General features: G+C 58.9%; 57 protein-coding genes, 1 tRNA gene and 2 pseudogenes (1 of these 60 only partly in view). 41 read left to right on the top strand and 19 right to left on the bottom strand.

The annotated features are described in order from the left end of the window. The 10 genes from istA (U1708_RS17945) to U1708_RS17900 all read left to right on the top strand — a co-directional run. Nucleotides 1-99, top strand: the final stretch of a protein-coding gene (istA, locus tag U1708_RS17945) for an IS21 family transposase (protein WP_132884630.1). It extends 1,389 nt beyond the left edge of the window; the window shows 99 of its 1,488 coding nt (coding positions 1,390-1,488); its start codon lies off the left edge, out of view; its stop codon occupies nt 97-99. Between the two features lie 14 nt (nt 100-113). Continuing rightward, the gene (istB, locus tag U1708_RS17940; protein WP_443030080.1) at nt 114-947 is read left to right on the top strand and encodes an IS21-like element helper ATPase IstB; all 834 of its coding nucleotides are present in this window, start codon (nt 114-116) and stop codon (nt 945-947) included. Nucleotides 948-2,339: 1,392 nt separating this feature from the next. Further along, on the top strand, nt 2,340-2,699 hold the full coding sequence (locus tag U1708_RS17935; RefSeq protein ID WP_332747438.1) for a hypothetical protein: 360 nt from the start codon (nt 2,340-2,342) through the stop codon (nt 2,697-2,699). Between the two features lie 8 nt (nt 2,700-2,707). Then, nucleotides 2,708-3,019 carry a hypothetical protein gene (locus U1708_RS17930; protein WP_332747437.1) on the top strand — a complete coding sequence of 104 codons (312 nt, stop codon included), beginning with the start codon at nt 2,708-2,710 and terminating at the stop codon, nt 3,017-3,019. Nucleotides 3,020-3,445: 426 nt separating this feature from the next. After that, complete coding sequence (locus U1708_RS17925; RefSeq protein WP_332747435.1) at nt 3,446-4,357, top strand: replication initiator protein A; 912 nt, start codon at nt 3,446-3,448, stop codon at nt 4,355-4,357. Nucleotides 4,358-5,058: 701 nt separating this feature from the next. Continuing rightward, on the top strand, nt 5,059-5,763 hold the full coding sequence (locus U1708_RS17920; protein ID WP_332747433.1) for a helix-turn-helix domain-containing protein: 705 nt from the start codon (nt 5,059-5,061) through the stop codon (nt 5,761-5,763). A gap of 352 nt (nt 5,764-6,115) precedes the next feature. Next, nucleotides 6,116-6,192, top strand: a tRNA-Pro gene (locus U1708_RS17915). Nucleotides 6,193-6,489: 297 nt separating this feature from the next. Next, complete coding sequence (locus tag U1708_RS17910; RefSeq protein WP_332747431.1) at nt 6,490-6,735, top strand: hypothetical protein; 246 nt, start codon at nt 6,490-6,492, stop codon at nt 6,733-6,735. Nucleotides 6,736-6,824: 89 nt separating this feature from the next. Beyond that, nucleotides 6,825-6,995 (top strand): hypothetical protein, encoded by a 171-nt coding sequence (locus tag U1708_RS17905; RefSeq protein WP_332747429.1) that lies wholly within the window; start codon nt 6,825-6,827, stop codon nt 6,993-6,995. A 71-nt stretch (nt 6,996-7,066) separates the two neighbouring features. Beyond that, the gene (locus U1708_RS17900; protein WP_332747428.1) at nt 7,067-7,288 is read left to right on the top strand and encodes a hypothetical protein; all 222 of its coding nucleotides are present in this window, start codon (nt 7,067-7,069) and stop codon (nt 7,286-7,288) included. Between the two features lie 166 nt (nt 7,289-7,454). Here U1708_RS17900 and U1708_RS17895 read toward each other — a convergent pair whose 3' ends face one another. Beyond that, entirely contained in the window at nt 7,455-7,898 is a 444-nt protein-coding gene (locus U1708_RS17895) for a DUF3617 domain-containing protein (RefSeq protein ID WP_332747426.1), read from the bottom strand. A gap of 217 nt (nt 7,899-8,115) precedes the next feature. Between U1708_RS17895 and U1708_RS17890 the strand changes: the two genes are divergently transcribed. Genes U1708_RS17890 through U1708_RS17880 form a run of 3 tightly spaced genes read left to right on the top strand, consistent with a single transcriptional unit; the run spans nt 8,116 to nt 8,716 of the window. Then, entirely contained in the window at nt 8,116-8,241 is a 126-nt protein-coding gene (locus U1708_RS17890; protein WP_332747424.1) for a hypothetical protein, read from the top strand. Between the two features lie 3 nt (nt 8,242-8,244). After that, on the top strand, nt 8,245-8,580 hold the full coding sequence (locus U1708_RS17885; protein WP_332747423.1) for a type II toxin-antitoxin system RelE/ParE family toxin: 336 nt from the start codon (nt 8,245-8,247) through the stop codon (nt 8,578-8,580). Next, complete coding sequence (locus tag U1708_RS17880; protein ID WP_332747457.1) at nt 8,471-8,716, top strand: helix-turn-helix domain-containing protein; 246 nt, start codon at nt 8,471-8,473, stop codon at nt 8,714-8,716. Before U1708_RS17885 ends, U1708_RS17880 begins: the two co-directional genes overlap by 110 nt. 586 nt (nt 8,717-9,302) lie before the next feature. Here the strand turns inward: U1708_RS17880 and U1708_RS17875 are convergent. Together U1708_RS17875 and parA are read right to left on the bottom strand one after the other, a co-directional pair. After that, nucleotides 9,303-9,602, bottom strand: coding sequence for a ribbon-helix-helix domain-containing protein (locus U1708_RS17875; protein ID WP_332747422.1), 300 nt, complete (start codon nt 9,600-9,602; stop codon nt 9,303-9,305). Beyond that, nucleotides 9,599-10,285, bottom strand: coding sequence for a ParA family partition ATPase (gene parA, locus U1708_RS17870; RefSeq protein ID WP_332747420.1), 687 nt, complete (start codon nt 10,283-10,285; stop codon nt 9,599-9,601). The genes U1708_RS17875 and parA overlap by 4 nt, the downstream gene beginning before the upstream one ends. A 1,396-nt stretch (nt 10,286-11,681) precedes the next feature. Here parA and U1708_RS17865 point away from each other — a divergent pair. Beyond that, a complete protein-coding gene (locus tag U1708_RS17865; RefSeq protein ID WP_332747418.1) occupies nt 11,682-12,152 on the top strand; it encodes a hypothetical protein in 471 nt (156 codons plus the stop codon). 236 nt (nt 12,153-12,388) lie between these two features. On the opposite strand, the gene U1708_RS17860 is transcribed toward U1708_RS17865, so the two are convergent. Next, the gene (locus U1708_RS17860) at nt 12,389-12,703 is read right to left on the bottom strand and encodes a helix-turn-helix domain-containing protein (RefSeq protein WP_332747416.1); all 315 of its coding nucleotides are present in this window, start codon (nt 12,701-12,703) and stop codon (nt 12,389-12,391) included. A gap of 25 nt (nt 12,704-12,728) precedes the next feature. On the opposite strand from U1708_RS17860, the gene U1708_RS17855 reads away from it, so the two are divergent. The 7 genes from U1708_RS17855 to U1708_RS17825 all read left to right on the top strand — a co-directional run bounded on the left by U1708_RS17855 (nt 12,729) and on the right by U1708_RS17825 (nt 15,618). Beyond that, entirely contained in the window at nt 12,729-13,013 is a 285-nt protein-coding gene (locus U1708_RS17855; protein WP_332747414.1) for a hypothetical protein, read from the top strand. Further along, the gene (locus U1708_RS17850; protein WP_332747412.1) at nt 12,994-13,479 is read left to right on the top strand and encodes a hypothetical protein; all 486 of its coding nucleotides are present in this window, start codon (nt 12,994-12,996) and stop codon (nt 13,477-13,479) included. Before U1708_RS17855 ends, U1708_RS17850 begins: the two co-directional genes overlap by 20 nt. Before the next feature lie 14 nt (nt 13,480-13,493). Next, entirely contained in the window at nt 13,494-13,913 is a 420-nt protein-coding gene (locus U1708_RS17845; RefSeq protein ID WP_332747410.1) for a protealysin inhibitor emfourin, read from the top strand. A gap of 113 nt (nt 13,914-14,026) precedes the next feature. Then, nucleotides 14,027-14,218, top strand: a complete 192-nt coding sequence (locus tag U1708_RS17840; RefSeq protein WP_332747409.1) for a hypothetical protein — start codon at nt 14,027-14,029, stop codon at nt 14,216-14,218. Between the two features lie 586 nt (nt 14,219-14,804). After that, complete coding sequence (locus U1708_RS17835) at nt 14,805-15,125, top strand: NYN domain-containing protein (protein WP_332747407.1); 321 nt, start codon at nt 14,805-14,807, stop codon at nt 15,123-15,125. Further along, a complete protein-coding gene (locus U1708_RS17830; protein ID WP_332747456.1) occupies nt 15,043-15,213 on the top strand; it encodes an NYN domain-containing protein in 171 nt (56 codons plus the stop codon). Before U1708_RS17835 ends, U1708_RS17830 begins: the two co-directional genes overlap by 83 nt. Nucleotides 15,214-15,228: 15 nt before the next feature. Beyond that, nucleotides 15,229-15,618, top strand: coding sequence for an OST-HTH/LOTUS domain-containing protein (locus tag U1708_RS17825; protein ID WP_332747455.1), 390 nt, complete (start codon nt 15,229-15,231; stop codon nt 15,616-15,618). Here the strand turns inward: U1708_RS17825 and U1708_RS17820 are convergent. Both U1708_RS17820 and U1708_RS20745 read right to left on the bottom strand, forming a co-directional pair. Next, the gene (locus U1708_RS17820; protein ID WP_332747405.1) at nt 15,584-15,859 is read right to left on the bottom strand and encodes a hypothetical protein; all 276 of its coding nucleotides are present in this window, start codon (nt 15,857-15,859) and stop codon (nt 15,584-15,586) included. The two genes, U1708_RS17825 and U1708_RS17820, sit on opposite strands and share 35 nt — an antisense overlap. Before the next feature lies 1 nt (nt 15,860). Then, nucleotides 15,861-16,229: a hypothetical protein gene (locus U1708_RS20745; protein ID WP_443030079.1), complete on the bottom strand. Its 369-nt coding sequence runs from the start codon at nt 16,227-16,229 to the stop codon at nt 15,861-15,863. A 171-nt stretch (nt 16,230-16,400) separates the two neighbouring features. On the opposite strand from U1708_RS20745, the gene U1708_RS17810 reads away from it, so the two are divergent. The 4 genes and pseudogenes from U1708_RS17810 to U1708_RS17795 form a co-directional block, all read left to right on the top strand. Next, nucleotides 16,401-17,231: a hypothetical protein gene (locus tag U1708_RS17810; RefSeq protein ID WP_332747402.1), complete on the top strand. Its 831-nt coding sequence runs from the start codon at nt 16,401-16,403 to the stop codon at nt 17,229-17,231. Continuing rightward, nucleotides 17,228-20,587 carry a MobF family relaxase gene (gene mobF / locus U1708_RS17805; protein WP_332747401.1) on the top strand — a complete coding sequence of 1,120 codons (3,360 nt, stop codon included), beginning with the start codon at nt 17,228-17,230 and terminating at the stop codon, nt 20,585-20,587. The genes U1708_RS17810 and mobF overlap by 4 nt, the downstream gene beginning before the upstream one ends. Before the next feature lie 278 nt (nt 20,588-20,865). Continuing rightward, nucleotides 20,866-21,255, top strand: coding sequence for a MobA/MobL family protein (locus tag U1708_RS17800; RefSeq protein ID WP_332747400.1), 390 nt, complete (start codon nt 20,866-20,868; stop codon nt 21,253-21,255). A 34-nt stretch (nt 21,256-21,289) separates the two neighbouring features. Then, nucleotides 21,290-21,936: pseudogene (locus U1708_RS17795) on the top strand (HEPN domain-containing protein); the annotation flags it as partial. 128 nt (nt 21,937-22,064) lie between these two features. Here U1708_RS17795 and U1708_RS17790 read toward each other — a convergent pair. After that, nucleotides 22,065-23,228 (bottom strand): glycosyltransferase family 4 protein, encoded by a 1,164-nt coding sequence (locus U1708_RS17790; protein ID WP_332747399.1) that lies wholly within the window; start codon nt 23,226-23,228, stop codon nt 22,065-22,067. Beyond that, nucleotides 23,203-24,132 (bottom strand): SDR family oxidoreductase, encoded by a 930-nt coding sequence (locus U1708_RS17785; RefSeq protein ID WP_332747398.1) that lies wholly within the window; start codon nt 24,130-24,132, stop codon nt 23,203-23,205. Before U1708_RS17785 ends, U1708_RS17790 begins: the two co-directional genes overlap by 26 nt. A gap of 1,039 nt (nt 24,133-25,171) precedes the next feature. Here U1708_RS17785 and U1708_RS17780 point away from each other — a divergent pair. After that, nucleotides 25,172-26,239, top strand: coding sequence for a hypothetical protein (locus U1708_RS17780; protein WP_332747397.1), 1,068 nt, complete (start codon nt 25,172-25,174; stop codon nt 26,237-26,239). Here U1708_RS17780 and U1708_RS17775 read toward each other — a convergent pair. Beyond that, on the bottom strand, nt 26,191-27,606 hold the full coding sequence (locus tag U1708_RS17775; RefSeq protein ID WP_332747396.1) for a hypothetical protein: 1,416 nt from the start codon (nt 27,604-27,606) through the stop codon (nt 26,191-26,193). The two genes, U1708_RS17780 and U1708_RS17775, sit on opposite strands and share 49 nt — an antisense overlap. 494 nt (nt 27,607-28,100) lie before the next feature. On the opposite strand from U1708_RS17775, the gene U1708_RS17770 reads away from it, so the two are divergent. The 4 genes from U1708_RS17770 (at nt 28,101) to istB (U1708_RS17755) (ending at nt 32,754) form a co-directional block, all read left to right on the top strand. After that, the gene (locus U1708_RS17770) at nt 28,101-29,360 is read left to right on the top strand and encodes an acyltransferase family protein (RefSeq protein ID WP_332747454.1); all 1,260 of its coding nucleotides are present in this window, start codon (nt 28,101-28,103) and stop codon (nt 29,358-29,360) included. A gap of 464 nt (nt 29,361-29,824) precedes the next feature. Continuing rightward, nucleotides 29,825-30,118: a hypothetical protein gene (locus U1708_RS17765; RefSeq protein WP_332747395.1), complete on the top strand. Its 294-nt coding sequence runs from the start codon at nt 29,825-29,827 to the stop codon at nt 30,116-30,118. Between the two features lie 336 nt (nt 30,119-30,454). Further along, nucleotides 30,455-31,999, top strand: a complete 1,545-nt coding sequence (gene istA / locus U1708_RS17760) for an IS21 family transposase (RefSeq protein WP_332747393.1) — start codon at nt 30,455-30,457, stop codon at nt 31,997-31,999. Between the two features lie 11 nt (nt 32,000-32,010). Next, complete coding sequence (istB, locus tag U1708_RS17755) at nt 32,011-32,754, top strand: IS21-like element helper ATPase IstB (protein WP_332747392.1); 744 nt, start codon at nt 32,011-32,013, stop codon at nt 32,752-32,754. Between the two features lie 471 nt (nt 32,755-33,225). Here the strand turns inward: istB (U1708_RS17755) and U1708_RS17750 are convergent, their stop codons facing one another. The 4 genes from U1708_RS17750 to U1708_RS17735 form a co-directional block, all read right to left on the bottom strand. Then, the gene (locus tag U1708_RS17750; RefSeq protein ID WP_332747390.1) at nt 33,226-33,597 is read right to left on the bottom strand and encodes a transposase; all 372 of its coding nucleotides are present in this window, start codon (nt 33,595-33,597) and stop codon (nt 33,226-33,228) included. 298 nt (nt 33,598-33,895) lie between these two features. Beyond that, entirely contained in the window at nt 33,896-35,290 is a 1,395-nt protein-coding gene (locus tag U1708_RS17745; RefSeq protein ID WP_332747388.1) for a hypothetical protein, read from the bottom strand. A 53-nt stretch (nt 35,291-35,343) separates the two neighbouring features. Then, entirely contained in the window at nt 35,344-36,225 is an 882-nt protein-coding gene (locus tag U1708_RS17740) for a hypothetical protein (RefSeq protein WP_332747387.1), read from the bottom strand. Between the two features lie 155 nt (nt 36,226-36,380). Then, nucleotides 36,381-37,373 carry a glycosyltransferase family 4 protein gene (locus tag U1708_RS17735; protein ID WP_332747386.1) on the bottom strand — a complete coding sequence of 331 codons (993 nt, stop codon included), beginning with the start codon at nt 37,371-37,373 and terminating at the stop codon, nt 36,381-36,383. A gap of 198 nt (nt 37,374-37,571) precedes the next feature. Here U1708_RS17735 and U1708_RS17730 point away from each other — a divergent pair. The 5 genes and pseudogenes from U1708_RS17730 to rfbA all read left to right on the top strand — a co-directional run bounded on the left by U1708_RS17730 (nt 37,572) and on the right by rfbA (nt 42,122). Further along, nucleotides 37,572-38,571: pseudogene (locus U1708_RS17730) on the top strand (NAD-dependent epimerase/dehydratase family protein). 123 nt (nt 38,572-38,694) lie between these two features. After that, nucleotides 38,695-39,273, top strand: coding sequence for a dTDP-4-dehydrorhamnose 3,5-epimerase (gene rfbC / locus U1708_RS17725; RefSeq protein WP_332747384.1), 579 nt, complete (start codon nt 38,695-38,697; stop codon nt 39,271-39,273). A 10-nt stretch (nt 39,274-39,283) separates the two neighbouring features. Then, nucleotides 39,284-40,339 carry a dTDP-glucose 4,6-dehydratase gene (rfbB, locus tag U1708_RS17720; protein ID WP_332747382.1) on the top strand — a complete coding sequence of 352 codons (1,056 nt, stop codon included), beginning with the start codon at nt 39,284-39,286 and terminating at the stop codon, nt 40,337-40,339. Next, entirely contained in the window at nt 40,336-41,247 is a 912-nt protein-coding gene (gene rfbD / locus U1708_RS17715) for a dTDP-4-dehydrorhamnose reductase (protein ID WP_332747381.1), read from the top strand. Before rfbB ends, rfbD begins: the two co-directional genes overlap by 4 nt. Next, nucleotides 41,244-42,122 carry a glucose-1-phosphate thymidylyltransferase RfbA gene (rfbA, locus tag U1708_RS17710; protein WP_332747380.1) on the top strand — a complete coding sequence of 293 codons (879 nt, stop codon included), beginning with the start codon at nt 41,244-41,246 and terminating at the stop codon, nt 42,120-42,122. Before rfbD ends, rfbA begins: the two co-directional genes overlap by 4 nt. Before the next feature lie 880 nt (nt 42,123-43,002). On the opposite strand, the gene U1708_RS17705 is transcribed toward rfbA, so the two are convergent. Continuing rightward, entirely contained in the window at nt 43,003-44,169 is a 1,167-nt protein-coding gene (locus U1708_RS17705) for a nucleotide sugar dehydrogenase (RefSeq protein WP_332747452.1), read from the bottom strand. Between the two features lie 291 nt (nt 44,170-44,460). Between U1708_RS17705 and U1708_RS17700 the strand changes: the two genes are divergently transcribed. Genes U1708_RS17700 through U1708_RS17690 form a run of 3 tightly spaced genes read left to right on the top strand, consistent with a single transcriptional unit; the run spans nt 44,461 to nt 45,988 of the window. Further along, entirely contained in the window at nt 44,461-44,664 is a 204-nt protein-coding gene (locus U1708_RS17700; RefSeq protein ID WP_332747377.1) for a hypothetical protein, read from the top strand. 11 nt (nt 44,665-44,675) lie between these two features. Further along, complete coding sequence (locus U1708_RS17695) at nt 44,676-45,029, top strand: hypothetical protein (protein WP_332747375.1); 354 nt, start codon at nt 44,676-44,678, stop codon at nt 45,027-45,029. Then, entirely contained in the window at nt 45,026-45,988 is a 963-nt protein-coding gene (locus tag U1708_RS17690; RefSeq protein ID WP_332747373.1) for a tyrosine-type recombinase/integrase, read from the top strand. Before U1708_RS17695 ends, U1708_RS17690 begins: the two co-directional genes overlap by 4 nt. A gap of 225 nt (nt 45,989-46,213) precedes the next feature. On the opposite strand, the gene U1708_RS17685 is transcribed toward U1708_RS17690, so the two are convergent. Continuing rightward, nucleotides 46,214-46,411 (bottom strand): hypothetical protein, encoded by a 198-nt coding sequence (locus U1708_RS17685; protein WP_332747370.1) that lies wholly within the window; start codon nt 46,409-46,411, stop codon nt 46,214-46,216. Between the two features lie 220 nt (nt 46,412-46,631). Then, nucleotides 46,632-49,754: a TonB-dependent receptor plug domain-containing protein gene (locus U1708_RS17680; protein WP_332747368.1), complete on the bottom strand. Its 3,123-nt coding sequence runs from the start codon at nt 49,752-49,754 to the stop codon at nt 46,632-46,634. Between the two features lie 1,099 nt (nt 49,755-50,853). On the opposite strand from U1708_RS17680, the gene U1708_RS17675 reads away from it, so the two are divergent. Beyond that, nucleotides 50,854-51,861 (top strand): NAD-dependent epimerase/dehydratase family protein, encoded by a 1,008-nt coding sequence (locus tag U1708_RS17675; protein ID WP_332747366.1) that lies wholly within the window; start codon nt 50,854-50,856, stop codon nt 51,859-51,861. 261 nt (nt 51,862-52,122) lie between these two features. On the opposite strand, the gene istB (U1708_RS17670) is transcribed toward U1708_RS17675, so the two are convergent. From istB (U1708_RS17670) to U1708_RS17660, 3 genes are all read right to left on the bottom strand, one after another. Then, a complete protein-coding gene (gene istB / locus U1708_RS17670; protein WP_332747363.1) occupies nt 52,123-53,004 on the bottom strand; it encodes an IS21-like element helper ATPase IstB in 882 nt (293 codons plus the stop codon). Then, nucleotides 53,001-54,251: an IS21 family transposase gene (gene istA / locus U1708_RS17665; protein ID WP_332747361.1), complete on the bottom strand. Its 1,251-nt coding sequence runs from the start codon at nt 54,249-54,251 to the stop codon at nt 53,001-53,003. Before istA (U1708_RS17665) ends, istB (U1708_RS17670) begins: the two co-directional genes overlap by 4 nt. 369 nt (nt 54,252-54,620) lie before the next feature. Next, nucleotides 54,621-55,925, bottom strand: coding sequence for an exopolysaccharide biosynthesis polyprenyl glycosylphosphotransferase (locus U1708_RS17660; RefSeq protein WP_332747359.1), 1,305 nt, complete (start codon nt 55,923-55,925; stop codon nt 54,621-54,623). Between the two features lie 439 nt (nt 55,926-56,364). Here U1708_RS17660 and U1708_RS17655 point away from each other — a divergent pair, with 439 nt between their 5' ends. Continuing rightward, nucleotides 56,365-56,466, top strand: a complete 102-nt coding sequence (locus tag U1708_RS17655) for a sugar phosphate nucleotidyltransferase (RefSeq protein ID WP_332747357.1) — start codon at nt 56,365-56,367, stop codon at nt 56,464-56,466. 14 nt (nt 56,467-56,480) lie between these two features. Further along, nucleotides 56,481-56,711, top strand: coding sequence for a hypothetical protein (locus U1708_RS17650; RefSeq protein WP_332747355.1), 231 nt, complete (start codon nt 56,481-56,483; stop codon nt 56,709-56,711). Nucleotides 56,712-57,105 lie beyond the last annotated feature (394 nt).

The following is a 57,105-nucleotide window of genomic DNA, read 5'->3' as shown; positions in this document are numbered from 1 at the left end:
CGCCGTCCGCCGCGCCTGGATTTAGCGGCGTATCCGCACGTGCCCAAGATGGACGTCAAAACGACGTGCGCGGCCGACTATGCGGTGCTGGCAGCATGACGGACAAGGACGCCATGCCGGTGGGCACGACCGCAGGTACGCCACAGGTGCTGCTCGCCCATCATCTCAAACAACTCAAACTGCCAACCGTTCTGCGCGAGTACGAAAAGGTCGCGCGCGAATGCGCGCAAGGCGGGGTCGACCACACGCGCTACCTGTTGCGGCTTATCGAGTTGGAGCTCATCGACCGCGAGCGCCGGACCATCGAGCGACGGATCCGCGCAGCCCGTTTTCCGGCGGTGAAGAGCTTCGACACCTTCGAGTTCACCGCCATCCCCAGCCTGAACAAGATGATGGTGCTCGAGCTCGCACGGTGCGAATATATCCTGCGCCGCGAGAACGTCATTGCGCTCGGCAACAGCGGTACAGGCAAGACGCATGTAGCCCTCGCGCTCGGCCTGGCAGCTTGCCAGAAGGGCTTCACAGTCGCCTTCACTACTGCGGCCTCGCTTGTGAACCAGTTGATGGAGGCGCGAGACGAGCGACGGCTGCTCAAGCTCCAACGCGAGATGGCGGCCGTGAAGCTGCTCGTCGTCGATGAACTCGGCTACGTCCCGTTGTCCCCCACCGGCGCCGAGTTGCTCTTCGAGGTGCTGTCCCAGCGCTACGAGCGCGGCTCGACCATCATCACCTCCAACCTGCCGTTCGAGGACTGGACGCAGGTGCTCGCCTCCGAGCGGCTGACCGGCGCACTGCTCGACCGGCTCACCCACCATGCCACCATCCTGACCATGAACGGCGACAGCTATCGCCTCAAGCAGTCCACCGGACGCAAACGTCGCGGGGCGGAGCAAAACCAGGCCAGTGTCATGTCCGACCCGGACACTGGCGAGATACTATCGCCATGACCGCCAGACCGAGGACGGCAACGATATGAAAAGGGCCCCGATCGGGGCCCTTTTCATATCGTCAGCGCGCGCCTCAAGTGGCCTGCTTTTACTCCGCCCCGCTGGCCTGGTTTTGCTCCGCCGTTGACAGCCTGGCTAGCGATCGCCGCCCCAAGAATGATCTTTTTGAACATGTTTTTTGATCCTGAAAACGACGTTTCCGCGCCGGTAATTCGGTTACTCAATCACCGGTAAGGGCGTTAGATACACGCATCCGCCCGCAATGTCGCCCTGTTCATATCTTTCGAACGTGCAGATTGGATCCGTTTGGCAATGCGACAACCGTGTTCGCCAACGCGACCTTTTGAGTAACTTAGCTACCCGACAGCCACATTCGACGTAGTACTTCTCAACGAGGTGTTGGAGCATCTGCCCTGACGACAAGGCAGCGCTTCGGGAAATATTGCGTGCGGTAACGCTTGGCGGCGCCCTTGTCATGTCTTGCCGAACCGGCTTAATTCATCAAAACATACGTCGTTATTCGCCGCATTCGCCGCTCTGACAATCTCGACCTAGGAGGTTTGCGCACCCTGATCCCGACGTGGCTTCCTATCGCGATTGGCGTCAAACGCTATCGGTATTGGGACCCAAAACTATGGCTTTGTGAACGCGCAAATTTGGCGAGGTTGGCGGGTTTCACCGTACGCGGTCACAGCTTTGTATGGCAGACGTTCGAGAACATCAGCAAAGGCAAACGCGTGCGATTCATCGCATCGCTCCGCTCGCGAGGGCCATCGCAAACGTGGTCGAGCGCATCCATGTTCTGAACCGTGTCGGTGTTTCCCAACTTATCGTTGCCGCCAAGAAGCCGATTTAAGGTAGCGCTCTATTCGTCTCCAGCGGTGTCTTGAAGATTTGGGCGATGCCCGTTGCGCCCTTTGCTCGACAGTGGCACGACTTGACGTTTGGGCGAAGCATCACTTTTTCGAAACGAGCGCCATTTGCTAGTGCGGTGATCCCGTATCGTGGAAACCCGGCATCTAGAGCATTCGGATCTCCAATCTGCCGTATCGTGCCAGATTTTGGCCTTCCGCTGGCGGTGGCCAATCAATAAACATAGTATTTTCATTGTCTTGGCTTCTCCCCTGTGTTCGGCTTTCCCGTCGGCGAATTTATAATGACCGAAATACCCTACTGAGCCGCCTTCATGCCTTCCGCTGGATAAGTGAACGGGGCGTTACCGGCCGCCTGCATGTCCTCGATTATTTCGCCAAATAAACTTGGGCATCTCGCAGGTGCGTCATATGATATTTTAAAGATGAGTTTTTCGGCGCTCTGCTGGACTGTGGTCGGATTAGGTGGGACGGTGAGCACGTCCACGCCGTCGTCCAGAACCGACCCCATTCAGACAACATGCTCAAGATGATTGATCGGTGTACCGGCGAGCCAAAAGCAAGCCTTGCCGATCCCTTCGTCCAGAACAGCGTCTACAGCTATTACGGCGCGCCCATCCCCGGCACGATGGGCAACATCATCGCTTATTTGCGCCGGCGTCGCGCTTTGACGCCATCGATCCTGGTCAACTGGTCAACTGGTCAACTGGTCAACGGGAATCGGGGCCTTCGTCTCGCGCAGTTCTACCTGTTCCACTACTCCGCTGTTGGTAGCGGGCGCATTTACCTGTCGGGTGCCAACCGCGGCGAATTCAACGCCCCTGATGAAGCCACAGGCCGCGTCTTGGGGGGGGCTGGGCACCTCACTCGGAAGAGATGATTGGCAACATGATCCTGACCGATACTCCGGGTTTCGTTAGTACCAACAAAGCTATCTACGCGATCCCTACCCAAGGCGGCACCCACACCCCAGTTTGGAGCGCAGCCGCAGGGGGCGACATGGCGCTGACGTCCGACGGCACGCGGATCGTGACCGGCCAAGCGCTGGACTACGGCGATCCTCGCGCGCTCGCCGCTATCGATTGCGGTCAAGAGGCTGATCGCCATAATCTGGCGGCTCGCCGGCAGTCTTTATGCCAGCAGCCGTTGGGTGTCCGACGGTATATGAGTCTGTGTTTGAGCAATATAAAGAGGCCGTAAACGCGTTAATTGAGCGATGCTCGACAAGCGGACACGTCGACACGTCGACGTGTCCGCTTGTTAGACGCGTCCATCACCCAGAGCGTCCGACGGTGGACCGCAATATCGTCCATCGGCGGAAGCAGGTAGAGCCGACATTGGCCGCTCGCCCGATCACAAACGGCTGGCGGCTTAGAGGCTGACGGGGTTTTCCGTGTAATAGCACGAAGTCTCCCGTGGCGGTCGTCCGGCTCATGCCACAGACCAGCGTTTTCCTCGTCAAAGCACGAGGAGCCACACGGATTTCCAAGGTATCGCAGGAATCACGGTGATTTTTCGAGGATCAATCGTCCGGACGCGGCAGGCCTCGGACTAGCCCAGCTAATGTTCGTGCTATCACACGGAAAACCCTCTTTCCGTTGGACAAGCATAAGGCATCGACACAGGTTGATCGCTGATAAAGGCGAGTTTGGGATCATGGGCGACGTTTCAGTTTTTCAGGGTGACCTGTTTTCGGTGCACAGCCCGCTGTACGGCGATGTGCAGGGCGAGCGGACCGTGGCTGAGTTTCCCTTTTTCGCACTGTCTAAAAAGGCTCATATGACGCCGATGGTTTTTGAATCGGGCGAGGCCCGGATCGAGATCAATCCGAGCAAGACCGGTGTCGCGACGATCTACGACAAGGAAATCCTGCTCTATATCGCCAGTCTGATGGCGGAGCGGGCCGAAAAAGGCGAAAAAGCCGACCGCATCATGACGTTTACCGCCAACGATCTCTTCCGCGTTACCGGTACGAATTCGTCGGCACGGTCCTATACGTCGCTCAAGGCTTCGTTGAACAGGCTGCAGGGCACGCAGATCGTCACCAACATCGAGACCGGTGGTGAAGGATCTGACAGCTCGTTTTCCTGGCTGCTCAAGGCCGATATCAAGTACATCAAGACGTCGACGGGTGAGCGACGTGTAAAATGGGTCGAGGTCATGGTGTGCGACTGGCTGTATCGTGCCATCCTGACGGACCAGCGGATCGCCGCATACCATCATGACTTCTTCAAGCTTGGTCCAATCGAACGGCGTTTGTACGAACTCGCCAAGTTCAACTGCAAGGATGATGGTTTCACACTCGATATTGGCGAGTTGGCGGCGCGCGTAGGCTGCGCGTCGGACCGACGTGGCCTCGAATATTTTAAGAAACAGCTCCGCGACGTGTCCGAACAGGATAGTCTGCCCGAATATACTCTCGACGTCGTCGAAACGAAAATTCCGTCGGGCCGCGGTGGCCGGCCGCGGTTGCACACGACCATCGGCTTTCGACCTAAAAGAGATCTCGAAATCCTTGAAGACGGCACCGACGCGTAATCTGTTTGCAGGCTCACACGGGGTTTTCCGTGTAATAGCACGAACTCCAATTCGGTACTTTCCGAGCTACCTGGTAAGCTACCGCGCCCCGACGAGGGGTTTTCCGTGTGATAGCACGAACATTTCCCGAGTTTTCCGTGCGAAAGCACGAACCTTGGCGCTTTGCCCTGCCCCCATAAACCGCAAGGATGACTGAACGGCGGTCGTCGTTCGTCGAATCCGGTTTCTTGCGGATCCAACGAGCGAGGACGTGGTCGTAACGATCATCGGCAAGGGAGGACATGTGTCGGCGTTTCTGAGCCGCATCATGCGCAGCGTTTACGCCGGCGCAGGATGCATACGCCGCTCAGGTCGGCACCCTGCCCTATCTTGCCCATGGCATCGATAACGAAGGAATGGCTGTGAGCGGATAAAAGGAAACCCGGCACAAAGGCCGGGCATCCCAAAAGCACATACTAGGTTCGTGCCGGCAAGCACAAACGATCGTCTCAACAACGATGCCTAAATATGCGCTTTTCAGATTGAATTCAAGGATGCGCGTTTCGTGCCACGGCTGACTTTTGCCTGTTTCCGCCACCCTCAAAAGGGAACGGACAATGGGGACTATTACGATAGGCGACGCCGCGCTTAAGGCGTTCGGCCTGCTGACGCGCGAGCGTTCGCCGGCGCGATCGGGTGCGCCGCACCGGACAGGCGCACCTGTGCTACGCGACAGCCTGGAGGCCGGCACCTTCGAGGAGGTATTCTGGACGTTGCCCGCTAGGGGTGAGACCGACCGTTTACTGCACGTCGCGCGCAAAACCCTCGATGCTGCACGGCGGTTGCGGCGCGATGCGCGCGCGGGAGAACGGACGCTGACGGTCGTCGAGCGCGGTATCGCCCGGCTTACCGCCAGCGCCGTCCGGGTCTTCGAAGAAATCCTCACGCTTGCGCGGTTAAATCGGGGCCGTGTTTACCCCTCCTACGACTACCTTGCAGAGGCGACCGGGCTTGGCCGTGCGACGGTCGGTCGTGGGCTTCGCATTCTCGAGGCAATCGGGTTTCTCGTGCGCCAGCGACGCTTTAACCGTGTGAAGAGTGACGGCCCTGGGCCTCGGTACGTGCAGACCTCCAACGCTTACCGACCTATGCTGCCGGGCAGCGTACGATCCTATCTTCCGCGCTGGATGCGTCCTGCGCCGGTGCCCGACGACGCTGTTCAGCATCACGCTGACCATGCGTTGGAAACCAATGCGATGCTGAAGACGCTGTCCTGCCGAGAACTCGCTCAGATTACCGTCAGCGGTCCGCTCGGTAAGATTCTCGCTAAGCTGGGCGAGACGATCGATCGCACAGAGCGCGAAGCTCAAACCGATCCACAACCGCTCAATGATTCTATAAATATGAAAGATACAGTGTTGGCCTAGACGGCCAACGCAATGCCTGAAGACATGCCCGCGGAGAGCGCCAACCCCTAGAAAACGAATAACACCCGGAAAACCCTGGACGCAGCGACGATGTCGCTGCGAATGCTCCCTAATGGGATCATGCGGTTTCTGGAGCGCATCATCGAGCCGCATCCGTAGCGGGACTGTCGTGACATACATGATGGCTAATAATGTCCATTTTTCAGGATGTTGGCCTAAGCCAAAGTCCCTGTTTCCGAAAGAAAATGGGAAACAACGTTCCGATCATGCGAGGCCATCAACCTTGGCATTTTGACGTCGCCGCGTCATGACGCTTGCGTATTGGAGCTGGTATGCCTAACCGCTGCGCCGTCGGGGAGTGGCGCAGGCTGGTAGCGCACCTGGTTTGGGACCAGGGGGTCGCAGGTTCGAATCCTGTCTCCCCGACCATAGACCGTAAGGTCTTGTCTTACCCTCGATCCTAGTGGGGCGGCTACTCGTCGTTTTATGCCGCCTCGAGGCAGCGAGAGAGTGTAAAGCCACGGAGCTCTACCCTGAGGTCATTGCCCGCGGCAGCCTTGTTGCGATCTACGGATGCGGTTGGCGCGACCGCACGTCCACACGTTGCTCCTCTATACGGGCCAGCGGCATGCAGACCGATTATTCATATCGAGTGGATACTGCCGCATAACAATTTTATTCCCATTTTCTGTGCTAAGAGAAGTGAGACGTTGGGGAATAAAACTTATGGACTTTCCGTGGAAAGAGCAGGCGACCCTGGTCCGGATGGCGGGCGTCGAACAGGTAGACGACCAGTCCTGTGAGATCCTGTTTGAAGGATCCTTGCTGGCGATGGCAACTCGTGTGCGAGATATGAAGCCTGCTCAGCGCATGCGCCTACGGTTATCGATACCGGACCGGCAGGTTCGTCCCCATACTTTTCAGGGGGATGCCCTGACGGCGCTAATCGACCGTATCCCACAAGCCGCCTGAATACCGCTTTTGACGGTTTCGTTTTGCGCAATCGCGGTTGGGGTGAACGCATTTGCCCGTACGTATCTTAACAGCCACATGACACGGTGATGCTGCGGCGCAGCAATGACCTGCATGAGGTTTCTATGTTCTCCCTGATCGCTCTCTATCTCGAATACCGTAAGGCTCAGGCCGCTCACATGGCGGCGACAAGCGCGACGGTCGAACATGGCCGCCCCGCAAACGACGTCAACTCGGCAAGCATTGCGAGAGCTGCCTAAATCCGCGAAGGCTGTGGCAGCACCGGCATGCTGCAATACCGCAGCGCCGGCCACATCATCGAGGGTATTGCGTGACACCGACTGTCATCACTCCAAGCGGCCCAGGCGCGATGGAAGCAGGCCTTGTGCTCGACGAAGAGGGACAGCGCTTCGTCGTGCTGACATTCAAAGAACCGGGAGGCGAGCCCACATTGGTCACCTTTACGGTTCCCATCTTCCAGAATTATGTCGAGCACCTTGTCCGGACGGCGAAGGCAGCTAACGAGGAAGCCAACTGGGGTATTCCTGGCTGACGGCGATAGCCAATCTCGACAACGAATTTGTCCGCCTCTCGTAATAGTCTTGTGGCAGGCGGACGACGGCAATGGGTTTGAGTATCCTGTACCAGCTATGCTCCGACGAGCAGCTGGGCAGATGAAGCCTCGTCGCCCTCCCCTTGGTGGTGCGCATACCGAGACCCTACCGGCTTCGGCCTCCGACAAGCGTTGCGCGCTGATCCAGAACGATGTTGAGAGCCCCCTTGGGCGTCGTACCGGTCACGGTCGCGCGACCAGTGAAGCCCGCCGTATCGTACACGCCCGTGCGACTGATATGCATCCAGTCGCCCTTCTTCTGCGGGCAGCTCAGGGTCTGCGTATAGCGGCCGTCTGCGACGCGCTGGCTGTCGATCCGGCATTGTGCTTTCGGGTCGGGCATCAGGAGGATCTCGATCCCCTGCCCGCTCGATAGATGCTTGCGCTCAGCCTTTGATTTGCCCTTCATCATTCGAAGAAGGAATCCTGGAACGCCCGGCACGGTCAGGTCGACGACCTTCGACGTCACGTCCCAATCCCCTGGCTGCACCACCTGCGCGGAAGCGGTGGTTGAAAGGCCAGCCAGCATAAGCATGAAGTATTTCGTCATACTTCAACCGTTTACTGGCTAACGCGTTGTACGCAACTGAATGCCCGTCGGCGACAGACTGTCAGGCTCCTTTAAACGATCATGCCGAACGGTTTTACCACGACGTGCGCAAATACCGGTTATATTACCGCATGGTCGCCCCCCCGGTAGATCGATGCCCACTCGCTAAGAAAGCATATTCCCTGCAGATATGTATCGACTTTGATACATGCTGAGCGTGAAGCTGATCTCTTTTCTAGGTGACAGCCTCGACCGGTTCCGCGACTTTCCGGACAATCGTCGATCGGAAGCGGGGCACCAGCTTAACGAGATCCAGATCGCCAACAATCCTGACGATTGGTAACCGATGAAAACGCTAGGTCGTGGGGTTCGTGAAATCAGGATCAAGGAGGATTCCGGGGCGTTCCGGATCATCTACGTGGCAACCATCCTTGACGCGGTGCTGGTCCTGCACGCCTTCCAGAAAAGGACGCGGGCGACACCACAACGGGGTATTGATTTAGCGGCAGCCGCTTACGTGCATGGAGGCAAAAGTGATGGAAATCCAAACGTTCGGCAACGTGTTCGATGCACTGGCCGATACCCCGGCCGAAGCTGCAAACCTCAAAGCACGCGCCGAGCTGCTGTTGGCGCTCAAGGCGCGGGTACGCTCTTGGAATCTATCCCAGGAGGTTGCGGCTAATCGTCTCGGTATCACCCGCCCCCGTCTCAACGACCTGTTGCAGGGCAAGATGACAAAATTCTCACTCGATGCATTGGTGATCCTCGCCACGGCCCCTGGCCTAGCTGTGCATATCCAGGTCGCCGAAGCGGCCTAACGGCTGAAATCAGCACACAGGTGTTATGATTGGCGATCGTTGCGAACCTCGTGCGGTTCTTGGATAGCCGCATCGACCGCTATCACGCGCCGACATTCGGGGAGAGTTATCAGCGATCGTAGCCCCCTGCCGTCAATTACGGGGTCGCTTACGCCTGAAGCCGTGCTGGAAACAGTTCACCTCGTCGCTCTTACAGGCAGCGGTGCAAGATGACGCGGAGAACGTCTCAAAAACATGGATCAGCAAAAGCGACCAATCACGGTATTTGGCAATCTGGTGCCTGGTAATGGAGTTCGTTCTTTTTCAAATCCCGGTGGAAGCGACCCCGAAGCCGGTGATCGCGTCGTAATCCAGGAAGTCACCGTCCACCGCGTTTTTCGAGAACAACAATGAGTAGCCGATACATAGAACGCACCCCGGCAGGGGAACTCAGCGTGGGGCGGAGGCGCACGCCTGAGAGTATCGCAGTTCGAGGCAGAATTGGCGGTCACCGCCGAGGTGCTGATAGCTTCTAGCGGCTCGGCTGTGACCTGCCCGCACTACGTGCCGGCTGGCTGGCATGGCCAATCGGAATGTGGTGTCGCGATCAGTCCCCGATCGGGCTCTCGCCGTGCTTGCGCAGCACGTCGTTGAATGCCTCGGCCATCAGCGCCTGAAGGCTCCTGCCCTGCCGACGCGCTAGCGTGTGCATGGCGAACGACATCTCGGGTGTGAAAAACCCTGCGATCTGCTTGCGACCCTGCCGGCTAGCGGGGCCCGATGTAGCCCCCTGCCCGCCTGCCTGGTTTGGCGTCTGCCCAATAGGCTGTGATGTCGCTGGTAGCGCGACGACGGGTTCCGGCAAGGTGCGATCACGCAGGTTTGCGAAGGACGGCTTGCGGCTCATGCTACAACTTTTCTGTTATTTATGAGTTTCTTGGAGGAAGTTTTCTTTAAAGACTTTACCGGGATGCCGAGTTGTAGACATGTCCACTTGTAGATGTGTCGGATGTCATCCGCTGCCTTACCGTTGGGCTCGAATTCCATGACGGTGCGGCCTTCCGCGCTTGCGTGGCGAAAGGCGGCGCGGTCCGCGATTTGGATCGGGCAGGCCGGTGTACCAAAGCCTTCAACGAGTTCGCCCGCCTCTTGGTACATGCGCGGCGCATTGGGCGACCCGGCCGTGAACACCACGAAGGCGGGCTTGCGGAGCAATTGCACCAGCTTGGCCGTCGTCTGGATCGCCGCCAGATCGAAGGCGCTGGGACGACATGGGATCAGGACCAGATCGGCTACCTCAACCGCAGCACGCGCAGCACTATCGGCATGAGGCGGAGTATCGATGACTATGAAATCGGCCCCCTGCCCCATCGCCTGCTCGATCTTGGCAGAGAGCCGTGGCGGTGGGCTATCGATCACTTCGGGCGGCGCGTCCTGACGCCAAGCTGCCCATTGGCTGGCAGTTGCCTGGGGATCGGTATCGATGACGAGCGCAACGCGCCCCGCGTCATGGGCGGCCGCCGCAAGATGAAGCGCTAGCGTTGTCTTGCCCGCGCCACCCTTTTGGCTGATGATTGCGATAGTCGGCATGTCGGTTCCCCTACATGTCTACATCACGACAGCGCAACACCGCTGACTGGGGATCGATCGAATTTATTGAACTTGGACGGGAGAAGTAGACTTGCGACAGCCCGACAGCCCGACAGCCCGACAGCCCGACAGCCCGACAGCCCGACAGCAAGACGCCTCGACGTGTCGACATATAGCGGTTTGATGCGTAGCGTTGAGTGTATCCAACATGGCGTACGGCCGTTTGTTAAACCCGCCCGCATCGATCGCTGCGCTTATCAAGGGCCCGTACGTCGACGACCCTGTTCCATTCCGCGCCGCGCTACGACGGGAGCCGCAACGCCAATACGTTCGTTTCAGTGAGCGCGACGCTGTTCGACGTTATACCCTTGATCGGTAAGGCGCCTTATCTGGAAACGCCGATACCGGGCAGGATCTGATAGCTGCGGGAGGCTGTGGGGCGGGTATTACATCGCCTTCCGCGAGCGACACCTGACACAGGTCTTCTTACCAAGCTGGCGGTTGCTTGGCGTGAATTTATGGCCGCCGTTCACGAGGCAAATGAATCGTTTGATAATTCGCATGGGGAGGCTCCGCTAACAGGCCTTCACAAGGCTGGGGTTCGCACGACTAATGGTTACTGAAAAGTAAATGGCGCAGCGTAACGTTGGCCGCCAGCGCGCGTTCGGTACGCCTGTCCCGAAAAGGGATTCGGGTGAGCAGCCCGGAGCTGGCGACATTTCTCTACGATCCGGTCAGTCCGCACAGTGACGCGATAATCGCCGCTCGTAGCGTAACATGCGTCAAGCGCCTTAGTTTGGATCACCAACTTATCTGCTAGGGGCGCTACTTCCCAACCGTAGATCCACTATCATCAACAGCAGCATCGCAACCCTCTCGGTCGCGGGAGGGATGACGCCTGATCGCGACCGCCAGCCGGTGTGAGGTTGAGACACGGGTCATTTCTCGGTAGAAATTTATGCCTTCTCCGGGTCAGCCCTCAGGGGAAATCAACGCTAGGGCGAACAGTCGCTGACGACATTCGCGCCTCCATTCTTGGTATATGCAAGAATCAAGACTCTCAGCTATCGGCCCAACACCGAGATAATCGAGTTCCGAGCATCTTGCGTGCCATGTCGACATCCATACTCGGCGATGTGTTTTCGTGTCGACACGTCGAGGTGCCGAAGGCGCTTGATACGACGCGCGCCGTCGTGATGGTTTCAATAGCGTAGCTCCTCAACACGCCGACACCGCAACAGGTCGAGGCGACGACATGTCGACATTGGAGGAGCGCCGGGCACGCGTACACGTCGACACATCGACACGACGACAAGGCTACGTGTCTACGGATCGAGGTGAAAACATGTTGTCGAATTTACTTTCGTTCGTATCGGGCCTGACTCATAGAGTCACGATGCCGATCCGCCCCGAGAACCGCTGGCTCTACCCGATAGATTGGCAGCAACTGTCGGATACGATCCGCTTCGGACGTGCTGGCGCGCGCTGCGAACGGTGCGCACGGCCGCATCTGCGCTTCGTCGCGCATCTCGGTGACGGGCGATGGTGGGATGCCGACGCCGGGCATTGGCGCTCGGACCGCGGCCGACGGATCGCGGTTCGAGGGCAGGGGCGGGGACGGTTCGACATGGCCGCCGTCCGTACGACCTATGTGGTGCTGGCCTGTGCGCATCTCGATCACGATCCGAGCCACAACATGCCGGGTAATCTCGCCGCATTGTGCCAGCGCTGCCACATGCTCCACGATGCAGCCGAACATCGCTGGCAGCGGTGGTGGAACGTCTTTCGCCTGTGCGCGCTTCGCGATCTGTACGAAGATCCTCGCCTCACGCGGGAGCGCCTTGCGCGCCATCATCCGTCAGCTTGAGGGCAGGGGGCGGGGAGGGCCATCAATGCGACACTAGCCTGTACGCAGCACTCAGGGCCTCGCCTAATCACCTCGTGCCGTTCGCCCACAATCAGGCTGAACGTCCGGTTTTCGACCATTGAGCACGCGTGGCTGTGATCACCGCCGCCACAGGAGCCGCGCGACGGCAAGTGTTCGAACCGATTTATCGCCGACCGGATGGAACAGGCGTTCGCACACCGGCTGGCGGCTATGGGTCAACCCGGCCCATCGTTACCTTCATTCAACACTTGAGCGAGCAGTGCAACGGGATCGACCCCAATCGCCCGTGCCACTGCGACAAACTCATCGACCGCTAGCATGCGCTCGCCGGTCTCGTACCGCGACACATAGGCCTGTTGCCAACCGAGCCGTTTCGCCAGATCTACCTGGCGCAGCTTCGCTTCCTGCCGTGCCTCGGTCAGCGCAATAACGATGCGCGCGTGCAGTTCGGGTAGGGCAGGGGATACAGGCATTCCTGACGCACTAGCGCGAGTTGCCGTAAATGCGGAAAGCGTATATCTGCGCATCATCTACACGGGGAGCTTGGCAAATCTCATGGGACTGCTGAACCGCATCGCATCGTGCTTCGATGACTGGCATCCTTCACCGAGTGGATCGGCCGTCGACTATTTCGCTATCAACCCAGCGACGGGGTTGCCGATGATCGGCAGGATCGACGTCGCGGGCAACCCGTTTGGCACCGACCTGTCCAGCCACCGTCATGACGACTGGCGACATGATCACCACGGGTTGGGATCAACAACAGATATGTCAGGCTCTGCATGGTACGACCCGTTCTCGGCCGGCATGGGAGGCGGGTATGGCCCCTGGCGCGACTGACACCGTGGCATGTGTGCGTGTCGGCTTGCTCGACCGGATCGCGGTGCGCAGCGACATTGCCAACTGGCGAATGCCGTCACCCTGGATGATCGGGTTTGGCATAAGCAGTGCGATCGCCATATTTCCGGTCATCAAGGTAACCGGAAACGTGACGATCGCCGGAATGATGCTGCTGTTGTCGCTGGCGACGGTCGCGTGGCTGATCGCCCTGATGATCCGTCGGGCATGGTGCGAGCGCCATCCCTATCTACCGCCGCGCTGGCTGGCGGTGGCCAGGGCGATGATGGGGGACGATCTCATCGATGCGGCACTGGAGCGGCTGCGCGACACCCCCCCGCATGGTCACGACCGGGTTCTGCGCCGAGGCGAGACGATCGAGGCGATTCTCGACGAACAGCACGCTCGTCTCGATGCCCGCAAAGCCGCGACCGGGGTACGGCTAGACGTCGCCGCGCCGCAGCCGTGAAGGCCGTCCCGGCCATGCTTGACAGCGATCAGGTCGGCCTGTCTGTGACCGGCGGGTTCGCGCATTTCCCGGGTCTCGCCACGGAGCGGTCCGTAGCTCTCGCCTCGATCGATCCGGACCGTGTCAAAGCCTTGCTTTCTGCGGCCGATGCCGCGGCGTTCTTCACGCGCGCAGAGCTCGGGGAGGGGCTTGTACGGCCTAATGTGCGCACTTGGTTACTCCGGATAAGCCATGACGGTCGATCGCGTCTCCTGACCCTGGCGGAGCCGTTTTCCGATCCTGGCCTCGTCACACTGGTCCGCCTTGCGCGCGACTGTCTTCTTCCAGCACAATCCGCGAGCATTCTTGATGTGCTGGACACACCCCATGCCGGGGATATCGAGGTCGGCTTCGACCGACCGGTCAGCCACCCGCGCCCTGCCACATTCGACTGATTATCAGGGCCATCTGGAGAGGGGAAACCACGACCGTGACGGACGGGATCCTCTGTGGCATATCGGGCTGGTTCACGCCCCACGGTGTGCGACACCACAAGGATATCCGGTCGGTGACGGAGATCGTGCCAAATGACTGGACGGCGTTGCTCGCACGCGCTGACGAAATCGGGTTCTTCGTACGGCCGGAGCCGGGGCCGGCGGGACCTGCCGATCGCATCTTTCACCTCGCGATCACATCGGGCGAGCAAACCTGCGAACTGGCAATCAACGACCCTTCGAGACGCCCGAACTCGCGCATCTGATCCGCCTGATCAAACGTGCCCTGAACGACCGCAAGGTCCTGACGTCGGAAACGCTAAGCGACGAAGCGTTCGCGGCATTGCTGGCGGCGCGGGCAGCCGGTCCGGGGTATGAACGGAGCGTCTGCACGCAAGCGTAATCTGCTGGCCGGCTCTCACGCCGGCCGCAGGCCCTACCGAAAACCAGGAACGATGTCAGGGTCATCAAATGGACCAGCGACGATATCAGGATTGGTAAAGGGTAGGGGCACACACCACGCTATGCATAGCGGGGATTCAGCGAGCAGAAAGCTGTTTTAAAACATGGATGTAGCAGCGTAGCAGCATTGCTACCGGTCAGGCAAAAGCTGGCGGGGGACGTGCTACAGCCCTGCTACGCGGCTACAGCACCGTACCGGGCCAGGTGCCGCTCGCTGGAGCGCCTTACCAGGAATGACGAGGCTCGAGCCATGTTTTCGGTACCGGTCAGGAAGCCCGAAAGCAGTGTTGAAAGCATGACGGGCCAGATTTCTGCCACGCTGCAATCGTTATCGGGACGGCCGGTCGGCACCCCGATGACAGCAGTCGGATTGCCGCAACGATGCCTGCCATGACCGACGATCCAACCGTCTCGCGCAAGCTCGCCGTGCTGATCGATGCCGATAACGCATCGTCTGGAACCGCGGCCGGACTGTTCGAGGAAATCGCGAAGATCGGCGAGGCCAGCGTGCGGCGGATCTACGGTGATTTCACCGGTACGAGGCGCCAGGGCTGGGCTGCAATAGCGCCGCTCTACGCTTGTCTGCCGCATCAGAATTTCGCCAACGCGGTCGGCAAGAATGCGTCCGATCTCGCGCTGGTTATCGACGCCATGGACCTCCTGCATTCGGGCCGTTTCGACGGCTTTACGCCTCGCGTCATCGGACAGTGATTTCACGCGTCTCGCGGCCCGGATCCGGGAGCAGGGCGTCGAGGTTTTCGGCTTCGGCGAGACCAAGACGCCGGCCAGTTTCCGGTAGTCCTGCAAACGGTTCATCTACACCAAAAACCTGGGGTCGCTGGTTACGGTCGCGGTCCCTGCGACGGCGGATGAAACGGTAGGTGAATTTACTAAAGCGACGGGTCTGCCGCTGGCAGCTGCGGCAGCACTGATCGAGACGGCACTGGGACAGCTTGAGGATCAGGCGGAATGGTATTTCCTGGGTGCGGTCGGGCAGCGTCTGATCACCCTGACCCCCGACTTCGACCCGCGCAATTACGGCTGTGCCAAGCTCATCTTGCTCATCGAGAAGATCGACGCTTTCAATGTCCCGGCGGGACGACCTCAATGTCTAAATCCGGCCCTGCGGAATGCCAAGATCATCGCCGCCTGCGCATTGTCCGGACGGGTCAGCGGCGATCCTGACAATCGACACGACGGGTGATGAAAAAGCGGCGATCATAAAACCGGACGAACAGGCTGGCACCGCTGACCGCAGCCCCGATCCAGGACAGGGTCGCGATGAGCGATGAGCCGAGCACGAGATCGGCTGCGAGACCGGAAAAGAGCAGCACGACGCATAGCCCGGCGAGCCGGTTTACGCCCTGCCAGTCGCGCCGACTGACCCAAGTCTGGCGGTTTTCGACAGCCCATTCGGCGATGATCCTGTCGCTACGTCGCTCCATGTCATTTCCCTTTCGAAAGCATAAGTATTGTATGGCGCAGGCGCCGACGTGTGTCAGCATCGGCATCGTCGCCTTCATCGTACAACGAGCGCGCCAATGTCTCGCGACTGCCGGGTTTGGGATTGAATCCGACATCGATGCACAAGGTGTAGATGAGCGCCAGCAACCGGTCGTGTCGTTCCCAATCCACGGGGCCATGGTGGCGTGTAGGCTTGGTATCGGTGCCGAAGACGAGCCAGCCGGCATCCACGTCATGATCGCGGCAGAGCTGCCGTACGACGCCGAGCGGTGGCTCGACCGCATCCTTTTCCCAGCTGATCAACGACCGGGTTGAGAAGCCCAACCCCCGCGCCAGTGCATCCTGACCCATCCCTGCGACGTGACGGATCGCCCTGATACGCTCCCCAAGGGTAGATGGCTGACTCATTCGCACTTCATCAACATGAATTCTACTTCACCTAACGTAACCTGATAGACTATGATTGTATCCGGTCACGCTTTCGGAGGCGATGGTCTGAAAAGCAAAGGGGGAAGTCGGGGTATGTCGGCGAAGATCCAGGTCAACATACGATTGACGTCCGGGGAGCATGCTCGGCTGCTGGAATGGGCTGCCGAAGCCGGTCTTGAGCGCGGCGTGCTTGCCCGCGACATCGTCGTCGAAGGCATCGATGCCAGGTCGGAGGGCCGCGCGACGTTCAGCCGTGAGACGCTTGGACCCGGTGATCTCGTCGCACTGGCAGCCAAACTCGACAAGTCAGTGATGGAGGTCGAGCGTTTCGCCAATACATGGGCGGCCCATGAGACGGAGCTGCTTTCGCTGGAGCGGCAGGATCGGCTCGCCATGCACTCCGCGCGGACCGAGTTTCTTGCCGGCTTCCCCGAACGCATCTCCCGCAGCCTGGAGCCGATCAAGGCCGAGATGACGGCGATGAAAGCCGCAATCGCGGACCAGCCGCGTCTCGATGCCATCGACAAGAAACAGACAGAGCTTGTCGAGGCGGTGCGCGGGAATACCGCTGCGATCGAGGAAGTCCGGAAGGCGCCACGTAAAGTGACCGGTCTTGTGCTGAGTGACGACCGTTTCTGGTCATCGGCGTTCGTCTGCCTGTGGAGCCTGCTGATGGTAGGCGCCGGCATCGTGTTCATCACCGGGTTGGGTATGTCCGTTCCCGCGATCGGTATTCCGCTGTCACACAAGTTGGCGGCGGGGGACGCCGAGTTCTGCCGGCTGATCCGCTACCGTTTCGAGACCCAAACCTGTCAGGTGCCGGTTGGCCACCGCATCGATCCAGCGGGCGCACTCACGACGGCGTCGGGCAAGCCGTCCCGCACGAAGGCAGGCGCGGCATCTGCAAAGGCGAAACGCTCATGATCTCGGTCAGCGCTGTCTCCTCCGCCGGCAATGCCGCAACATATTACGCCCGCGACAACTACTACACTATCGATCAGGCCGAGGGAGCAAGCGCCTGGGCGGGGGAAGGAGCGACCGCGCTCGGACTGGAAGGTGCGGTCGACGCCGCCCGCTTCGCGACCATACTCGAAGGTCGCCTGCCCGACGGCAGCGTGATCGACGCGAGGCGGGGTGAGCATCGTCCCGGCTGGGACCTGACCATGTCGGTACCCAAGTCGGTATCGATCCTGGCGCTGGTCGGTGGCGACGCGCGGTTGATCGCGGCGGTACGCGAGGCGGCGACGGCGACGCTCGGCTGGATCGAGCGCAATATCGTCGAGGCGAGGGTGTCGACCGCCGAGGGGCAGCGCGCGGTGCGGACCGGCAACGTGGTTGCCGCGACGTTCCTCCACGACGTGAACCGCAACGGCGAGCCGCAGTTGCATGTCCATAACGTGCTCGCCAATGCCACCCGGACGGCGAACGGCAGCTGGATGGCACTGCATTCCGATGTGCTGTATGAGCGCCAGCACGTCATGGGTGCGGTCTTCGCGTCCACCTTGCGCGCCCGCGTCGAAGCGCTGGGCTATGTGACCGCACCGGGGCAGAACCCGATCGACGGTGCCTTCGATATCGCTGGCGTGCCACGTGCGGTGGTCGAGGCGTTTTCGACGCGCTCTGGCGAGATCGAGGCCCATCTGGAAGCGCGTGGACGCGAAGGAACCGCACGCGAACGCCAACTGGCCACGTTGGCGACCCGGGACGCCAAGACACCCGACGTGGCGCCGGCAATACGCGCGGAAGGGTGGCGGGCGTTGGCAGCGGAGAATGGGTTCGACGCGGGCCGGGTGGTGGGAGAGGCGCTTGTCCGGTCGGGACGATCTGAGACGATGTGGACGCGGACGATGCGCGGCGTACGCGGCGTGGGGGAACGGGGGCTCGCCATCGCGGCCCGTATGGGGCTCAGTCCTCGCGACGGTGACCCGCTCGTACCCGAACGGCTCGGGCGTCTGGATCCAGTCGGCTATGCCGCAGCGCAGGCGGTCGCCTCGGCAGCCCGTGATCTCGGTGAGAACGAAGCCGCGTTCGACCGGCTCGACCTGATCCGCGCCGCCCTCGAACGCGGCGGGCCGGTCACGGTCAGTGATATCGAGGGACGGATCGCTGTTCTTGAGGCCAAGGGCCTGCTGCTGGGTGACGATGATCGCATGGTGACCACCGAAAGCGCCGTGCGCCTCGAACGGGCCTATCTGGCCGGCATCGAGGCGGGCAGGGGGCAGGCGGCACCGATCGTGTCGTCGGACAATGCGGTGTCCGCCGCCCAAGAGGCTGCGCGCGCGCTGGGCCTGCGCCCGCTCAATCCCGGCCAGCAAGCTGCCGCGGTGCTGATCCTGTCTTCTTGCGACCGGGTGGTGAACATCCAGGGCGGCCCCGGTCGTGGCAAGTCGGCGGTCTTGGCGCCGGTCACCGCGATCGCAAAGGCGCAAGGGCACACTGTCTTCGGGCTCGCCATCGCCAGTCGCACCGCGACCGCGCTCGGGCGTGACACCGGGGCTGAGACAAGCACGATTGCCCGGTTCCTGGCGCGTCATGCCCGTGTAATCGACGGCATCGCGAGCCCTGCCCAGCTTGGCCGTGTCACCGCCGAACTGAAAGGCGCGGTCATCATGGTCGAGGAGGCCAGCCAGATCGGCACCTACGACATGGAACGCATCGTCCGTCTCGCCGACATGATCGGTGCCGCTCGCCTGGTACAGATCGGCGACAGCCGCCAGCTGGTTGCGATCGCTGCCGGCAAGCCGTTCGAGGACAGTCAGCGCGCGGGACATGCGACCGCGCACATCACCGAGAATCTGAGATCGCGCTCGGACCAGATGAAAGGGATCGTCGCCGCGCTTGACGGAAAGGATCTGTCCAGAGTGTTCGACCTCCTGAAGCCCGACACGACGGAAGTGGCTGCAGGCGATGTCGCGAGCGCGGCCGCTGCGCGGTGGGCGGCGTTGCCGATGGAGATGCGCGACGGTACGCTGCTCCTCACCGCTGGCCGGGCGATGCGCAGCGAGGCCAACGAGGCGGTGCAGGCCGAATTGAAGGCGACCGGTGAGATCGCGAGCGTCGGCAGCCGGTTCGAGGTACTCGACCGGGTCAATGCTACCCGGGAAGGGGCGCGGCTCATGAAGGGTTATCAACCAGGCCGCGTAGTCGAGATCCGCACAGATCTGCCCTCGCAAGGCTTCGTCCACGGCGACCGGGGTGTCGTGAAGGCGATCGAGGGCGACCGGGTGCGCCTCGAGATGCGAGGGGGCGGAGAGAAACTCTTCCGGCCTGACCGGTTGGCCAAGAACCTCAAGCACGACGCCGTCTCGATCTATCAGATCAAGGAGATCGAAATCCATGCCGGCGACCGCATCCGCTGGACCTACAATGACGACGACCGGAAGCTCAGCAACGCCGATATGGGCCGCGTCGAGGAAGTCGGCCGGGATCGATTGGTCATTTCATCGCTTGTCGACGGCACCGTGCACGAGCTGAAGGCGGGTGACCGCATGGCTGAACGGCTCGATCTGGCCTATGCGATCAACGTCCATGTCGCGCAGGGTGTCACCACCGACCATGGCATTCTGGCGTTGCGCTCGAGCGAGCGCCGCCTGCTCAGCGAACGATCGTTCCTCGTCGCCTTGACCCGCATCGCCGACAAGGTGGCACTGATCGTCGACGACGGTCGTGCGGTCGAGCGCGGCGTCGCGCGCAATACCGGCGACAAAACCTCAGCACTAGAGACGATCGGTCAGGCAGGAACGGGGACGGCGATCCAGATGCCAGCAACGTCGCCGGCGATCGATACCGCGGTCGAACGCTATGCGCGCCTGTTCCTTGCCGCCGAACAGCAGGCCATCGACGGCGGAGCCATATCGACGGCACAGGAACGCGAGCTCGGCACCGCCGCGTCGGCTCTCGACCGGGTGCGGGTGAACGGCGCGGAGGATCTGCGGATCGTACTCGACCGCGAACTCGGGTCGCCAGGCGCCGGTCGCAACGATCCCGGCGGACTGACCCAGGCATGGCTGCAGGAAGGCCGGATACGCACCGATCGTGGTGCCTATTCTGAAAGCTTCGTTGCCGACTGGAAGGCGGTATCGACTGACAGCATGGCGGCTACGACCAACCGCAGCGCGGCCATCGTCGAGCGACGGCAGGAACGACTGGAGACCCGTATGTTGCGCGAGCCGGCACTGGAGCGTGCGCTTGACCGCGCCATGCCCGAGCGTCAGCTTCGGATCGACGAGCCGGGTTCAGGGGGGCCGGGGCGCGAACGGGATCTCGGCATGGAGATGTAGTACGATGGAGCGGCCATGCCGTTTTTCACAAAAGGCGATTTTCGCTGGCGTTGCCAGCACTAGGCTCAGCTATTGCTTCCATGTTCAAGCGCGCATGATCGATGTCACCCGGCAAAGAAAGCCGCTGGGTGATATCACGATGTGTTCCAAGCGCTGCATGCCGGCTGCAAGGAATAGCCACAGTAGGGACCGCAGCTGCCCTAGGAAACAGCAGGAGCTCAGCCATCATGGTGCGGTCCGAGCAACAGCGCTAAGACCTCCGCCCTGTCCGTCAGACGGTGTATGAGCGGACCGGCGCCGTGCATGATTACACGCGCAAGTCCGACATTCAGCATAGCGAAATCATGGCACCTGAGGGGGCGCCAGATTGGTCGCTGGATCGACCAGCATTGTGGAACGCGGTCGAGGCGAGCGAGCGGCGCAAGAACGCTCAGCTCGCCCGCGAGGTGCAGCTTGCCTTACCGCGCGAACTGGACGCAGATCGGCAGATCGCACTACTGCGCGGCTTCGTGCGCGACGAGTTCGTATCGCGGGGGATGGCGGCGGATTTCCCTCTGCACGATCATACCGGCGATGGGCAGGCCCAGCCGAACGCGCATGTAATGCTCACTATGCGGTCGATCGACAAGACCGGGTTTGGGCTGAAAGTGCGCGACTGGAGGCGATGAGCTGTTGGTGCACTGGCGTGAGCAGTGGGTGCATCAGCTGAACCGCGAACTGGCGGTGACGAAGACGCTACGGACGCCGGTCAACTTCATCGTGCATACGCTTCAGGAGGTGAACGATGGCCTCGTCCATGGCCGCTACTTCTTTCTGGACGTCGCCAAGGACGGGATCGCGCTGTACGAGAGCGATGACGCCGAGCTGCACCAGCCCAAGCCAAAGACGCCGTCCGCCGCCTACGGCATGGCCAAAGAGTATTTCTAGGAATGGTTTCCGGCGGCCATGCGCAAAGATAAGCTCGAGCATGACGCTGTTAATCAATGCTTCTCAAAGAAAGCGGCGTTCATATTCTAGCAAACTGCAAAGATACTTTACCATTGCGTTCTGCTAGTCTGCACATTCTACACGCCGCACAACCACAACATAGCCTTTCTGCGCATACAGGCGGAGCGGTTCGAGCGGCGGTTGATGACGTCTGGCCTGCGGAAACACGCCAAGATCGCGCCATGTTCGAGAAGCTTAAGGTTGCCTATGTGAAGGCGCGATACTCGAAGCACTACCGGATCAGCGATGAGGAACTCGCATGACTTGGAGGGCGGGTCGAGGCGCTCGGTCAAATCGTTCATGGAATATGCGCAGAGCGCCTCGCCGAATTGCGCACCGCCGCGGTCACTGCTGCGGTCTGAGGAGCAGGACATCCGAGCTTTCGCGGCAAGCGCAGAAAACCCCAGGAGTCGCCAAGGGCAGGCTCAACTCGATGGGGCACTAACATCGAACGGCGCTTAGGATCCGTTAAAGCGATCCCTGCGCGGCCTTAGTTCCGGCTAAAGATTTCGACATGATTCGCAACAACTTTGTCCCAAGAGAACCGCTCGGCAATACGTGCCCGTTGTGCGGCCCCTCGCTCCCTCAGCCATGCTGGATCGGCGATCGCTTCACGCAGAACTTGGTTAAGGTGATCGACATCTCCCTGACGAAAGTAAATTCCGGTATCGCCTAGGATATACTTATTCTGCTCGATATCGCTGCAGATTACCGGCGCGCCCAGGAAAGAACTTTCTAGGATAACGGGCGACAGCCCCTCAACATCCGACGGTTGCACATAAGCATAGCAATGTCGCATTAACGCATGCATGTCGGGGCCGTATATAAATCCCGGAAACAGGATGCGACAGTCACTAGTCTTACGAACACTGCGTTCGAACGTAGATGGATTCGGACTGCCGCCCACCAGAACTAGGTTATTTTTCGTAATGGTTCGCTCGAACGCAGGAATTAAGTATTGCAGACCTTTATCTGGAATGAAGCGACCCACAAATAGAAAATACTCACCAAAATCAAGATTGAGCTTCTGTACGATGCGGTTCGGATCGTTTTTGTAATCAACGTCCGCGCCAAAAGGTACAAATGCGTAACTGCGATTAAAGCGCTTTTCAAAATATGTTCTTGCAAAGACGTTATCGAATATGACCTCATTATGAATGCGTGCTGTTAGTTGAGCCATAGCACGCAAGTAGATCTTCGCATAAAACGGCCATTTTTCCCGTTCCCAGTCTAACCCATCTTGGCTCAGGTACGTCCGCTTTCCAAATAGCCGGAGGAAAACGGCGAAGAGGCTGTTTCCCCCGTTTTGGATATGAACCACGTCCGCCGTGTTATGAATGATGATATCATAGGTCACGCGTAGGGAATGAAAGAAAGTATCAAATCCCTTCGCCGCCACTGTTCTGAATGAACGTACTTTTACCCCATCGAACTCAGAATTTTTTCCGGTCGATTGAGTGTTTGGGTAAACGCGATTATACGCCACGACTTGATGGCCCAGTGCTGCTAGCCTCGGCAGAAGCTCAAGAGCAAACTTGTCCGCACCCGCGCCGCCCTCGGAGGGCGGGAGGCTGCGAAATCCGAAAGCCGCGATGCGCAGCGATTTTGCTTCAACAGGCATCGTCAGATCAGACGTCCGGGGCAAGCCTGGCATCCCTCAATCCTGCAATGACCTCACCATAATAATCCTGCATATATTCGTTTAGCGAGATCTTCCAGTCGCGCATGTTATCCATGCCGATCAGCTTGAGCTTGTAGTTGACAAGCCGTTCGCAGGGCGGACGCGGAGCGAAAAACTCCTTAGCGAAAAAATCGGAGGTGACGGGTTCGATTTTGATTTTGTCGCCCAGACCCAGCACTTCTACAAGCTCCTGCGCCACTTCGAAGCGGCCGGTCTCGCCGCCGCAAACCTGATTGTATAAGCCGTAATATTCGGTGTGCAGCATCCGCTCGATGTTGCGTGCGAAGTCTACCGTGTAAGTCGGCGTGCCGAGCTTGTCGTCTACCACCTTGAGTACTGTCGCGCCCGCCTGAATTTGCTTCATCATCTTGGAGATAAACTTTTTATCTTTGTCAGGCCCGCCGCCCATCATCCAGCCAGCGCGGAATATATAATGCCTTTGCACGGCGCGCTGAACATAGAGTTCGCCCATATATTTGCTGCGGGCATAGACGCCAAGCGGATTAGGCATGTCCCAATCGTCGTACAGCATCTTCTCGCCATCAAATATACCAGCTGTAGAAATATATACCAGCGGGATACCAAGAGTGTTGGCGATTGCGCAAGCATATTCGACCGCGAGTGTGTTAGTCCGGTATGCGTCGTCGGGATTGTCTTCGCAATATTCAAGGCTGGTGTGAGCACCCAAATGGATCAGCACATCGGGAGCAAACTTCTCGACTTCACGCTTATATTGCGCGAAGTCGCGGAAATCACAGTAAGAAAGCCAATCCGCGTTCAGATCGATGTCGCTGCATTCGACAACATGGTCCGCAGCAAAGACCTTGTGGACAGCCTCGCCCAACATCCCACCGCATCCGGCAACATAAACGCGCATCAAAGCCCCCTATCGATAGCTCCGGTTGGTTTAGGCATGACCCGTCAGATGGACAAGTCCATATTGCGCTGCAGTAAAGATTGCTCAGCGTACTGACCGCAGTTAGCACCGCGCGATGCTGACTGGGGCGCTCCATTCAGCGTTCGAATGACTGAACGCGCGGCATAAAAAATTGCTTAACAGACGGGAAAATTCGAAATTGACTTAGCGGATCCGGTCCGTGTTAGAGCCGGCTCTGCGGCACCTCACGCCGAGAAGCGACTTGGAAGGTAATGCGCATGATTGACAGCGGTGCCCTCTGGCTGTGCAAACGCGAACGGGATGCCAAATAGCCAGGGTAGCGCCAATGTCCTGCGCCGGGCACAGCACTGCGTCCCCAACCGTGCCGCTGCACTTGTTGAGCTTTGAATGGGGGCCGCAGGTCTCGCGGAGCGTTGGCCAATATCTCCAATGGTGCTGTCAAACCAGTCGAGAGCGATGCGCGGCATTTTCGCTGACCGTAGTTGTCTGCGTTGCGGTCGATCTATCTCGGCAGTGCCGCAGGATGGGTTGTGTTCCCATCGCGGGCAGTCCGGCTTACGATCCGCCGAGGTTGGCGGCGGGGCGCTTGACGATCACGGTTCTCGGTGCACAGGCAGGAGACTACGTCCAGATGTCATTCTCTGCGAACCTGAACGGTGCGCGCTGCGAACACGGTTTCATACCGCTCTCGAACCAGATCGGTGCCGCGATTGATCTTGGCTCTAGTACCGTGCGAGCGTCTGTTCTGACCCTTTAAAGCAGTAAAGCGAGGTGGTAGTTCGCGCCCATGACCAACCGCGTTCTCGGCCTCGTTATGCTAGCAACCTGTGCGTCGCCCGCGCTCTGTAGGCCGGAGGGTCACGCGCGCGCCGTTAGCCCGGAGGACGGATGCAGTTGGACGTCGGATGCGGGTCCCTGTTTGCAACGAGCGGCTGATAAGGCAGAAGCAGCCGGTCTCAAGCTAATCCTCACGCCAGGCACCAGTTACCCAATAAGATCGACTGTTTATCTAGGGAACTTGAACATCCAGTCGAGGGGTGCCGTTCTCAGCGTGAATATAGGCAGTGACTATACTCAGCGCGGCACCGCTCCACTGGCGGGTGAGGGTGTGATCCTCTCAAAGTCTGTGCCCGGTGCGGGCTATGGCAAAAAGTGCGTATTGATAACGTTCGACGAGCTCAATATTGCGGCAGTCCGTTCGACCGGTGACGGGACTGTCAAAACTAGCTTTCTTTTACAGAATGTATGTGGTTTACGCGGCAAACTCTTAAAATCATCGTTCACGGCTACCGGAAGCGCGCGACATACGGCAGAGACAACGCCGGTCGATTTTCGCTCTTGCGTGCAAAACGTCTCGATTCCGAAGACGGTCATAGAAATCGATAATTCCGGCGGGCCTGGTGGGTTTTGGATTCGCAACCGCGACCCCGCGTGCGCGACCGCCAATATCGCTTTGGGCTCGATCAACGTCACCACGTCCAGCAGCGACGAACCGGTAGCGATCTTCTCCAGCGGCGTTCCCGCCGCCGATGTACACGACATCCATATTGGCCTTATCACGTTTGCAACGGCGGACGGGGGTGGTGAGGGGCCAAGCGTAACCCGCGTCGCAGGTGATTACGATCCCAGTAAGATGCGGCGAATTTCGATCGACCGAGTTGAAGGAGTTATAGGCTCGATCAGGTCGCTGCCCACGTCAACCGGCGGATTTGGACTGAAAGTCCAAAGGGCGTATGCACGAATCGGTTTGGTGCAATTGACGTACAACGGGAAGTGGGCGCGCAGCCAGAAGGCTGTGTTCGGAATACGCTTTGCACCCGGCACGGGGCAGACGATCCCGCTTGTCATCCCGAAAGTCGAGTTAGAGGTTGTCTACGACAACGCGATCCCATTGACCAGTTCCGCAATGATCTACGGTCCCGTAAAAGTTGGTTCGCTAAGTATCGTAGGTGCGGGAACAGGCTTTCGCGAGGTTGGCTACGGCATCCTGCGTCCCGACTCAGTCAATATTCAAAGCCCTAAGATACGGCGACAATATCAAGTAGAGCGAATGAAGGCGGCAGGTTGGGTTCGGGATGGTTCGTAGTTTGCTCTACTAAACGCTTCTCTGCGAGACCCTGCTAGACTGGCTGCGCCAACGATGATTCCCATGGTCATCCAAAACACATAGTCACCGTAGAAAGGTCCCGCGTTGTGGACAGTGATATGAACCATGTATGGAACAAACAGCATTACCATCCTCGGCTTCGATAACAGTAAGTAGATACAGTATCCGATAACTGGCAGCAAATAAATACCGTAAATATTTAAAGTTATGAGCCAGTTATTGTGGATGTCGAGACGTGTGAGTATGTCTCCTAAGAGGTTTTTTGACAAGAATGCCATCAAGTCGCCTGTCTGAACGGTGTTGGTTAGAACCTTGCTGTCGTATGTTAATCCATAGCCGAAAGGATTGTTTAAAAATAACCTCCAGCCGTATTGAAGAAGTGGAACCCTTGCCAAGCTGGATTTGTCGCCAGTCTCCCCGATTCTAAGGCCGGAGCTTGATAATGCATGCAGAATAGGGTCCGACAGAAGGTACAATGCGAACACTGTCGGTATAGTTATAAGAAATAGTACAGGATTTCTGGTCGAAACCGCGACTACTATAAATAATGCGAGTCCTAATATCGGAGATCTGTTTCCTCCGACCATGCAGACTGCAAATAGCAGAGCCGACCATCCTGCAATTGATTTCCAACGAGGATTTCTCTGGCCATCATATTTAGAAAAGCTATAGTACATACCTGCAGAAAATAACAAGCATGCCTGCTCCGCAAGCAAGATGGCGCTGTACGATAGCCCTGGCGCCCGATTCTCAGCAACTGATGTGTCGCCAGCATCTACGTAAACGTTGCCAAGAACCGCTCGTACATCAAATGCCCCGGGAACGCCTAGCCACTGCATCAACGAAAAAAATGCGCTGATTAGCACGGCCGCCGCAAAAGCGGAGATCATTGCTCTCGGCCCAATAATTCTTGTGCCGGTTGCGATGGTCAAAAGTAGGACTACAGCTTGAAGATGTACGGATATTATCATGACGGCGGCAGGCCTGCCCTGATCTCGGAAAATTGAGATAAGCATGCCGGCAACGGCTAGGTATGCAATTACACCTAAGGCGGCTTTCGCCGAGACAAAAGCTCGCACAACTTCTTGAGCTGCAAAAGCCGTCAGCCCCGCAAGAAGTATGATTATCGCTATGAAGCGGAACGGCACCCCGCCAACACCCGGCGAGACAAAGAACATATTTCCTGCAAACGCCAGGAAAAATATGAATGATAAAAGGTTCCGTTCCGCGGTGACCCTGCGGGGGCGGTCATAAACGTTTGTAGCATTGGTTCCCAGGTTAAGCGCCAGGTTCCCCACCGGCGACGGCACGTTCGGGCTTGGCATTGAAGGGCCCGCATTTACCATCACAATCTCTCCAACGCTTACAACCTTTGATTGAACCGAGGCGGCGTGCGCCGTACAGCGACGCGAGCACTTTCTATAAGGCCTGACTACATGGCTCCGATGTTGAAAAATAGTGCGCTTTTCGGTGGCATCGCTGATGCTGGCATCAATTATGTGTTGGGCAGCTTGGGCGGAGACGGATTTTGCGGCGGCCGGTGCCTATAACCTTTTTTGAATCCAGATCGCCCCGGCAGCGGGTCGTCATATGCTTCAAGACTTTTGCATCGGGCGAAAGTCAAAAACCAAGGCGACTCAACGGTAATCGATTTTGGGTCAGGGAATTGTACCACGTCCTGGCTCATCACGGACCACACCGGTGGTTCGGTAGTGGAGCTTATCAATCAGGGTTTCCCGCCCCCGAGGCTTGCCGCGCTAGGCTAGTGTTACGCTGCTTGAGTAACCGGTCCGACGTGTCGACGTGACGCTGCTAACAATTTACCGCACTCTGCGGTGATATACTCGATTTTTGCTATGGCATAAGGGGGCGGAATATTTTCGGTTCAGTACGATCAAGCTCGCTGTGGCTGGACCTGATCAGGGGACTCGCCGCTCTCGTCGTGTTTTTCGGCCATGCTCGCGTTTTGCTGATCGGCTCCGTGCTGGGTGCGATTGGTACGGGTTTGGCGGTGCCAAAAAGCCAATCATTCGAGGCGATCCCAATTACCGGACCCGGGCATGAGGCTGTCGTAGTCTTCTTCGTCCTCAGCGGTTATCTCGTCGGCGGCAGTGCTATTCGGTCAGCTCGGAACGGGACATGGTCTAGCAGCGGCTATACGATTCAAAGACTTTCTAGGTTATGGACGGTTTTGATCCCTGTCTTGATATTTGGCTTCGCGTTGGATCGTCTTGGGATTTCAATCGCTTCCCCGAATAGTATTTACGGCGCTCCCGGTGGTCAACGAATGGTGTTCCCAGATCTGGCGAGCCGAATGTCGGTAAAGAACCTACTACTGAATTTATTTTTTCTTCAGGAAATACTTGGCAAGCCGTTCGGTACAAACGGCCCGCTCTGGAGCCTCGCGTACGAGTTTTGGTTTTACGCCGCCTTTCCATTTTTAATGTTCGCTGTAATTCCGAGAAGAAAGTGGGAGCGCCTAAAGTGTATAATTGTGCTATTAATCATTGGCGGGTTTGTAGGACCCAAGATTTCCCTATACTTTGCCCTATGGCTACTGGGAGTAGCCGTGGATCTTGCTCCCAAAAGAATTCCACTTAGGTATGTAGGACCTCTATTTGCGCTGTGCGGCCTTTCATTTGTTAGTTTACTGGGAGTTCTCATTTACGCAAAACTTCATATAGCAATTTCTGATGCTATTCAGGGTCCTGCTTTTGCGGTACTGTGTTACGTAATTGCGCACTTAACGCGCGAAATTAAGATAGGCTATGCTACCGCTGCAATACGAAAGTTAGCCGGTTTTTCGTATACACTGTATGCGGTCCACGCTCCCCTACTGGTATTTGCATGCGCTATGTGGATGCCGATTTGGCGACCTTGGTCCCTAAACCTTTCGGGTATAGCTAAATATGCTGCCACGACCGCTGTGGTTATGCTGATCGCGTACGGCTTTTATTGGCTGTTTGAACGGAACACGGCCACGGTCCGACGGCGTATGGAACGAGTCTGGGACTTTATCACTGTTGAGAAGGGTTTATTTGGCCGCGCGCAAGCCGCGTCGGTTCGATCCGAGCGAAACGAGCATACAGCCAAGCTGTAACATGATTGGACCGTAGGGAAGGGGGCGCCTACCCGACCCTTCGCGTCCAGCAATTCTCGCGTTCTATCCCGCCTTCTTCAGCGGCAGCCTTATTGCACGTGTGGCAAAGTACCTCCGCGTTCAGTCGTGCTGTTTCTTTCCTGCCCTAGTCATATGCTCGTGCCGAAGCAAAAAGACGATTATCAGCACGTTTGTCAGCTTGCGGAGTATAGATTTCTGATCGGTGTCGACGTTTCTTACCGTCACAGATACCTTAGCTTTAATGGAATTCCCATACGATCTGATATGGGGAATGAAAATTTGTCGACGGAGTGGCGTCCCGTTGATTGCCACACCTTATGCCACTGCTGGGCCAACGCAATAGCTGACACGGTGGATGCGCACCGGCGGCCCCGCTCTTGTAAAATCGCTTTCTACAAGAGACGCGCTTAGCCTCTCTGGACGTCCCGCGCATGGTCGCCGCTATGGCCGACCATATTGACACCCAGCGCCTCATTGGCGACCTTGCGCGCGAAGGCGTAGTTGTATCGGTCGACTACGCTGCCGGCATCGCGCGTGCAATTCGTAGAAGAACTGACGACCGGCGACATTCTGTGACTCGCCAGCCGCGCCGGTTCCACGTGCGCCTGGTGCTACGCCTGCCGAAACGGCAAGGCGTCGGGATCCTCGACCTGCTCGAAGCGACGGATCCAATTGATGAAGCCGTGATCCTTCAGTCACGCGAGGGCACTGACTATCGCTTCTCGCGAACGCCGTAGCCGTTCGGCCAGCGTAGCGACGGCGGACTCAAGCCGCCCAGTCTTGAAGTCGATCACGCGCATCGGCTCGCGCAGAACGTCGACACCGATCGGCCCATTACGTTGGCCGGCGTGCGAATTCCGACCGAAGCGGGCCGGGTAATCCGATGCGAAGCGGGCCCGCATTCCAACGTAAAGTGGGCCCCCGTTCCGATGTGAAGCGGGCCGCCATTCCGACGCGAAGCGGGCCACCATTCCAGTGGCAAGCGGGCCGGGTCGGTGGCGGCATTTAGGAGACCTGTTCGGGTCAGCAACTGCGGCAGAAGTCTCGTCCTTTGAACAAGGATGGAGGGGCTGATGCCGGCCAAGAGAAAGCTGACCATGCGATACTTACGGCGGATTCTGCGCCTTCATCACGAAGGGACACCGACGCGCGATATCGTGCGCGTCACGGGCATCGCCCGAACGACCATCCAGCGGGCGCTCGAGCGCTCGAAGGCTGCAGGTTTGGTTTGGCCGCTTGCCGAAGACATGACCGACGACGTGTTGGAAGCGCGCTTGTTCGCAGGTGCTGGGACGAGAAGTAGCTCCGGCGTACGCAAACATCCGGAACCGGACTGGGCCGAGCTGTCTCGCGAGTTGAAGCGGCCAGCGGTTACAATGCTGATTCTATGGGAGGAGTATCGGAAGATCTGGCCTGAAGGCTACGGCTACTCCTGGTTTTGCGAGCTCCTACGGGAGTTTCAACAGCGCCTGTCGCCGGTCATGCGGCAGCATCACGTCGCCGGCGACAAGCTCTTCGTCGACTATTCCGGCAAGCGTCTGCCGATCAACGATCCGCTGACCGGCGAAGTGCGGCTGGCGGAGATCTTCGTCGCCGTGCTGGGCGCGTCAAACTACACCTTTGCGGAGGCGACCTGGTCGCAGACGTTACCGGACTGGATCGGCTCGCACGTTCGGCTTTTCCGCCACATTGACGGAGTTCCGCGGCTGCTGGTGCCTGACAATCTCAAAAGCGCGGTGAACAAGGCGTCCTTTTACGACCCGGAAATCAACCGCAGCTACGGCAGGATGACCGAGCATTACGCCGTCGGCGTGCTTCCGGCGCGGCCGAAAAAGCCGCGTGACAAGGCGGCCGTGGAAGCCGGGGTACGCTTCGCCCAGACGTACATTCTGGGCCGACTTCGCAACCATGATTTCTTCTCGCTGGAGGAAGCCAATGCCGCCATCCGCATCGTGATGGCGCAAATGAACACGCGTCCGATGCGCAAGATCGGCGTCAGTCGCGCAGACTTGCTGGAGAGCCTGGAACGACCAGCGTTGAAGCCGTTGCCGGACGCCGAATATGAATATGCCGAGTGGAAGCTGGTGCGTGTCGGCATCGACTATCATGTTGAAGTCGAAGACTTCTATTATTCCGTGCCTCACGCACTGATCCGCCAACAGGTGGATGCTCGGATCACCTCCGCCACCATAGAACTTTTCCACAAAGGCAAACGGGTCGCGGCGCATCAGCGCCGATATGGTGGCGCCAGGCGGCACGGTACGTTGCCTGACCACATGCCACCGAACCACCGGCACTATGCCGAATGGTCACCGGCCCGCTTCCAGCGCTGGGGTGCGCAGATCGGACCCGAGACCGAAGGGCTGGTCATCGCCATCCTGGCGCGTCGTTCGCATCCCGAGCAGGGTTTTCGCACCTGCATGGGCGTGCTGCAGCTCTACAAAGCGCTCGACAAAACCCGCGCCGAAAGCGTGTCGGCCTATGCGCTCGCGGTCGGCGGACTGAGTTCGCGAAGCGTCGCCTCGATCCTGTCCCACAGCCTTGATCTCGCCGTGTCAGCAGAAGGCGACGGCGTCGACAGCCACGCCAACGTGCGTGGCCCGCTCTATTTTCAATGAAAGGACGTCGTATGCTGCTCCATCCTACGCTTGATCTGCTCAACACCCTCGGCCTGACAGGCATGGCCAAGGGCCTGCAGGATCTGGAAAGCCAACCTGAGGCCCGGTCGCTCGACCATGCCGAATGGCTCGGCCTGCTGCTCGATCAGGAAATAACGGTGCGCCGCCAGAAGCGCTTTGAAAGTCGCGCCCGAGCGGCTCATCTACGCCACGACGCCAGCATCGAGGACGTCGACTACCACGCGGCCCGCGGCCTCGACCGCAGTCTCTTCCTCAAGCTTGGATCATGCGACTGGATCCGCGCGAACCGCAATGTGCTGATCACAGGGCCTTGCGGCGTCGGCAAGAGCTTTCTCGCCTGCGCGCTTGGCCAGAAGGCCTGCCGTGATGATCTCTCGGTACTCTATCATCGCGCGTCCCAGCTGTTCGCCATGCTGACGCTCGGCAGGAGCGATGGCCGCTATCCCAGGATGCTGCGCGCGCTGTCGCGCGCCGATCTGCTCATCATTGATGACTGGGGGCCAGAAACGCTCAGCGCCGATCGCCGCCGAGACCTGCTCGAGATCGTCGAAGATCGCTACGACCGCGGCTCCATCCTCATCACCAGCCAAATTCCCGTGGACCGCTGGTACGAGATCATTGGAAATCCCACGCTCGCTGACGCGATCTTGGACCGTGTGGTTCACAACGCTTACCGCATCGATCTCACCGGCGAGAGCCTTCGCAAACGACGCGCTTCCGCACTCGACGCTTGACCTCGCAGACCGTTCGATAAATTGTCCCGTATGACCTAGGCAGGCACCCCCAAAGTGGCCCGCTTCGGATCGGTACAGGTGGCCCGTTTCACGTTGGAACGGTGGCCCGCTTCAGAGCGGTACGCCCGGCCCACTTTATCGGAATACGCAGCTGGCGATCTTATGCTTGTGATCGTATCCCTCAGCAGCGCGCATCTGCGCGTTGCGTTCGGTCTTGTTAAACGGCCGCCAATAACGTTGTTCGCGCTCACCAGCGCGATAGCTGCGGAGACATACGGGCTGATCGTGCGGTGGCCCTTGCGGGTCTTCCCGCCAGCAATCTGAAAGAGAGAACGCGCGCTCAAGACCGGTTAGCCAGTTTGTCGAAGGCCCGAAGGTTTGCGTGGCCGGTATCTTGTAGGTTCGCGAATCCAACGTACTGGGTCGGTGCGATTATCGGAGACCAGACCCGTGTCCCACCCGGAACAGGGGTCATGCTTTGAGCTCCCGCAACGCCGCCACCAGCAAGCTCGCAGGCACGCCGCCAGCCGCACGGACGGTCGCACCGCGGATCTCGATGACCAGCATGTCCGACGTGTCGTGATCGACGCCAGGCGGGTCCACATGAACGGCCACGGTCGCAAAGCCAGTCGGCTGCACAAACTCGCTGCACAGCTCGCGCCGCCAACGGTAGATCGATGACGGCGTGACGTCGGCATCGCGCGCGATAGCAGCAACCGACGCGCCAGGAACAATGGCTGCCTCCACGAGGGCAAGCTTGCGGTCGTCGCTCCAATGGCGACGCCGCTCAACACCGGGAAGTACGTGATCTGGGTCATCGCCACGTCTTTGTCTGCGGTGCAAACCACGGTGTTTGTACCGTGGCTAACATCTCAGCTAAGACCATCACCCGCCAGATGCCCTCCGCCGGATGCAAACTTACGTCATCAGCTTCTGTCTGTTTGACAGCATGCCTGGAGAGGTTGCTCAGTTCGCGATGATACCGATTGGAACGGCGGGCCGTTTGCCACTTTCGTTTATCTTATTGTCGAGCATGTCGCTCGGCCGTCGGCTCACATACGGCTAGCGTTAGACGCTCGTGATGGTTGTCGCCCTTGACAGGGGGAGTAGCGCCGCGCCGGCACACGTCGCGCTTTGATCGTCAGCCCTTCCGGTACCTTGCTTGGATTGCCGGCACGAGAAGTTCGGTCCGTAACCCGACTATGTCCAGTGCGGCCACGGCCGCCACATAGACCAACCCGAGCACGGCGCCAAACAGCACTAGCCCAGCCACCCCCTCAAGCCGCGGCAGGACCGAATCGACCGCGACCACTGCGCCTGCGGCAAGCGCGATTCGACCAAGTTGTGACCAGGGCGGGCGGACACGGAGCACGGCGAGCGCGATAGCGACCGATGCGAGCAGCCCAGCAGCGGCGCTGCCCCAGAAAACGGTTAGCGGATTCAGAGCGGGGACGCCAACTAGTTCCGGCCCGTACAGCCCGAGCCCGCACAGCGCTAGCGACAGCGCCGCACCGGCGACCGAAAAACCTGCTTTCTTGAACGCGTAAAACAACGGGTCGAAAGCAAATAGCCGGATGCAGATGAGCCCAGCGCCCAGGGCACAAGGGCCGATCGAGGCGACAAAAACGGCCCGATAGGAGGGGCGCATCAGCACCTGCGCGACCTCGTTACCAAGCAACCAGACGAACAGCCCAACAGGAACCACCGCCGCGAAAGCCCAGGCGATCTGCTTGCGGTTTGCTCGCATGATGGTCTCGGCGTCGCCGGTATCGACTGCACTGAACGAATTCTGCATCGCGACGACATTGACGGCCAGCCCCGTCACAGCCAGTGCCTTCTGAGAGAGATCGGCGGCAAGCAGCGCGCCGGCTGCACCGCCTTTGCCAAGATGCGCGACCAAGGCCCATCGCACTAGTGTCGGTACAGCGTTGGCGATGACGCCCGAGACCGCGGCGAGCGCGCCATAGCGCGCTAGTATCGACCATTCGGTCCACCGCGCGCCCGTCGCGCCCGATGCCACAGGCCTATCCTTTCGTGAACGCCGGTCGATCGCCCGTGCGACCATTAGTGCGGTTCCGAACGAAACGCCGAGGGCTAGCGAGGTCCACCAGCCGCTCCCCAACGTAAGGCTTGTCGCCGCAACGAAGCCGATACTGAGCACCGCGCGGATGACCCAATTCCGGGCAAACGCGACATTCTCGCGTGCGGCACGGATGAAGGCCTGGTTGCCATCGAACGTGCCCTGACCGATAGCGAACAGGATCGCGCCTGCGTAGACCATCCACATATCGAATGGGAAGAACAGCCAGCTGACCGCGATAATAACCAACAACGCTAGAGTCAGGTATATATAACTGGCCACCAACACACGCTTGCGGTCGGCCGCCCCCGCTAGGCCAGGCGCTGAATACCGGAGCGTCGCAAGCCGGAGCCATTCGAACAGGACGCCGGTCATGAACTGGCCGGAGGCCCATACGAGCGAGAAGATCACATATTGCGAGGGAACGAGCACAAACGGCGTGATTAGCGAGATCAAAACCGATGTTGCGTTAGCGAACAGCACGGCTAATGGGACGAGCCACTCCTTCCTCATGGTGCGCCGACGACGGCTACCGACCGCGCTGACGCCGCAATCTGCGTCGCAAGCCTTTCGTAGAAACCCGTATTAGTAAGGGTGTCATCGTAGAAACGGCGCGCCCGGCCCCCGGCCTCTAACGCCTTCGGGAGATCGAGACCACGGATGTGATCGACACATTCCTCGATCGTTTGATACAGCGTTACAAAATCGAGCTGGTCGATCGTAGCGATCCAATCGCGCAGACAGTTGTTCTCGCTAATTATCACGGTTTTATTAGCGGCAAATGCTTGGATGCAGACGAGTTGACCGGACATGACGTCCGGATCGGCCAACGGCAGAAGCACCGCCTTGGAGTGTAGAATAAGGTCGGCGAACCTGTCGCCATATGCATCGTAATGGACTGCGACGTTCTTGCTAAAACTGATCCTCGCCACGTCATCGAGACGGCAGGCTACGACAAATCGCTCCGCCGGCAGCGTCACCGCAATAGCGGCGACGTCAGCATATTTACGGTTGCCGCTACCACCCGCAAAAATATATTCACCTGATATGCCCGAGTTTCGGTGCAAATCGATATAGGGGTAGGTGAGGTCGAGCTCGTTTAAAAGCTCAATCCGATTTCGGTACTCAGTTATGTTAAGCTTGCGAAAAAGATAATCACTAGACGACATGAAGTAAGATTTCTCGCTGGCTATAACCATTCCTGTGAATTGTTTCTCTACAATTCTACCAACAAAACTTTTGCGTTTTTTAGCTATGATATAATAAACAATATACGATCGTCTAAGTATTGGGAGGACGGTAATAATTGCATAGTAATACAGGCCGATATACTGCTGCCAAAAGAATATCTTATCGTAATTTCTTCCTCGAAATGCTGCAAACCACGCCATTTTAAAATAGTGCCAGTGTCGCCTACTCGTCGCAACGCCTAAGGATACCTTACTGATTCGATAGTCGATTAGAATCGACCCTCCCGCAGCCTCTAACGCTTTCGACAAGCGCTCTGGATCGCCGCCATCGCCCACATATAGCACTCGGAGTACAGTCATTGCGCTTCCCCCGCACCGGACAACATTCCGGCGTATAGTGCGGTTAGTCTACGCGTTGCAGCCTCCTGACTAAGGTCTTTGGAAAGAAAGCCGGCGCGTACTGCTGCTCGGTCACATGGCGCATTTAGACTGCGATCAACGAGATCGGCGAGCGCGGGGGGGTCAAATCGTTCGGCAACGTAACAGTACGGCACGCCGTCCAGCATCTCTTCAACATTGCCGACGTTCGTCGCAACCACTGGTAGGCCAGCGCAAAGCGCCTCCTTCACCGAATTCGGTGAGCCTTCATAGTCGGAGCACAGCAGGTGCAAGTCCGCCGCGTTGAAGAAGTCGAGAACTTTGCTACGCTCTTGGTTGACCATTACCAGTTCGCGGATATCCCGGTCCGGGCAACGCTCTCGCAACAGCTTTAACGTATCGACAAAGCGGTCGTAGCGCTTCTGTGGCCGGTGCTGGTCCTTGGAGCTGACGAACATCAAATAGGTCGCAGCCGGATCGAGATCTAGGCGCGAGCGTGCTGCAAGCTTTGACGTCACATGAAACTCGTGCTCGTTCACGCCGTTAGGCAAGTGTACGAACTTCTGCTTGCCGCGAAACTGAGGTGGGATCGGACTTTTAAAGATTACCCGATCGGCGATGCGCACGCCAAGGTTGCAGAGCGCGATCTGCACGGGCTTCAAGGGGATCTCGACTTCGTGTAGCCAATCGTTCTGGAACGACACAACTACTGGCGTGCGGACCCGCGCCAGTCCGGCAACGATCGCCGAATAGACATGGTGGCAATGGATAACGTCATAGCTCGTCGCAGCCTTGCGCAACCGGCCGACCGCCTCCCAATACGCTTTCTTGCCCTCGCTTCTCGCATTTATGAACAGCACGTCAGCCTGCACTCCGGAGCGATTCAGCGCAGCAATCTGTTCCTTTACGAAAACCCCAAATTCTGGAAGTTTTGGAAACGGGAAGGCATTGGTTACGTGCAGGATTTTCATCGAAACTCCAGGTGTCGCACGCGATGGCGCGACGCTGACTGGGCACCGGAAGTCGTGAAGCATCCGACTCCGACGCCCCGAGGCGTATTAATATTCCATTGTGCGATGCGAAGAAAAGCGTCAAGCGGGAGCCGTTGGGGTCGCCGCAGACTGCCACAAGACTAAGGTTACGGATTTTGCGGCACGGGGGCAGTAGCAATGGCTATCTTAGTAACTGGTGCGGCTGGGTTTATTGGTATGCATGCTGCTTGCGTTGCTAGCTCGCGGCGATACCGTGATTGGTATCGACGATCTCAACAATTACTATCCGGTGTCGCTCAAGCGGGATCGGCTGGCCGCCATCGCGACCGCAACCGGTGGCGAGCGCTTCCACTTCCACGAACTTGATTTTGCCAATGCAGCAGCGCTGGACGCAGCACTTGCAGGCTACGAAATCGACCGGATCGTGCATCTCGGCGCACAAGCAGGGGTACGCTATTCGCTCGAAAACCCCCGCGCCTATGTCGCGTCGAATCTCGCCGGTCATGTAAATATGCTCGAGCTGGCGCGCGAACGCGGTGTGGCACATCTGGTCTATGCGTCGTCGTCGTCGGTTTACGGTGCGTCAAAGACTATACCGTTCCGCGTCGAGGACCGCGTCGATTGGCCAATATCACTCTATGCGGCGACCAAGCGGGCCGACGAACTGATGAGCGAGACCTACAGCCATTTGTTCCGCCTCCCTCAAACAGGGCTGCGCTTCTTCACGGTCTATGGTCCGTGGGGCCGGCCGGACATGGCGATGTGGCTTTTCACCGATGCGATCCTAGCAGGTCGTCCGATCAAGGTGTTCAACCATGGCAAGATGCAGCGCGATTTCACGTATATTGATGACATAATTGCTGGAATAGTCGCTACGCTCGATAATCCACCGCCGGACGACGGCACGGCAAAGGCGGGCGGCAGTGTATCGCCGCACAGGCTTTACAATATCGGCAATAATCAACCGGAGGAACTCGAGACGCTGATCTCGGTGCTGGAGGAGGCGCTCGGTAAAAAGGCAGTTCGCGAGTATCTGCCGATGCAGGCAGGCGACGTGCCTATGACATATGCCGACATTACGGCGATCAGTGGCGAGCTTGGCTTTGCGCCAGCCACGCCGATCACGGACGGTATTCCGCGCTGGGTGCGATGGTATCGAAATTATACGCAGCGTTAAAATTCGGTCGACCTATTTCCACAGGATCATCCTTGGTAGGCAACATCCCCCGAGTTGTCGTCAAGTGTCCATATATCGAGAACAGGTGATGACACAGAGGCGGGGTTCGCAAGGAGCGATTGAATGACCATATCTCAAAACCCGGTCAATATGATCACCCCCAAGCGCTTCGGCGACAGCCGCGGCTGGTTCACCGAAGTTTATTCGGTGCCCGCCTTCGAAAAGCTCGGCATCACGTGCACCTTCGTGCAGGACAATCATTCGCTGTCGGTGCCCGCGTTCACGCTCCGCGGGCTGCATTTCCAGACGCCGCCACGCGGCCAAGACAAGCTGGTGCGGTGTGTTCGCGGACGGATCTTCGACGTCGCGGTCGACATCCGCAAGGGCTCGCCGACCTACGGCCGGTGGGTAGGGGCCGAGCTGTCGACCGAGAACGGCCACCAATTGTTCATCCCGATCGGCTTCGCGCACGGCTTCGTGACGCTGGAAGACAATTGCGAAGTCAGCTACAAATGCTCGGACACCTACGCACCCGAGAGCGATGGTGGCATCCGCTGGGACGATGCCGCAATCGGCATCGAATGGCCGATGCCCGCTGGCACCACGCCTGAGCTTTCGGCCAAGGATGCGGTCCAGCCGCTGTTCGCCGATTTCGACAGCCCCTTTTCCTATGACGGCCGCCCGCTGGCGCCGCTCGCCTGAAGGACAGACCATGCGCATCTTCGTCACCGGCGGGGCCGGCTTCATCGGCTCGGCTCTCGTTCGTCACCTGATCGAGAACACTGATCATGAGGTCCTGAACTTCGACAAGCTGACCTATGCCGGCACGCTGTCGACGGTCGAGCACATCGCGACCTCGAACCGTTACCGGTTCGTCCAGGGCGATATCTGCGACTCCGAGGCCGTCAAGGCGGCGATCGCTGAGTTCAAGCCCGAGATCGTCACGCATCTAGCTGCCGAAAGCCATGTAGACCGTTCGATTGACGGACCCGGCGCGTTCGTCCAGACCAACGTCGTCGGCACCTTCACGATGCTCAGCGAAGCCCGCGCCTATTGGCTCGGTCTAGACGACGAGGCGAGAGCGGCGTTCCGCTTCCATCACATCTCGACCGACGAGGTCTATGGTTCGCTTGGCGATACCGGGCTGTTCACCGAAGAGACGGCGTACGATCCGCGCTCGCCTTACTCGGCATCGAAGGCAGGCTCCGACCATCTCGTCAGTGCCTGGGGTCACACGTTCGGGCTGCCGGTGCTGATCACCAACTGCTCGAACAATTACGGGCCGTATCACTTCCCCGAAAAGCTGATCCCGCTGATGATCGTCAAGGCGCTCGCGGGCGCAGATCTGCCGGTCTACGGCAAGGGCGACCAAGTCCGCGACTGGCTGTTCGTCGAGGATCACGTTCGTGCGCTGCATGCGGTATTCGAAAAGGGTGAGCCTGGCCGGACCTACAATGTCGGCGGAAACAACGAAAAGCAGAACCTCGAGGTCGTGAAGACCGTCTGCACGATCCTCGACCGTCTGCGCCCGCGCACCGATGGTCAGTCGTATGCGACGCAGATCACCTACGTCGCCGACCGTCCCGGTCACGACAAGCGCTATGCGATCGACGCGAGCCGCATCAAAAATGAGCTTGGCTGGGAGCCCGTCGAGACGTTCGAGACAGGTATTGAAAAAACCGTCGCCTGGTATCTCGACAATCAGGATTGGTGGGAAGCCATCGTCGCCGAGCACAAGGCTGACCAGCGCCGCGGGCTTTCGGTATGAGCGACGTGAAGCAGATCCTCGTCACCGGTGGTAACGGCCAGCTCGGTACCGAGCTGAAGCGCTACGCCTGGCCGGAAGGCTGGACGGTCACCGCGATCGACATCGACGAACTCGATCTGCGCGATACCGCAGGGATTACCGCGATGGTTGCGTCGCAGCCTTGGGCAGCGGTCATCTCAGCTGGTGCCTACACCGCCGTCGACAAGGCCGAGAGTGACATCGTTACTGCTTGGGCCGTCAACGCGATGGCGCCTGCGGCTTTCGCGGAAAGCTGTGCCAAAGCTGGCATCCCGATTGTCCAGGTCTCGACCGATTACGTTTTCGACGGCACCCGCTACGGCGCGTGGGAGGTGACCGATCCGGTTGCGCCCCTCGGCGTGTACGGCGCCTCGAAGCTTGGGGGTGAGCTCGCGGTTCGCACGTCGGGTGCACGGTACGCGATTGTCCGCACCGCCTGGGTGGTCAGCGCACACGGCAACAACTTCATTAAGACGATGCTCCGCGTCGGCGCGACCAATCCGACGTTGCGGGTGGTCGACGACCAGCATGGTAGCCCGACGTCAGCCTCCGACTTGGCAGCCGCGCTCGCAAAAATGACGATGCGTCTCGTCGAAGATCTTACCGCACCGACCGGTACGTATCACTTCAGCAACGCCGGCGCGGTGACCTGGGCAGGCTTCGCCCGTGAGATCTTCACACAAAGCGCCGTACGCGGTGGTGCCAGCGCCGAGGTGCAGGGCATCACCACCGCCGAATACCCGACACCAGCAACGCGGCCGGCCAACTCGCTACTCAGCCACGACGCGATCATCTGTGACTACGGCATTCATCCGTCAGCGTGGCAGACCGCGCTCGGCAAAATCCTCGACGAACTGCTCGGGGCACCCAGCAAGGAGACACGCGCGTGAAGGGCATCATTCTCGCTGGCGGTTCGGGCACGCGCCTCCATCCGGCGACGCTAGCGGTCAACAAGCAGCTGTTGCCGGTCTACGACAAGCCGATGATCTATTACCCGCTGTCGGTGCTGATGCTCGCCGGCATCCGCGACATCCTGATCATCTCCAGCCCCGAATATATTGGCAACTACAAGAACCTGTTCGGTGACGGGTCGGCTCTCGGCCTGACCATCGCCTATGCCGAACAACCCAAGCCCGAGGGCCTTGCCCAGGCGTTCACGATCGGTGCGGACTTCATCGGCGATGACAATGTCGCGCTGGTGCTCGGCGACAACATCTTCTTCGGCGCGTACCTGACCGACCTGCTGGCGAGCGCCGTTGCGCGCAAGAGCGGCGCGACGGTGTTCTCCTACCGTGTCGAGGATCCCCAGCGTTACGGCGTGGTCGAGTTCGGCGAAGGCGGCAAGGCGATCAGCCTCGAGGAGAAGCCCGAGGCCCCCAAGTCGAACCACGCGGTCACCGGCCTGTATTTCTACGACAATCGCGTCGTTCAGCTCGCCAGAGATCTGAAGCCGTCAGCGCGAGGCGAACTCGAGATTACCGATCTCAACCGGCTCTACATGGATGCCGGCGACCTGTTCGTCGAACAGATGGGCCGCGGCTATGCCTGGCTCGATACCGGCACGCACGACAGTCTGCTTGAGGCTAGCGAGTTCGTCCGGACGATCCAGCACCGTCAGGGCATCCAGATCGCGTGCCTGGAGGAGATCGCATTCCACCAAGGCTTCATCACCATCGATCAGGCGCGCGAGGCCGGCGAACGGTTCAAGAAGACCAATTACGGTAAGGCAATCCTGAACGCGATCGCGGACAGCAAGGCGCCGTGACTGGTCCGATACGCTGACAGCCTGCAGTATTTAGATATAGTGAGCCTGTGAGCGGCGGTGATTGAACGGTCATCTTCGTGCACAGGCTCGCGGCCTGCAGGCTATATGCTGCTATAAACCAGGGCGAGGGAAACGGGCTATTTAGTCGTAAGTCGGGCGAAGCAACGCCATGAAGTCCTGTTCTGATCGACCAGGCAAGTTCTACGGTGTCGGTGGTGACGGACTGCGCGGTATGAGCGAGCCGTCCACATCACTGTGGTTGCCTGCACTGGCCGGCGTGACGTGGAGCGGCAGCAGATAGCCCGGCGTATCAATGGCAACGTAGATCTCGAGCCTTTTTGTGTTTTCCCCGTCATAGCCGGAACGCTCGCCATCGCTGGGTAGGCGCGCTAGTAGATCGAAGGCGCCGCCCCCGTATTCGACCAGCCGCTTGCCAACTACTTCTATGTCGAGCGACCGCGGCTACTGCTCATCCCAATCGCTGCAAACCTCGCAGACGAGATGGCAATCGTTGACCGGGCCGTATGCCAAGCGCGAAGCGATGCGCTAATCGTCCGGTCGTTCGATCCGTGCTCAGGCTCGGTCGAGCTTGCCTTAGAGCGCTGGACGCTCCGGAAAACACTGGCACGCGCCGATGAAGCTTTTGTGCGGTGGGATCAGGCGCTTTGGCTTGCACCGGATCCGTATCACGCCAGCGTACGACACGAATGCTTCCGGCTAGATGAGGCAATGCTCCGGTCGGGCGCCGCTCCTTGGGGCGATTCCTGGAACAACGATGGGGACTGGCGGAGGCTGCGGCTTGGAAGGCGCGCTTCCTAAGTGCGCGATAAGGGAAGGGGATAGCAGCGGCTACCGTCGTCCCCTAGCTACGTCATGAGGTTCAGTCCGATCCGAACAGATCTCGGGTAAAAACCTTTTCCGCCACGTCTTCTATCGCAGAGGTCATGCGATTTGCAACAATAATGTCGCTTTGCCGTTTGAAATCTTCAAGATCACGGATCACTTCGGATCCAAAAAACTGGTCTTCAATCAACGCTGGCTCGAAGATCACGACCTTTATGCCCTTTGCCTTAATACGCTTCATAATTCCTTGGATAGACGACTGGCGGAAATTATCTGATCCAGCTTTCATCACTAGTCGAAATATTCCGACCTTAGTCGGGCGCTTCGTGATAATCTGATCAGCCAAGAAATCCTTGCGCGTGCGGTTGGCATCGACGATCGCACGAATCAAGTTCTGCGGCACTTCGGAATAATTAGCCAGCAACTGCTTGGTGTCCTTAGGCAAGCAATAGCCGCCATAGCCGAAGCTCGGATTGTTATAGTGCTCGCCGATTCGCGGATCGAGGCAGATGCCATCGATGATCTGGCGCGTGTCCATGCCTCCTGCGATCGCATAGCTGTCCAGCTCGTTAAAGAACGCTACCCGCATTGCGAGATAGGTATTGGCGAACAGCTTGATTGCCTCGGCTTCGTTGGCGTCTGTGAAGAGGACCTCGACATCGGCCTTCTCCGCACCCTGCAAAAGCAGGTCTGCGAAGATCTGCGCCCGTTCAGAGCGCTCGCCGACAATGATCCGCGACGGATGCAGGTTGTCGTATAGCGCGCGGCCTTCACGCAGGAATTCCGGACTGAAGATGACCTGGTCGGTGCCGAAGCGCGCGCGGACGCCCTTTACGAAGCCAACGGGCACGGTTGACTTTACGACGATTATCGCATTGGGATTCAAGTCGATCGACATCCGGATCACCGCTTCGACCGACGACGTGTCGAACTTGTTCGTGTCAGCATCATAGTTCGTTGGCGTCGCGATAATTACATAGTTTGCTCCGGCCAGAGCTTGGTGAGTGTCGAGCGTTGCAGTGAGGTCGAGTTGCCTCGTCTCCAGAAACATTTCCAGTTCCGCATCGACAATTGGCGACGTCCGCGCGTTAAGCATATCGACGCGCTCGGTTGTAATATCGACGGCAACGACTTCATTGTGCTGTGCAAGAAGCACGGCGTTGGAAAGCCCGACGTAGCCAAGACCAAATATTGCGATCTTCATAGCGATCTGATCCATTCTTGATCATGGCAGAAAGGTTGGAATGCGTTTTGTCGAGTCCTCGAGTCTTTGCTCATTCTCATCATGTGGCCCCCGCCGCGCAGTAGCGTCGTCACTCCATTAAGGTAAGACCCGTCAACGCGTTTATGCTGCATTTGCACAATGAGTGCGCGTTCATTCTTTCCATGCGATTAAGAATGGCAGTTCTGGAGGGCTGGCATATCACTCCAAAGCGACAGCGACGACATATGATAATGTCCTTTATCGTATGTAGGAGACGGGGTAGCATCGCTCATGATCTACCGCGTCCAGCTCGTGCCCCAGCCGATCGTCATCGACGCTGATGGCCTGCCCGTTGCTAACTCGCACGTCGTCGAGATCACCTTCCCCGGCGACACGATTGAAACCGCCCTTGGTCGCGTGAACACCATCGTCGGGGCCGGTGTCGCGAAGATCCTCGTTGGCGACGCCACGGTCCGCGGGGTCCCGCTATGCTAGGACACCGCACGTTGCGTAGCCTGGCAGAGGGCAACGTCGTCAAAGCGGTCTCGCAAGCCGGCCTGGTTCTGGCGATTGCGGGTCGCGAGCGCGCGGCATCCTGGGCGACGATTGGCTCGGTCGTTGCGGGTGTGGCAGTGAATGGCAACGGGGAGATGTTCGTGCTCGCGCTGGTTGTCGACGACGACGATGCCAGCAAGCTGTTCACCGTGGCCGAGACCGAAAGGATCTGGCCGGAGCTGACCACAATGCTGCCGATCGGGTTGCCGACAATCGCGCCGTTCGAGCACTGGGGTGCTGCGTTGGCCGACAAACCCGGCGTCGTGACGCTGTATGAGCGTCCTGTCCCAGCTGTCACGTCATGATGCAGGCCATCACCTTGGCGCCCCCCGCCCTGGTGCTACCCGCGCTGGTGGCATCGGCTGACGAACGCGGCCAACGCCGTTTCCTGGAGTTCTTCGCCGTTACGATCCGCAATGCGCATACGCGCCGTGCCTATGCGCGCGCAGCCGGTGAGTTTCTGGGCTGGTGTGACGCACGCGGGGTCACATCGATCGCAGGCGTGCAGCCGCTGCATGTCGCCGCATGGGTCGAGCAGCTCGGTCGCGAAGTCAGTGTGCCAACCGTCAAGCAGCGGCTCGCCGGTGTGCGACATCTGTTCGACTGGCTGGTCACCGGCCAGGTTATCCCGACGAACCCGGCCGCCTCAGTGCGGGGCCCCACGCACAGCGTCCGGCGCGGCAAGACGTCGGTGCTCGCGCCCGACGAGGCGCGGCGCCTGCTGGACGCGATTGACGTAACGACGCCGGCCGGTTTGCGTGATCGGGCGCTGATTGGCCTGATGGTCTATTCGTTCGCACGGATCGGCGCCGCGCTGGGGATGCGTGTCGAGGATGTGTTCGTGCAGAACCGGCGCCTATGGGTGCGTCTGCATGAGAAGGGCGGCAAGCGGCATGAGATGCCGTGTCACCATAATCTGGAAGAGTATCTGAGCGCCTATCTCGACGGGTGCGATCTACGTGAGGATCGCAAAGGGCCGTTGTTCCGAACAATCGCGCGCGGGACTAAGCGATTAAGCGATACACCTCTGCCGCAGGCAAATGCTTTCCAGATGGTGCGTCGTCGTGCCGTTGCGGCCGACATCGAGACAGTGATCGGCAACCACTCGTTCCGGGCGACCGGGATCACCGCTTACCTGAAAAATGGTGGAACGTTGGAGCGGGCCGCGACGATGGCGAACCATGCCTCCACCCGCACTACCCAGCTATATGATCGTCGGTCTGATGACGTAACGCTGGACGAGGTGGAGCGGGTACTGATTTAACTTAAAAGCTAACAGGAGCGAAGAGTTAACCTGCGTCTTCTTCTAGCTTGGGCCACCTTGACCACATCGACGAGCAGGCGAGCTTCATGCGTCATCCCCCGTGCCCTTGCGGAGCGTGACGTTGTTTTTCGCTGTGGTGAAGGCTCCAGTGGTTAGAAGGCGAATTGGACCGTATTGGCTGCTATGAAGTCCCTGGACCTGGATGGGGAGAAGCTGATGCCTTGGTTAGAAATCGCGCTCGGGTTTGCCTCTACTGGCGTTGTCGGCCTTGCCGTCATCGCGATACGCTCTCGCCAGCAGCAGAAGATGCAGCTGCACCGAAGCCAAAATAAACGCCTTGAGGAGGCTCAGTTGACGCGCGAATGGGAGGATCTGCAGGCGCGCCTGCGCGGATCGACGCCCGTATAACAGCGACCAGATCATGCGTCATCTCTTACCGCGACCGTTAGGCCGGTGCTCAACTGTTGCTCTCATGGCAGTTTAGACGGCGAGCCCCGCGTTCTTAGGCGTTTAGGCTGGCTGTTCCCGCCAGTCCCATCACCCCGTCTGTAAGGCTTCTAGTGGTGGATAGGAGTGAAAGATTAGATATCCCGGGGTCTCGATCGACATGGATCGGGACCCCGGGATCAGATGTCTGATGTTATTATAGCCGCAGGGACACACCTGCGACGAGCTGCCGCCCGAGCAAATCGTACCCCATCACGGTATTGCCGCGGAGCAACCCGATCCGCGAACGGCTATCCGGAATGAGGGGTGGATCGCGGTCGAACACGTTGTTCGCCGCAAGCCGGAACGTCATCTGCTTGTTGATGTCGAAGCTCAGCGCGACGTCGATCCAGTTGTACGAACCCACGCCTGGATACTGATCGCGTAGTGCGCTTGCGTCCTGCGCTGGGATGCCGGTGTCTGCAGGCGCATAGTTGTCGAGTGGCATCGCGCCACGGTGACGCCAGTTGACAGACAGGCTGGTCGTGCGATCGGGCGCTGTCCAGGTGGTGCGGAGTTGGTGAGCCCAGCGCGGCATGCTTTCACCGCACAGGTTGCCGAAATACCCCACGCAGTCCCGCGGTTCGATCGTCGGCGACGATTGCGAGCCGACACGAGTCATCAGGGTACCGTTGAAGCTCATGTCGAGCCGCCCAACGGGGCCCAGGCCGACGGCATACTGCCCCTGGAAATCCCAGCCGTGCGACTGGGACTTGTAGCCATTGGCCGAACCGCGTGCGACCCAACCTGTTGCCGGGCTGGTCGCAGGCGAACTGGACAGCGTACCGGTGTCGGGATTGCGAACGATGCCGCGGCAGAAATACTCGTTCCCGGTGGCCAGACACTCGCCGATGATGTTTTGCGGCTGGAGGAAGTCGAGCTGGTCCTTCAGGTCGATCAGCCAACGGTCGATCGATACCGTCAGGCCGGGCAAGAAGCGGGGGCGCAGCACGACGCCGAACGTCTTGGTGTAGGCACTTTCCGGCGTCAGGTTGAATCCGCCCTCACGCACGGTGCATCGATCGTCCGGGCAGATCAGCGAGGCGCTACCGTAGAGATTGTCGGGAAGGCCGGTGTTGCGGCATTGTTGCAACGTCGCGGATGGCGCGAGGCGCCCGCCATTGGGGTTCGACGGATCAACCTGCGGCGCACAAGGGTCGGAATAAAAACCCTGGTTCCAGAAAATGTTGGCTGCACCCTGCGCGGTGCTGACGCCCGGTGCGGCTTGGGACTTGTTATAAGACGCACGCAGAGTGATGTCGGACACCGGCGACCAGAGGCCCTCGACCTTCCAGGTATCGAACTTGCCGTCGAGCCGGTTGTACTGCGACACGCGGTAGCCTGCATTGACTTGCAACAGCTCTGCGAACGGGCGGTGTTCGATTAGCGGCGCCTGTATCTCGGCATTGGCCTCTAGGATGCTCTGGGTGAAGCGCTGGTTCTCGCCGCCATTGTTCTGCTGGAAGATCTCGTTGACGATCGTGCGTTCCATCTCCTCGCGATATTCGGCACCCAGAGCGATCGCGATGCCCTGTTCGGCAAGCGGCGAAGTGACGCCGTATTTACCCAGGTCGCCGCTGACGGTGCCGACGAACTGCAACAGCCGCGGAATACGCGTGCTGACCCCACCGGTCGCGCCGCCATACAGATACTGGTTTAGTGCGGCGTCCTGATTGAACGGTGCGAACGCGTTGAAGGGCACGCATGACGGATCGGTACCGTTGACGACTGCACGACAGGTCGGCGTACCGTTGACCCGCACGACGTCGAGCGAGCGGTTGATGTTGTCGTAGCGCGCTAACGGCACGTCGATGGTGTCGAGGCGTGCGCGAGAGATCATGCCTGCGAGATCGTAGGACCATACATTGTTTAGCCCGCGCCCGCGCAGTCCTGCGACGATCCGGTACCCCTCGTTGGTGAAGCGCTGCTGCACCAGAGGCAGTCCGTCGAAGCGATAGCGGACGTCGATCGGAGCATATTGCCCGGCGATGCCGGCATTGTCGCCGCACAGATCGCGTGCTTGGGAGCTCGACAGGAACGCGTTGTCGCAATTCACTCGGAACGGATCCGTGCCATACGCGCCGAAGTTGAAGGTGCGATTAAGCTGCGTGTTGTACGATTTGTCGCGGTAGAACAGCCCGTTGCCATAAAGCTCGATGTCGTCGCTGATCTTCGCGGTCAGGAAGCCGCCAAGGTTGATGCGATCGAAGGCGCGCTGGACCGCCCAATTGTCATACGGGTTGGCAGACGTGCCCGGTGGTCCGCTGTTGATCGGAATGAAGGTGCCGTTGCCGTTGGGGTTGTTGACCAGGATCTGGCCGGCGCGCGGTCCCGACTGCGGAATGATCGTGCCCGCCGGCGTGAAGCTGGCGCGCGAACAGCCGAGGGGCGAGGTGTTGGTCGGCTGTACCGCCTCGCAGACTGAATACGAACGATCGCCCAGCTCGACCGGATTGGACTGGCGATAGTTGACGAAGCCGGTGATGTTCACCCGGTCGCCGAACAAATTGGCGCCCGCCGCCAGGCTCACGTCCGAGCGGCCGCCATCGTTGGTTAATCCGCGCTTGGCATTGAACCCCGCACGGTCCGCAGCCTCAGTGACGGCGTTGCTGCCATTGTCGTGGTTGAAGAAGCTGTAGTTCGCGTCGAGACGGATGCCTTCGAAGTTCTTCTTCAGGACAAAGTTGACGACGCCTGACACCGCGTCCGAGCCGTAGACGGACGAGGCACCGCCGGTCAGCACGTCGATCCGCTCGACCAGCGCGTTAGGGATGATGCCAACGTCGACTGTGTTGGCCAGTCCGATGCGAAGGCCGTCGATTAACGTCAGCGTCCGCTCATACCCCAGGCTGCGCAGCTTGATGCGCTGGCGACCTTCGGAATCGCTGAAATTCTGTTCCGAGTTCACCTGGACCTGCGGCAGACGGTTCAACACCTCCTCGATCGTCGTCGCGCCTTGCGCGGCGATTTCCGCAGCGGTCGTCGTGACGATCGGCGCGGCAGACCGGTTGTTCGGACGCGTGATGCGCGTACCGGTCACGACGACGTCCGACCCTTCGCGCTGTTCCCCGGTACGTGCCGTATCCGCAGCCAGCTTGGCAGACGCGACGGGATCGCCGATCGCGGTCTGTCCGTCCTGCGCAACGTCGCCAGCACCTGTATTCAATGCCTCTCTATTCGGCACCCCCGCATCCGACGACTGGGCCTTGGCTTGAGCCGGCAACGCAATCAACGCGGCCACACAACATGTCGTGGTCATCAACGCCCTGAACAACACCATTCTATCACCCCCTATGTTGCCGATCTGCTCCCATGGATGATGCTGCGCGATATCGACTGCTGCCGACCCTGTTCGGAAGCAGTCGGTGAACAGTATGTCGCTCGGTTCATCGGGATCTCTTGCCCCGTGACCTCGTCGACAGTGTTCGGCAGTACCATCCGGATCCTCGGACTGACACATGCTGTCACGTCTGCAATATCAAAACAATACCAATGTTGCTGAAAACCGAAGGTGGTATGGCATTTTGTGTCTTCATGGTCATGATCGGTATCGATCGCGATACTTAGGCTCTGTCGTTTGCTCCAGATCGCGGTCCATCCACCTAGAACTGCCCCAATCACACCCTTGCAAAGTTATCATCGTCGCGGCGCTGCCGTCGTGTTGGCTTTAATGACCTGTATCGTGACAAAGGCGGATGTGAAGCGGCATACGCTACGAGTAGACTCGTAGTATACCATGATGTTGCTATAGAAAAGCTTCCTCTCTTGAGATCAGAGATCTGCAACCATGTCGATTCTGTCGAGAGATGAAAGTCGCATCAGTGATGTTCATTCCGTCATGAACTTACAAGGGGGCGGAAAGGGTATAGCATTTTTATTGTCGAAAAGCAGGTGACGCCTGCCGACCTTATTCAGCTTGTTGGGAAACGTAAGAACAAGCACGGAATCATTGTTTTCGCGTTGAAGTGATATATAAATGTGTTGGCAGAACGGTATATTTGCTTTAATGTGCAGGTCTGTCGCAGTTCGACTTCGCGTTTTGGATCTTTGACTAACGTCCGTTCTGGGCGAATTCTGCCACCGTTGACAATGGTGTTTCGTGTCAGGCCTACCTGCGCGGATCGTTTGCCTTGGCGTATGCGGCTATTTCAGTGCCTCCTTACGAAGGGGTGCCGAGCATCAGGGCAAAATGCGGTCGACCGAGGTCTGCCTTGACAGCGCGTTCGCGCGTTCGAGGTCCGCTGCTGGTTGTAGGGCGCCTGGCCCTGCACCTTGGAACGCGGTCCCGGCTGCTTGGGCGAGTTACCTGGAGGGTGCCGATGCCGCTTGCCGGGCGGGACGGACGTTCCGTAAGGCCTGAGCGATACAGGAGACACCTTATGCGCGTTCTCGTTACCGGCGCGGCCGGGTTTATCGGCTTCCACGTCAGTCGTCACCTCCTCGCTCGCGGCGACACAGTGCTCGGTATCGACAGCCTCAACGATTATTACGACGTCACGCTGAAGCATGCGCGACTGGCCGAGCTTGGCAAAAATGACGCCAACTCAAACGAGGGCTTCACCTTCAGGCAGGTAGATTTTTCCGATCACGTTGCGCTCGACGCCCAGCTTGACGGTGAACATTTCGACCGCATCGTTCATCTCGGCGCGCAGGCCGGCGTCCGTTATTCGATCGAGAATCCGCGTGCCTATCTCCAGGCCAATCTTGCCGGGCATCTCAACATAATCGAGATCGGGCGCCACCGTCGGGTCGAGCATCTCGTCTACGCATCGTCGTCCTCGGTATATGGCGGCAACGACACCCTGCCATTCCGCGTCGAGGACCGCGTCGACCAGCCCTTGTCGCTCTATGCTGCCACCAAGAAGGCGGACGAGCTGATGAGCGAGACCTACGCGCATCTCTACCGCCTGCCGCAGACCGGGCTGAGGTTCTTTACCGTGTATGGCCCCTGGGGTAGGCCCGACATGGCGATGTGGCTGTTCACCAAGGCGATCTTCGACGGCCGGCCGATCAATGTGTTCGGCAAGGGCCGGATGCGGCGCGACTTCACCTATATCGACGACATCGTTGCTGGCGTTATCGCGTGCCTGGACAATCCCCCCGTCGACGACGGCGTGGCTAAGGCAGGTGGAAGTACAAGCCCGCACAGCATCTACAATATTGGCAACAGTCGCTCCGAAGATCTTAGCGAAATGATCTCGGTAATCGAGCAAGCCTGCGGCCGTACTGCAACGCGTTGCCTGCTACCCATGCAGCCTGGCGATGTGCGCGACACTTTCGCAGACATTGGGGCGATCCAGCGTGATCTTTGTTTCGAACCGCGGACGACCATCGCAGAAGGCGTGCCGCGGTTTGTGAAATGGTATCGGAACTACTATAGAGTTTAATTATCGCGGCATATCACGACAGTGCTTGGACCGGTATTTTCCATACGCGGTATAAGGGCTGCGTAACCGGGCCGAATGGCGAGGAGCCGACGTTTAATTATCGTAAGACATTTACTCTCACTTTGTCGAGCTTCGTATTCCACTGCGAACTGCGAACCGTCCCTGTACAGTGTCCCGACCCGTTATTTGCCGATTGGCTGTCAACGTCGGTGGAATATTCCCCGGAAGTGGCGAAGTAATGTTCCCCACTTTTGCGGTACGTCAGGTGCTGTGAGGTTGTTGGCTGGCGCCTCCGTTTTTAGGCGGACGGCCCCGCCGTTTGGGTTCGGCCAGACCTGACGACGCGGTGGCAGCTGCTGGGCGAATATTCTCGGGCAGGAGATCTGCGTGGCGGCGCAGGCGGTAGCTCGAGCCTTCGATCTGGAGGACGATGGCATGATGAAGCAGGCGGTCGAGCAGCGCGGTCGCAACGACTGGGCTTCCGAAGATTTCGCCCCATTCGGCAAAGCCGCGGTTTGAGGTGAGGATCATCGAGCCCTTTTCGTACCGCGCGTTGACGAGTTGGAAGAAGAGGTTTCCTCCGCCCGGCACAACGGGCAGGTAACCAATCTCGTCGACGATCAGCAGCGCGGGACGACAGTAGAAACGGATCCGCTCGCGCAGCGTGCCTTCGCGCTCAGCCTTGGCAAGCGCGTCGATCAGATCGGCCAAGGGCAGGAAGTACACGCTCTTGCCGGCTTTGACGGCTTCGACGCCCAGCGCAGTCGCGAGATGGCTTTTGCCGGTGCCGGGCGGTCCGAGGAGATGGACGACCTCGCACCGGTCGACGAAGTTCAGTTCGGCGAGCGCCATGATACGCGATTTGTCGAGCGAGGGTTGGAACGAGAAGTCATACCCGGCCAACGTCTTGATCGAACCGAGCCTGCCCATCACCAGCGCCGTTTTGATGCGGCGGTTTTCGCGGAATGTAAGCTCTTCGAACAGCAGCTGCTCGATCGCCTCGAGCGCGGTGATCTCGCCGTGGTCGAGCCTGCCGATACAGGCGTCGACCACCTCGATCGCCCGTGGCATTTTCAGCCCGACCATGCTGGTCTTGATCCGGTCGAGCAGGGACGTTTTAAGATCCGGGAGAAAGGCGCTCATGCGACAATCCCCGTTGCGGCAAGCCGACGTCCAACCGCTTCGTAGATATCGAGCGGACGCAGCGCGACGAGGTCGCCGTTGAATGCAGGTGAGATTGGCACCTGCATTCGTGAACTTCTGGAAACCCGGTGGCCTTCGAGCAGGGACCGCTGCCGCCTGCCGTCCAACATCGGATGGCAGGCGATAAGCCGGTCGTCCTCGAAGATCCTGATCTCGTCGGCCATGCTGTGGACCTCGACTATGCGCCGGCGTGTGGCGTCGGGAACCGAGTAATAATTGCCGCCAACGCTCACCATGCCCTCAGAGCTGATCCGGCGATCCAGCTTGAGAACTGCGCCAAATGGAATGAGTGGCAACGGTAGCAGCGTCGGCTTCTCTTCGGCGAAAGCCTCGTTCACGACCCGGCTGGTCGTCGCATGCAGGCGGGGGTTTGCGACGTCGCTCAGCCATGCTTTGAACTGCAGATTGAGGTCGTCGAGATCGCGGAAGATGCCGCCGAGGAAGAAATCCTCGCGGATGTACCGGAACGGCCGCTCGACCTTGCCCTTGGTCTCCGGTCGATAGGGACGGCAGGCCTTGGGCAGGAAGCCGTAATGCTGCGCCAGATCGCCAAGCGTACGGTTGTAGATGACCTGCCCGTCGGCATCCTCACCGATTACCGCGGTTTTCATACGATCATACAGGATCTGGCGCGGCACGCCGCCGAAGGCTTCAAACGCCGCCTTGTGGCAGGCAAGTACCGTCTGCATTGTCTGGCGATGGGCAAAGCGCCCCCAGATCAAACGCGAGTAGCCAAGGACCATCGAGAACAGCCAGACGATATGCACGACGCCAGGCTCGGCTGTGAAGCTGACGCGGAACTGGGCGAAGTCGACCTGGGCCTGCTCTCCGGGTAGAGTCTCGAAGCGAACGGCATACGCTTTGCCGCCACCGGCAGGGCGTAGCGCGCGGACCTCGTCGCGCACCATGCTGTAGCCACCTGCGTAACCGCGTCCTGCGATTTCACGGTGCAGGCGTTGCGCCGTCAGCCCCGGATACTCAACGAGCCGCGCCCGCAGATAAGCAACGTGTGTGTCTATGACACGCGTCCGTGGTTGCCGTGGACCGTAGCAAGGCGGCTCCAGGCCTCTCGCGATGTATTTGCGGACCGTTTTACGGTCGACCCCCGCCTGCCGAGCGATAGCGGCCACCTTCAACCCTTGCCGGTGTAAATCCAGGATCATCATCAGATCTCCAAGCTTCTTCATCGCGACGGCCCCCTGGTCGGGGGAGCATGCACGAAAGAAGTGGGGAATATTCAAACGCCACTTATGGGGAGAATTGCACCGCCAATGACAATTGGCGGGTTAGTCCACGTGTGTTTTATCGTTCGGAAACCGACTATTGACGTCTGAAGGGTGCACAGCTCCTGCCCACGGCGTTAAATAAAAGTGACGTTGTTACTTGTCGGGGCATTGGCGTCGTCGGCTCCGCTCCTCGTTATGCAGGTAGCGGCACATGTCCACCTCCAGTCGCGCAGCGGTTGCGTCCATCGCACAATCATCGCTCGGATTGCCGCTACGTCTTCCTTTAGTCTGGGGAGCGCTACGCTGCGGTTGAGAAGCTCACCGTAAACTTCAGTAGGCATTCCGATGAAGCAGGACACGGAAGGTACGGACGATGATCTTTAAATCACGCCAAATTGACCAATTTTCTAAGTACTCTAAATCGGCTTGCAAGCGGTTCTCAAGGTCTGCCTCGATCAATGTGGCACCGCGGTATCCGCGAACCTGAGCTAGGCCAGTAAGCCCTGGTTTAGTAGCATGACGATGCCAGTATCGGTGATCGACCTCCCAGAAAAGCTTGTCAGCTGCACGGGATCCTAGTGCATGCGGCCGAGGGCCAACTATGCTCATTTCGCCTGTTAATACGTTCAGGATCTGTGGCAATTCGTCGATGCTGGTGCGTCGTATGAATCGGCCGACTTTGGTGACACGATCGTCTTCGCGTTGGGTCGAACGGTGCCCCGCACCGTCGGATCCATCAACGCGCATGCTACGGAATTTTCTTATTCGAAACATCTTATTGCTCCGACCGATCCGAGTCTGCATGAACAGCACAGGACCAGGGGTATCCCGTTTTATCAAAATAGCAACGGCAACGAACAAAGGTAGCAAGATAACTAAGGCAGCGCCGGCAATCACAAGGTCAAAAATACGTTTGATAATCCGATCAACCAGTCCAAGCGGGCCGGTTGCAACTATAAAGGTGGGCGTTCCCCCGTAGCTTGCAATGCCCAGCGGAGAAAGGGAATGCAATTCAGGCGCAAATATCTCACCCTGAATGTTCGCTCCCTTTAAGGCATGCGCCCATGCAATACGACGTTCGGGGTTGCAGGCAACGATAACCCGATCGGCGTGTGCGAGTGACGTAGCTAATCGGTCATACATGACCGGATCGTGACTTTCTGGATCAAATGCACCATTTGTTGACATAACGATAGAGTAGGCTCCTTGTGGAACTAGAGCGTCACCATCACGGAGTAGAACTACGCTGAACGGATTTCCACCTATAACCTTTTCCATATGTCGGGCAAATAGATATCGTCCTATAGAAAGCGTTAATACTACAAAAATAGATCCTATTAATACAACGAGACGAGGAAATATATCTGACGTTTTCAATGCAAATGCAGCGATTATGGCTGCGCATAATGCTAATAGGAACGCCTGCAAGCCCTTCGCGATCGCCCGAAAAGGATCCTGAGCGTTAAAAGCCGAATAGCCGTGAGCATTAATCGCCGCGATTACATAGATTGGTAACATTACGAGCAGAAAGAATGCCCAATTTGAAGTACCCAGGAAGTAATCGCGTAGCAGCGCGGCAAGGCTGAAGCTTAGGGTTATACACCCCAGATCAAGCGTCAGCAGCGCTAATACCATACGTATGCGCAGCGTGGATGCACGTGGACGCCAGCTTTTACGAGCTACACGTGCGTCCGTAACGGGAGCGCCTTCCGAATGTTTAATACTCAACCCACACCTTCAAATCAAATCGGAGGGGGATACCACCCGACCGAGGTTGCTGATACTCCGTTAGACCGACTTGGGTTTATGAGAAACCGCTATTGCGCGCAGGGGGCGGGTAAGGAGCTTGAGAGGCACCGTAGTTGACCCAATACCCGCGTGCTCGATTGCAGGCGCATGACTGACGGTACGGCTAAGGCTGCAACGATCGTAAGGGTCGCGGCCGTGTTCCGTGTTGGATCGTTGGGTAAGGGGATCCCGACGATGCGCTTATCGTTCGTCGACCGCTAGCACGGCATTGGCCGGTTGGCGTGCGAAGCTGCCACGTTATAGCTCGGCGCCAGCAGGAGGCTTCATGACCGTACGTAAGATCGTTCCGGTTATTCTTTCAGGCGGCTCGGGCACGCGCCTGTGGCCGATGCCGCGGCCCGAGATGCCCAAGCAGATGCTGGCCTAACCGCGGACAAGACGATGCTGCAGCTTACGACGGGGCGGGCGTTCGGCGAGCGCTTTGTCGCACTGATCGTCGTCGCGAACGCTTGTCATGCGGACCTAGTCGAGCAGCAACTGACGGACGCGGGCGCGACACTGCAGGGCGCTGATTCGAGACCCGATAGGTCGCAATACCGCACCGGCCATCGCGCTTGCGATTACGCCTGGAACGTCGGGATCTTCCTGTTTCTAGCCGATGCCTATCTTTAGGCCTTGGCGCAGTTCGACCCGGGCATCCTGACTGCCACGTAGAAGGCGATGCACAAGGCGCGTACCGAGGGCTCGCGGATCTACCCTGACGCGGTCGCGTTCGGAGCCTTGCTCGACGATTCGATCGATTACGCGGTCATGGAAAGGCCGACCGCGTCGCGGTCGTGCCGGTCGCGATGGGCTGGAACTACGTCGGCAGCCGAGATGTGCTCCTGCGCTCCACGCGATCAGCGAATTCGATGCCGACGGCAACGCGCATCGCAGCGACGGCAACGTGGTACGCCTCCGGTAGCGGCCGCCTTGCCGGTCAGGCGAAGGACCGGTCTTAAGCGCGCTCTGAAGAGTACGCTTAGGAGTAGGTGTTGTGGGTCAGATCACGGTTTTTGGCGGGCCT

Source organism: Sphingomonas arabinosi (assembly GCF_036663715.1).
Taxonomy (GTDB): Bacteria; Pseudomonadota; Alphaproteobacteria; order Sphingomonadales; family Sphingomonadaceae; genus Sphingomonas.
This window is presented reverse-complemented; position numbering and strand designations above follow the sequence as displayed.

Coding starts and splice junctions, on each gene's coding strand:
- istB (WP_443030080.1), top strand. CDS start 114: ATGCCGGTGGGCACGACCGCAGGTACGCCACAGGTGCTGCTCGCCCAT.
- U1708_RS17935 (WP_332747438.1), top strand. CDS start 2,340: ATGCTCAAGATGATTGATCGGTGTACCGGCGAGCCAAAAGCAAGCCTT.
- U1708_RS17930 (WP_332747437.1), top strand. CDS start 2,708: ATGATCCTGACCGATACTCCGGGTTTCGTTAGTACCAACAAAGCTATC.
- U1708_RS17910 (WP_332747431.1), top strand. CDS start 6,490: ATGGACTTTCCGTGGAAAGAGCAGGCGACCCTGGTCCGGATGGCGGGC.
- U1708_RS17905 (WP_332747429.1), top strand. CDS start 6,825: ATGCTGCGGCGCAGCAATGACCTGCATGAGGTTTCTATGTTCTCCCTG.
- U1708_RS17895 (WP_332747426.1), bottom strand. CDS start 7,898: ATGACGAAATACTTCATGCTTATGCTGGCTGGCCTTTCAACCACCGCT.
- U1708_RS17885 (WP_332747423.1), top strand. CDS start 8,245: ATGAAAACGCTAGGTCGTGGGGTTCGTGAAATCAGGATCAAGGAGGAT.
- U1708_RS17875 (WP_332747422.1), bottom strand. CDS start 9,602: ATGAGCCGCAAGCCGTCCTTCGCAAACCTGCGTGATCGCACCTTGCCG.
- parA (WP_332747420.1), bottom strand. CDS start 10,285: ATGCCGACTATCGCAATCATCAGCCAAAAGGGTGGCGCGGGCAAGACA.
- U1708_RS17865 (WP_332747418.1), top strand. CDS start 11,682: ATGCCGATCCGCCCCGAGAACCGCTGGCTCTACCCGATAGATTGGCAG.
- U1708_RS17860 (WP_332747416.1), bottom strand. CDS start 12,703: ATGATGCGCAGATATACGCTTTCCGCATTTACGGCAACTCGCGCTAGT.
- U1708_RS17855 (WP_332747414.1), top strand. CDS start 12,729: ATGGGACTGCTGAACCGCATCGCATCGTGCTTCGATGACTGGCATCCT.
- U1708_RS17850 (WP_332747412.1), top strand. CDS start 12,994: ATGGCCCCTGGCGCGACTGACACCGTGGCATGTGTGCGTGTCGGCTTG.
- U1708_RS17845 (WP_332747410.1), top strand. CDS start 13,494: ATGCTTGACAGCGATCAGGTCGGCCTGTCTGTGACCGGCGGGTTCGCG.
- U1708_RS17835 (WP_332747407.1), top strand. CDS start 14,805: ATGACCGACGATCCAACCGTCTCGCGCAAGCTCGCCGTGCTGATCGAT.
- U1708_RS17820 (WP_332747405.1), bottom strand. CDS start 15,859: ATGGAGCGACGTAGCGACAGGATCATCGCCGAATGGGCTGTCGAAAAC.
- U1708_RS20745 (WP_443030079.1), bottom strand. CDS start 16,229: ATGGGTCAGGATGCACTGGCGCGGGGGTTGGGCTTCTCAACCCGGTCG.
- U1708_RS17810 (WP_332747402.1), top strand. CDS start 16,401: ATGTCGGCGAAGATCCAGGTCAACATACGATTGACGTCCGGGGAGCAT.
- mobF (WP_332747401.1), top strand. CDS start 17,228: ATGATCTCGGTCAGCGCTGTCTCCTCCGCCGGCAATGCCGCAACATAT.
- U1708_RS17790 (WP_332747399.1), bottom strand. CDS start 23,228: ATGCCAGGCTTGCCCCGGACGTCTGATCTGACGATGCCTGTTGAAGCA.
- U1708_RS17785 (WP_332747398.1), bottom strand. CDS start 24,132: ATGCGCGTTTATGTTGCCGGATGCGGTGGGATGTTGGGCGAGGCTGTC.
- U1708_RS17775 (WP_332747396.1), bottom strand. CDS start 27,606: ATGGTAAATGCGGGCCCTTCAATGCCAAGCCCGAACGTGCCGTCGCCG.
- U1708_RS17765 (WP_332747395.1), top strand. CDS start 29,825: ATGGCCGACCATATTGACACCCAGCGCCTCATTGGCGACCTTGCGCGC.
- istA (WP_332747393.1), top strand. CDS start 30,455: ATGCCGGCCAAGAGAAAGCTGACCATGCGATACTTACGGCGGATTCTG.
- istB (WP_332747392.1), top strand. CDS start 32,011: ATGCTGCTCCATCCTACGCTTGATCTGCTCAACACCCTCGGCCTGACA.
- U1708_RS17740 (WP_332747387.1), bottom strand. CDS start 36,225: ATGGCGTGGTTTGCAGCATTTCGAGGAAGAAATTACGATAAGATATTC.
- U1708_RS17735 (WP_332747386.1), bottom strand. CDS start 37,373: ATGAAAATCCTGCACGTAACCAATGCCTTCCCGTTTCCAAAACTTCCA.
- rfbC (WP_332747384.1), top strand. CDS start 38,695: ATGACCATATCTCAAAACCCGGTCAATATGATCACCCCCAAGCGCTTC.
- rfbB (WP_332747382.1), top strand. CDS start 39,284: ATGCGCATCTTCGTCACCGGCGGGGCCGGCTTCATCGGCTCGGCTCTC.
- rfbD (WP_332747381.1), top strand. CDS start 40,336: ATGAGCGACGTGAAGCAGATCCTCGTCACCGGTGGTAACGGCCAGCTC.
- U1708_RS17705 (WP_332747452.1), bottom strand. CDS start 44,169: ATGAAGATCGCAATATTTGGTCTTGGCTACGTCGGGCTTTCCAACGCC.
- U1708_RS17700 (WP_332747377.1), top strand. CDS start 44,461: ATGATCTACCGCGTCCAGCTCGTGCCCCAGCCGATCGTCATCGACGCT.
- U1708_RS17690 (WP_332747373.1), top strand. CDS start 45,026: ATGATGCAGGCCATCACCTTGGCGCCCCCCGCCCTGGTGCTACCCGCG.
- U1708_RS17685 (WP_332747370.1), bottom strand. CDS start 46,411: ATGATCTGGTCGCTGTTATACGGGCGTCGATCCGCGCAGGCGCGCCTG.
- U1708_RS17680 (WP_332747368.1), bottom strand. CDS start 49,754: ATGGTGTTGTTCAGGGCGTTGATGACCACGACATGTTGTGTGGCCGCG.
- U1708_RS17675 (WP_332747366.1), top strand. CDS start 50,854: ATGCGCGTTCTCGTTACCGGCGCGGCCGGGTTTATCGGCTTCCACGTC.
- istB (WP_332747363.1), bottom strand. CDS start 53,004: ATGAGCGCCTTTCTCCCGGATCTTAAAACGTCCCTGCTCGACCGGATC.
- istA (WP_332747361.1), bottom strand. CDS start 54,251: ATGAAGAAGCTTGGAGATCTGATGATGATCCTGGATTTACACCGGCAA.
- U1708_RS17660 (WP_332747359.1), bottom strand. CDS start 55,925: ATGGTATTAGCGCTGCTGACGCTTGATCTGGGGTGTATAACCCTAAGC.
- U1708_RS17655 (WP_332747357.1), top strand. CDS start 56,365: ATGACCGTACGTAAGATCGTTCCGGTTATTCTTTCAGGCGGCTCGGGC.
- U1708_RS17650 (WP_332747355.1), top strand. CDS start 56,481: ATGCTGCAGCTTACGACGGGGCGGGCGTTCGGCGAGCGCTTTGTCGCA.